38 protein-coding genes are annotated in these 57671 nt (G+C 51.5%); 9 read left to right on the plus strand and 29 right to left on the minus strand.

Annotated features, from left to right (window positions below):
* Positions 1 to 374: 374 nt before the first annotated feature.
* Positions 375 to 2519 (plus strand): PAS domain S-box protein, encoded by a 2145-nt coding sequence (locus B4O97_RS16155; RefSeq protein ID WP_083052422.1) that lies wholly within the window; start codon positions 375 to 377, stop codon positions 2517 to 2519.
* 23 nt (positions 2520 to 2542) lie between these two features.
* Here the strand turns inward: B4O97_RS16155 and B4O97_RS16160 are convergent, their stop codons facing one another.
* Complete coding sequence (locus B4O97_RS16160) at positions 2543 to 3121, minus strand: hypothetical protein (protein ID WP_083052424.1); 579 nt, start codon at positions 3119 to 3121, stop codon at positions 2543 to 2545.
* A gap of 108 nt (positions 3122 to 3229) precedes the next feature.
* On the opposite strand from B4O97_RS16160, the gene B4O97_RS16165 reads away from it, so the two are divergent.
* The 4 genes from B4O97_RS16165 to B4O97_RS16180 are packed head-to-tail and all read left to right on the plus strand — an operon-like array spanning position 3230 to position 7637.
* Positions 3230 to 4324: a tRNA-queuosine alpha-mannosyltransferase domain-containing protein gene (locus B4O97_RS16165; RefSeq protein ID WP_083052425.1), complete on the plus strand. Its 1095-nt coding sequence runs from the start codon at positions 3230 to 3232 to the stop codon at positions 4322 to 4324.
* Positions 4321 to 5103: an RsmB/NOP family class I SAM-dependent RNA methyltransferase gene (locus tag B4O97_RS16170; RefSeq protein WP_083052427.1), complete on the plus strand. Its 783-nt coding sequence runs from the start codon at positions 4321 to 4323 to the stop codon at positions 5101 to 5103. The genes B4O97_RS16165 and B4O97_RS16170 overlap by 4 nt, the downstream gene beginning before the upstream one ends.
* A 32-nt stretch (positions 5104 to 5135) precedes the next feature.
* Positions 5136 to 5615: a COG2426 family protein gene (locus tag B4O97_RS16175; protein WP_083052428.1), complete on the plus strand. Its 480-nt coding sequence runs from the start codon at positions 5136 to 5138 to the stop codon at positions 5613 to 5615.
* Between the two features lie 12 nt (positions 5616 to 5627).
* Positions 5628 to 7637, plus strand: coding sequence for an ATP-dependent helicase (locus B4O97_RS16180; protein ID WP_083052430.1), 2010 nt, complete (start codon positions 5628 to 5630; stop codon positions 7635 to 7637).
* Between the two features lie 2 nt (positions 7638 to 7639).
* On the opposite strand, the gene B4O97_RS16185 is transcribed toward B4O97_RS16180, so the two are convergent.
* Genes B4O97_RS16185 through B4O97_RS16205 form a run of 5 tightly spaced genes read right to left on the minus strand, consistent with a single transcriptional unit; the run spans position 7640 to position 12679 of the window.
* A complete protein-coding gene (locus B4O97_RS16185) occupies positions 7640 to 8137 on the minus strand; it encodes a hypothetical protein (RefSeq protein ID WP_083052431.1) in 498 nt (165 codons plus the stop codon).
* 26 nt (positions 8138 to 8163) lie between these two features.
* On the minus strand, positions 8164 to 9408 hold the full coding sequence (locus B4O97_RS16190) for an ABC transporter permease (RefSeq protein WP_083052433.1): 1245 nt from the start codon (positions 9406 to 9408) through the stop codon (positions 8164 to 8166).
* Positions 9405 to 10103: an ABC transporter ATP-binding protein gene (locus B4O97_RS16195; RefSeq protein ID WP_083052434.1), complete on the minus strand. Its 699-nt coding sequence runs from the start codon at positions 10101 to 10103 to the stop codon at positions 9405 to 9407. The genes B4O97_RS16190 and B4O97_RS16195 overlap by 4 nt, the downstream gene beginning before the upstream one ends.
* A complete protein-coding gene (locus tag B4O97_RS16200; RefSeq protein ID WP_083052443.1) occupies positions 10103 to 11284 on the minus strand; it encodes an efflux RND transporter periplasmic adaptor subunit in 1182 nt (393 codons plus the stop codon). Before B4O97_RS16200 ends, B4O97_RS16195 begins: the two co-directional genes overlap by 1 nt.
* A gap of 30 nt (positions 11285 to 11314) precedes the next feature.
* Entirely contained in the window at positions 11315 to 12679 is a 1365-nt protein-coding gene (locus B4O97_RS16205; RefSeq protein ID WP_158084354.1) for a TolC family protein, read from the minus strand.
* Positions 12680 to 12790: 111 nt separating this feature from the next.
* On the opposite strand from B4O97_RS16205, the gene B4O97_RS16210 reads away from it, so the two are divergent.
* A complete protein-coding gene (locus tag B4O97_RS16210; protein ID WP_083052452.1) occupies positions 12791 to 13864 on the plus strand; it encodes a type 2 periplasmic-binding domain-containing protein in 1074 nt (357 codons plus the stop codon).
* A 36-nt stretch (positions 13865 to 13900) separates the two neighbouring features.
* Here B4O97_RS16210 and B4O97_RS16215 read toward each other — a convergent pair whose 3' ends face one another.
* The 4 genes from B4O97_RS16215 to chrA all read right to left on the minus strand — a co-directional run bounded on the left by B4O97_RS16215 (position 13901) and on the right by chrA (position 31386).
* On the minus strand, positions 13901 to 24760 hold the full coding sequence (locus tag B4O97_RS16215) for an Ig-like domain-containing protein (RefSeq protein WP_083052453.1): 10860 nt from the start codon (positions 24758 to 24760) through the stop codon (positions 13901 to 13903).
* Positions 24761 to 24783: 23 nt separating this feature from the next.
* A complete protein-coding gene (locus B4O97_RS16220; protein WP_083052455.1) occupies positions 24784 to 29403 on the minus strand; it encodes an Ig-like domain-containing protein in 4620 nt (1539 codons plus the stop codon).
* A 573-nt stretch (positions 29404 to 29976) separates the two neighbouring features.
* Complete coding sequence (locus tag B4O97_RS19775) at positions 29977 to 30111, minus strand: hypothetical protein (RefSeq protein WP_269844576.1); 135 nt, start codon at positions 30109 to 30111, stop codon at positions 29977 to 29979.
* Positions 30112 to 30180: 69 nt separating this feature from the next.
* Positions 30181 to 31386, minus strand: coding sequence for a chromate efflux transporter (chrA, locus tag B4O97_RS16225; protein WP_083052456.1), 1206 nt, complete (start codon positions 31384 to 31386; stop codon positions 30181 to 30183).
* A gap of 126 nt (positions 31387 to 31512) precedes the next feature.
* Between chrA and B4O97_RS16230 the strand changes: the two genes are divergently transcribed.
* From B4O97_RS16230 to B4O97_RS16240, 3 genes are read left to right on the plus strand one after another with little or no spacing between them, the layout of a single operon-like run.
* Complete coding sequence (locus tag B4O97_RS16230; RefSeq protein ID WP_158084355.1) at positions 31513 to 32379, plus strand: helix-turn-helix transcriptional regulator; 867 nt, start codon at positions 31513 to 31515, stop codon at positions 32377 to 32379.
* 48 nt (positions 32380 to 32427) lie between these two features.
* Positions 32428 to 32889: a GreA/GreB family elongation factor gene (locus tag B4O97_RS16235; RefSeq protein WP_083052459.1), complete on the plus strand. Its 462-nt coding sequence runs from the start codon at positions 32428 to 32430 to the stop codon at positions 32887 to 32889.
* Entirely contained in the window at positions 32889 to 33461 is a 573-nt protein-coding gene (locus tag B4O97_RS16240) for a DUF2179 domain-containing protein (protein WP_083052461.1), read from the plus strand. The genes B4O97_RS16235 and B4O97_RS16240 overlap by 1 nt, the downstream gene beginning before the upstream one ends.
* 562 nt (positions 33462 to 34023) lie before the next feature.
* Here B4O97_RS16240 and B4O97_RS16245 read toward each other — a convergent pair.
* The 19 genes from B4O97_RS16245 to B4O97_RS16335 form a co-directional block, all read right to left on the minus strand.
* Complete coding sequence (locus B4O97_RS16245; protein WP_083052462.1) at positions 34024 to 34584, minus strand: hypothetical protein; 561 nt, start codon at positions 34582 to 34584, stop codon at positions 34024 to 34026.
* A gap of 162 nt (positions 34585 to 34746) precedes the next feature.
* Positions 34747 to 37701 (minus strand): type I restriction endonuclease subunit R, encoded by a 2955-nt coding sequence (locus B4O97_RS16250; RefSeq protein WP_083052464.1) that lies wholly within the window; start codon positions 37699 to 37701, stop codon positions 34747 to 34749.
* A complete protein-coding gene (locus B4O97_RS16255) occupies positions 37694 to 38893 on the minus strand; it encodes a restriction endonuclease subunit S (protein WP_158084356.1) in 1200 nt (399 codons plus the stop codon). The genes B4O97_RS16250 and B4O97_RS16255 overlap by 8 nt, the downstream gene beginning before the upstream one ends.
* Positions 38890 to 40290 carry a hypothetical protein gene (locus B4O97_RS16260; protein ID WP_083052467.1) on the minus strand — a complete coding sequence of 467 codons (1401 nt, stop codon included), beginning with the start codon at positions 40288 to 40290 and terminating at the stop codon, positions 38890 to 38892. Before B4O97_RS16260 ends, B4O97_RS16255 begins: the two co-directional genes overlap by 4 nt.
* Before the next feature lie 186 nt (positions 40291 to 40476).
* Complete coding sequence (locus tag B4O97_RS16270) at positions 40477 to 41577, minus strand: helix-turn-helix domain-containing protein (protein WP_083052470.1); 1101 nt, start codon at positions 41575 to 41577, stop codon at positions 40477 to 40479.
* A gap of 2 nt (positions 41578 to 41579) precedes the next feature.
* A complete protein-coding gene (locus tag B4O97_RS16275; RefSeq protein ID WP_083052471.1) occupies positions 41580 to 41936 on the minus strand; it encodes a type II toxin-antitoxin system RelE/ParE family toxin in 357 nt (118 codons plus the stop codon).
* 61 nt (positions 41937 to 41997) lie between these two features.
* Positions 41998 to 43488 (minus strand): type I restriction-modification system subunit M, encoded by a 1491-nt coding sequence (locus B4O97_RS16280; protein ID WP_083052473.1) that lies wholly within the window; start codon positions 43486 to 43488, stop codon positions 41998 to 42000.
* A complete protein-coding gene (locus B4O97_RS16285) occupies positions 43488 to 45815 on the minus strand; it encodes an HsdM family class I SAM-dependent methyltransferase (protein WP_083052474.1) in 2328 nt (775 codons plus the stop codon). The genes B4O97_RS16280 and B4O97_RS16285 overlap by 1 nt, the downstream gene beginning before the upstream one ends.
* On the minus strand, positions 45812 to 47299 hold the full coding sequence (locus B4O97_RS16290; protein WP_083052476.1) for a type I restriction-modification system subunit M: 1488 nt from the start codon (positions 47297 to 47299) through the stop codon (positions 45812 to 45814). Before B4O97_RS16290 ends, B4O97_RS16285 begins: the two co-directional genes overlap by 4 nt.
* Before the next feature lie 101 nt (positions 47300 to 47400).
* Positions 47401 to 48768, minus strand: a complete 1368-nt coding sequence (locus B4O97_RS16295) for an MATE family Na+-driven efflux transporter (RefSeq protein WP_083052477.1) — start codon at positions 48766 to 48768, stop codon at positions 47401 to 47403.
* Positions 48749 to 49645: a ribonuclease D gene (locus B4O97_RS16300; RefSeq protein WP_158084357.1), complete on the minus strand. Its 897-nt coding sequence runs from the start codon at positions 49643 to 49645 to the stop codon at positions 48749 to 48751. Before B4O97_RS16300 ends, B4O97_RS16295 begins: the two co-directional genes overlap by 20 nt.
* A gap of 61 nt (positions 49646 to 49706) precedes the next feature.
* Positions 49707 to 50018, minus strand: a complete 312-nt coding sequence (locus B4O97_RS19845; protein ID WP_083052480.1) for a DUF4258 domain-containing protein — start codon at positions 50016 to 50018, stop codon at positions 49707 to 49709.
* 94 nt (positions 50019 to 50112) lie between these two features.
* Entirely contained in the window at positions 50113 to 52863 is a 2751-nt protein-coding gene (locus B4O97_RS16310) for a hypothetical protein (protein WP_143305775.1), read from the minus strand.
* A 161-nt stretch (positions 52864 to 53024) separates the two neighbouring features.
* Entirely contained in the window at positions 53025 to 53300 is a 276-nt protein-coding gene (locus tag B4O97_RS19380) for a hypothetical protein (protein ID WP_143305777.1), read from the minus strand.
* Positions 53301 to 53660: 360 nt separating this feature from the next.
* On the minus strand, positions 53661 to 55175 hold the full coding sequence (locus tag B4O97_RS16320) for a DNA primase family protein (RefSeq protein WP_158084359.1): 1515 nt from the start codon (positions 55173 to 55175) through the stop codon (positions 53661 to 53663).
* The gene (locus tag B4O97_RS19540; RefSeq protein ID WP_158084360.1) at positions 55159 to 55353 is read right to left on the minus strand and encodes a hypothetical protein; all 195 of its coding nucleotides are present in this window, start codon (positions 55351 to 55353) and stop codon (positions 55159 to 55161) included. The genes B4O97_RS16320 and B4O97_RS19540 overlap by 17 nt, the downstream gene beginning before the upstream one ends.
* Positions 55350 to 55574: a helix-turn-helix domain-containing protein gene (locus tag B4O97_RS16325; RefSeq protein WP_083052487.1), complete on the minus strand. Its 225-nt coding sequence runs from the start codon at positions 55572 to 55574 to the stop codon at positions 55350 to 55352. Before B4O97_RS16325 ends, B4O97_RS19540 begins: the two co-directional genes overlap by 4 nt.
* A 171-nt stretch (positions 55575 to 55745) precedes the next feature.
* Positions 55746 to 56207 (minus strand): hypothetical protein, encoded by a 462-nt coding sequence (locus B4O97_RS16330; protein ID WP_143305780.1) that lies wholly within the window; start codon positions 56205 to 56207, stop codon positions 55746 to 55748.
* A 242-nt stretch (positions 56208 to 56449) separates the two neighbouring features.
* The gene (locus tag B4O97_RS16335; protein ID WP_083052490.1) at positions 56450 to 57640 is read right to left on the minus strand and encodes a tyrosine-type recombinase/integrase; all 1191 of its coding nucleotides are present in this window, start codon (positions 57638 to 57640) and stop codon (positions 56450 to 56452) included.
* Positions 57641 to 57671 lie beyond the last annotated feature (31 nt).

Here is a 57671-nt window from a genome sequence, read left to right on the forward strand (position 1 = left end):
ATAAAAATTTACCTATCGCTCTTCGAGCCGACTGCCTGTGCATAACTATGTGCGCTGGCCCTGCTGAAAGACCCCGCGCTCCTTGACAGAGCGGGAGTCGACGATGTCGGCTATCATGGCCCACACTTTCTGCATATTCCAATCCTACCACCCATACTCAGACTTGTCCATAAGAACCAAAAGGGTTCTTTTTCTAAATATGAACCAAATAGGTTCTCTTTTCAAAAATGAACCTTTGGGGTTCCCCCGGAGTCAATTCCGGGTTCATTCCTTCAATAAGCCCTGAAAATACGTTTATTTTGCCATTATCTTGCGATTCCTCCATTCTCACCGTATACTTTTGCTGATACGTTTGTGTAAAAAGGGAATATTTCATGCCGAAGAAGATTCTCCTGGTGGAAGATCAGGCAATTCTTGCGATGACTGAATCCAAGATGATCGAAAAGTACGGATACTCTGTGGAAACCGCGCTGACCGGAGAGAAGGCTGTTTCAATCGTGGAAAAGGACTCCGATATCGATCTGGTTCTCATGGATATCAACCTCGGGCACGGCATGGACGGCACCGAGGCCGCCCGGGCCATCCTTCAAAAACGGTCCCTGCCGATAATCTTTTTATCCAGTTATACGGATCCGGAGGTTGTAGAAAAAACCGAGAGCATAACCGCCTATGGCTATGTGGTTAAGAACACCGGCGAAACCGTCCTGATTAATGCAATAAAGATGGCCTTCCGGCTGCATGCCTCTTTTAAAAATGAACAGGAGAGCGAGGCCCGCTTCCGCTCCATGGTGGAACACAGCCCGGATCCCATGTTTATTCATACAGACTTTATTCTGGTATATCTCAATCCCGCTTCCCGGAGGCTCTTCGGAGCGTCCTCAAATGAGGAGGTCCTCGATACCTCCATACTGGACCGGATAGATCCGGCCTATCACAGAGAGGCCATAGACCGGATAAACACAATGGTCAAATCACACCGGCCTATAAGTAAGCGGATAGAGCAGGAGTATATTCGGCTGGACGGGAGCAGGGTGTGGGTCGAGGTCAGCGGTATTCCAATCTATTTTAAGGGAGAACTTGGAATTCTCACCACTGTGCGGGAGATCCACGAGCGAAAGCTCCGGGAGCAGCAGATTCAGGAGAGCAGAGAGAGCCTGCGAATTACCCTCAATTCCATCGGTGACGGGGTAATCTCCACAGATATCCAGGGGAATGTCGTCCGCATGAATCCTATAGCCGAAGAGCTTACAGGATGGACTATCAGGGAGGCGAAGGGTAAAAAACTCGCGGAAATTTTTCAGATACAGAATGCATTCAGCAGGGAGACAAGCCCCAACCCGGTTGCTCGAGTCATGGAAACAGGCGAGACGGTCGGGCTGAGCAATCATACCATTCTGATTTCCCGGACCGGACAAGAGCATCAGATCGCCGACAGCGCCGCTCCCATCAAGGACAGCAGCGGAATCATCAGCGGCGTAGTTCTGGTATTCAGGGATGTAACAGAGGAATACCGGAAAAACCGGGAGCTTCGGGAATCCCGGGACTATCTTAACGCCGTGCTCAGCAGCATACAGGATGGAGTAAGCGTTCTCGACACGAATCTGAATATTACCTATGTAAATCCTGTAATGGAAAAACGGCACAGACATATGATGCCGCTTGTGGGAAAAAAATGTCATTACGCCTATCATTATTCAGATCAAATCTGCAATCCCTGCCCTTCACAGCGCTGTCTGCTGAGCGGAAAAACTGAAAAAGATGTGATACAGGTTTCATCTGAAGGCGAAAAAGAACCGGAATGGGTTGAAGTCTACAGCTATCCCCTGCGAGACCATGAGACGGGGAGAATGCAGGGTGTCATTGAATTTGTCCGGAACATAACAGAGCGGAAAAAAGCGGAGGACAGGCTCATCGATGCGGTGGAGGAAAAGGAGCTTCTGATGAAGGAGCTTAACCACCGGGTAAAAAATAACCTGGCTATAATAAGCTCCCTTTTGCAGATAGAAACCGCCAGACTCGGAAGCCAGCTCGACCTCTCGGATATTATTTCCAGAATTGACGCTATCCGGATCATTCACGAAAAACTGTATCAATCGGATAAAATCACCCACATACAGTTGGGGGATTATATCCAGGACCTGTTGGAGATGGTTTTTTCATCCTTCTCCGACCGCCCCATCAGAATAGACAACCGTATAGGAAACATCACGGTCAAGACAAAACCGGCGGTATCCCTTGGTCTTATAGTAAACGAGATTGCGGTAAACGCAATCAAACACGGCTTTACGACTGACAAGGAGGCTGTTTTCTCGGTTTCCCTGGAAGAAAACGCCGACAGCTATTATTACATGACCCTTTCCAACACGGGACGTCCCTTTCCGGAAGATGTGGACATACATAATCCCGCGAGCCTTGGTCTTCAGCTGGTGGGAACCCTTGTCGAGCAGCTTAACGGCTCCCTGGAAATTCAGAAAAGTCCGCAACCTGTTTTCAGGCTGAAACTCAGCCTGAAGGACTGACGTTGCCATCAGCCCCCGGTACATCAATCCGCCGAACGGGCTATCTCCACCAGGGATACGATATCTCCCCTGCGCTTGTACTCCATACTTTTTATCCGGATTAATCCCGTGTTCATCCCAGATTTTTTGGCAGCCTCGAGCAGAGCCCTGCGTCCGGGCTGCAGGCGAACCCTCCCCGAGGAGACAAGCTCTTCCGCGGGGAACACAACCTCGAGCTCCCTGACCTTTCGATATGCACGGGGAGCGGAAGGAATCAGCTCAAGCTCATATTCAACTGCCAGGGGAACGCCTGAAAGCCCGATCTGTTTTCTGCCCTCCACGGGCATGGAAAAGCGGCGACTGGAGGAAATTTTCACACCTGTTTCGCTGACTGCATACTCCTGAAACAGAAAAAGGGAGGCTTCTCCCGCAAGCGAACCGGCGCTGCTTCCCTGATCTGCCGGGCTGGAGGAGACGAGGACGAGACTGATCCTGCGCTTCTCTTCCGTCTGAACGCTGTCTTTGAGGCCCGTTTCTTCCTTTTCCTTCGAACCGAAGGCAAAGAGCCCCTGCGTCATCAGTGCACACAGAACCAGCAGCAGATATATATACGTACGTTTCATGAAAACTCCTTCTACACTAATATATCTCCGGTTTTGCGGCATTACAAAGTTCAGGACCGGAGGTACTATTGATAGAGATGAAGCCTTGCTTTAGAGTGGTTTTTCAATATGGATAGCCGGAAAATACTCTTTCTTGAAGCCTTTTACGGGGGATCCCACAGAACCTTTGCCGACGGCCTTATACGGCACAGCCGCCATGATATTCGTCTGGTAAGCCTTCCGGCCCGTTCCTGGAAGTGGCGACTCAGGGGGGCCTCCCTTCATTTTTTAAAGGAAATCGACAACTGGCAGGATTATGATCTTGTAGTCAGCGGCGGTATGATGAGTCTTGCGGACCTGAAAGCCCTTGCAGGTCCGGACCTCCCTCCCCTGGTCCTCTACTCCCACGAGAGTCAGCTGAGCTACCCCCTGCCTCCTGAAGAAAAGATTGACTATCAATTCGGTTTTACGGATATAACAAACTGCCTGAGCGCCGACGGAATACTCTTCAACTCCAGGTTTCACCTTGACGCCTTCTTCCGGGAACTTGTTCCGTTCTTAAAACGCATACCGGAATTCCGTCCGGACTGGGTTCGGGATTCAATCCGCAGGAAAAGCCGGGTACTCTATCCCGGCTGTGAACTCTCCCCCTTCATGGAGGAGAAAAAACCCCATGCACCGGGGCCTCTCCTTATTCTCTGGAACCACCGCTGGGAATTCGACAAAGCCCCGGAGAAGTTCTTCAAGGCGCTGGAGCTGCTGGACGAAAAAGGACTTGATTTCAGCATAGCCCTTCTTGGAGAGTGCTCCCGGAAGGTTCCGAAACCTTTCAAGGCTGCCAGGGAACGTTTCGGAAACCGGATCGCCGTCTATGGTTACAGAGAATCCCGGGAAGAATATGATTCATGGCTCCGGAAGAGCGACATTGTCATTTCCACGGCCCTGCAGGAGAACTTCGGTATTTCCATCGTGGAGGCGGTCGCTGCCGGGGCCTTTCCCCTCCTTCCCCACCGGCTTGCCTATCCGGAGGTTCTGCCGGATCATTTCCACCGGGGACATCTGTATAAAAATGTTCCCGACCTGGTGGCAAAGCTGGAGAAACTGCTTAAACAGGGTCTTCCGGCAATACAGGACCTTTCCCGGTCCATGATGATCTATGCCTGGGAAAACTGTATAGATGATTACGACGACTATTTCAGCGCCCTTGCGGAGGGAAGAAAATGAGTAAAAAGGGACGGAGGCCGGATTTCGACACATACTACCGGGACCTTTTCAAAAGTCGCTGGGAGGGTCTTAAACAGGCAATGGAGGCTGATTCCTCCCACGCTGAACTGAGCCGGGGACTTCTGAAGCCCTACTACCTGGACGCAGCCTCCCTCTTTCCCGTCCGGGCCCTTGATGTAGAAGGAGGCGTAAATATTCTGGATCTCTGTTCCGCTCCAGGAGGAAAGGCCCTGGCCATAGCCGGGAGCATGGGGCCTGAGGCGCAGCTTACGGTAAACGACCGCTCCTCCCAGCGGAGATCCCGTCTGCGCCGGGTCCTGGAGGAACACCTTGAAACGGGCATACTCTCCCGCATTACTGTTACCGCCCATGATGCCGCCCGCTGGGGACTCTACGAACAGAACCTCTATGACCGGGTTCTGGCGGATGTTCCCTGCTCCTCCGAGCGCCACCTTGTCCAGGACCCCGGACATCTGAAGAACTGGAGTCCCGCCCGCACCAGACACCTGGCGGTACAGGCCTACGCGATTCTTGCAGCGGGTTTCACCGCCCTCAAAGCGGGGGGTATCCTCGTCTACTCCACCTGCGCCCTGTCCCCCGGGGAAAATGACGACGTTATCGCCAAACTCCTGAAACGTCAGGCCAGCGAATGTCGACTGCTGCAACCCGACGGCACAATCGGCGAGGCAACGGAATACGGCAGAATAATCCTCCCGGATAATGCGAACGGAATGGGACCTATCTACTACGCCGCGGTGACAAAGGCCCGGGCTTTCTGATACTATCGGCGGAGCATAATCCTGGAGGCCCGATGAATCCTCTGTTTTTTACCATATTTCTTGCCTTTCTGCCGATTTCCGAACTTCGGGGGGCGATTCCCTACGCCCTGGCCAAGGGCTATCCCCTCTATTTCGCCTATCCTCTGTGTGTCGCCGTCAACGCCATGGTGGCCCCCCTGGGCTTTCTGTTTCTCTCCACCGTACACATGTGGATGAACCGCTTTCGCTGGTACCACGGAATGATAAATCCGCTCCTAGAGCGGGCACGGCACAAGGTCGATGCCAAGGTACAGAAATACGGGTACTGGGGTATCATGCTCTTTGTCGCCATTCCCCTCCCTGTAACCGGGGCCTACACCGGAACCCTGGGAGCCTGGATTCTGGGGCTTGGAAAACGCAGGACCATTGCAGCGGTCTTTGCCGGAGTAATAATCGCCGGGATAATCGTAAGCACCGTCAGCGTTCTTGGAATCGAAGCCTTCAGTTTTTTCACAAAATCAGTTTCTCAATAGTATAAGGAGCCTATGGATTTTACCTCAGGACTGAACGACCGCCAGAAAGAGGCGGTCCTTAGCATCGACGGACCCTTATTGATCATAGCCGGCGCGGGCTCGGGAAAAACCAGGGTAATAACCCATCGCATAGCCCATATGCTGACCCAGGGGATACCCCAGTCCTCCATACTCGCCCTGACCTTTACCAACAAGGCCGCCCGGGAAATGTCAGAACGGGTTCGTGAGCTTACGAAGAAAAAGCTCTCCAACCTGACGGTCTCCACCTTTCATGCCTTCGGGGTGCAGATTCTCCGCAAAACCATTCATCTTCTGCCGGGCTATCGTGACAATTTCAGTATTTACGACCAGGCGGACAAGAACGCCCTGATCAAGGAATGCGCCAGGGAGCTGGGCATGGCCCCGGACACCCTGGATCTGTGGGAAATCGGCAATATCTTTTCCTCGGTAAAGACCTTCAGGCACAAATGGGACGGGGATACAAAGATCTACGAAAAGCTCTTTCACGAGTACCAGGAGCACCTTCAGCTCTACAACGCTGTGGATTTTGACGATCTGATCGTCCGGCCCATCCATATTCTGCAGGAGAATCCCGAGGTACTGGAATCCTACCGGGAGCGTTTCCGCTATGTCATGGTGGATGAGTTTCAGGATACCTCCATGGCCCAGTACCGGCTCATGAAGATACTGTCCGAGACCAACCGCAACATCTGCGTGGTAGGGGACGACGATCAGTCCATATACTCCTGGCGGGGAGCCAATTACGAGAACATCATCAATTTTGAGCGGGACTTTCCGGAACTCACGGAGATAAAGCTTGAGCAGAACTACCGCTCCACCGGAAACATCCTGGCGGCGGCAAACGGCTTGATTGCCCATAACACCAACCGAAAGGAGAAGGAGCTCTGGACGGGGACCGGCTACGGTAATGCCATCGAAATCTACTATCCGGAGAACGAACAGCGGGAGGCGGAGTTCATTACGACCATGATCCGCATGCTCAAGAGTCGGGGGGAGATCGAGTACCACGATGTGGGAGTCCTGATTCGCACCAACTCTCTCTCGGCGACCCTGGAGGACGCCTTTCTCAACGAGAACATCCCCTACCGCATATCCGGGGGCACCAGCTTTTTTCAGCGCAAGGAAATTAAGGACCTGATCTCCTACCTGCGGATCATGTCGAATCCCGACGACGACATGAACCTGCTGAGGATAATAAATACCCCCCGCAGGGGCATAGGCAAACGAACCCTGCAGCGGATACAGGAGACGGCCCAGAAAAAAAACTGTTCCATCTACAGTGCCATCTCCGCCCTGCGCTACGCCTCGGACTCCGGTCTGGGAGAAAAGGCCCAGACGGACCTGTCGGATTTCGTCTCTCTTATCGAGTACTACCGGGAAATGGTTTTTACCGGCAAGGGCATTGCCAAAACCGTTCAGTCCCTGGTGGATGCGGTCCAGTACTGGCCATATCTGATTGGAGAACATCAGAAAAACGAAAGCACCGCGCGCTGGAAGTATGCCAACATCTGCAGATTCATAGAGATGATCGCCCAGTGGGAGGAGACCCAGAAGGAAGAGGGCCGTAAAGCCTCGGTATACGACTATCTTAACCGGATTACCCTGATTACCCGGGATGACGACCAGGATGACGATGACGGCAAGGTGAACATTATGACCATCCATGCCGCCAAGGGGCTGGAGTTTTCCCTGGTTTTCCTGGCCGGGGTGGAAGCCCACCTCGTACCCCACGCCCGTGCCGTGGAGGAGGATCCGGCGAACCTGGAAGAGGAACGCCGGCTCTTCTACGTTGCCATAACCCGGGCCCGGGAGAAGCTCTACATAACAAGCTGCCGGTCCCGCAGGAACATGCGGGACGTACTGGTCTGTGAGCCCTCACCTTTTCTGACGGAGATCCCCGAGGGCCTTATAGAAGACCACATCGGCGAAGACGAGCTGTCCACCGAAGACGCGGTGGAAGCCCTCTCCGCCCTCAGGGCAAAGTTCGCGTCCGGCAGCTGAAATCAGTCCAGATATTTGTACAGGGCCGCGAAACCCTGACCGATGGTTTTGGTCTCATCGATAATGGGGTTGAAGGGGCCCCCCGCCAGGTATGAGCTGATTGGTCCGGTGCCGGACCCCGCCCCTGTACCGGCGGTGGAGCTGGTTTCCCGGCTGTTCTGCCATTCAATGGCTCTGCGGTCCACCTCCATAAGCTGGGCGGGGCTGAGCAGATCGAGTTCCAGGTACTCAAGGGTCTCCTCCGCCCAGGCCGGCTCGACGCGCTTCATGCCTTTTATCCGGTCCATAATCTCCCGAATCTCCGACTTCTGATCATCCGTTAAAGCAAGTTTCGGGTTTTCCGTCGTCATTCCGTGAACATAGCCGAAGAAACGGCCCAGGTCGTAAACCACCGCCGTCTCTTCCTTGGCCTCCTGCACCGCAGGATCTGGCTCGGTCTGGGCAAAGAGCCCGACTGTCATGATAACAAGAACCGTCACAAGGGAAGCAATTTTTTTCATACAATCCTCCTGTATAAAATCAAGAATTATTCGTAGCGCAGTGCCTCTATAGGGTCGAGGCGTGAGGCGCGGAAAGCGGGATACCCGCCGAAAAAGAGTCCGATAATAAAGGCAAATCCGAAGGCAAGTACTACGGAATCCAGGGAGACCCTGGCGGCCATTCCGCCGAAGCGGGAGACAGCCCAGGATGCACCGACCCCCAGGGCGATTCCCACCAGTCCCCCGATCAGGGAAATAATGACCGCCTCGGTTATAAACTGCTGCAGGATGTCCGATCCCCGTGCCCCCAGGGCCATACGTACGCCGATTTCCCGGGTACGCTCTGTAACGGAAACCAGCATGATATTCATGATGCCAATTCCCCCCACAATCAGGCTGATGGCGGCTATACTCCCCAGAAGGACGGTAAAGGTCTCGGTTACACCCTGCATGGTGCTTAACAGATCGAGCTGATTGGCTATGTAAAAGTCGGCGCTGTCCATACCGGGAAGCCGGTGGGCACTGAGGATCCCGTTCTCGATTATCCGCTGCAGATCCCGCATAACCTCCGTGGAGGCGGCCTGGACATTGATAAGGGCGTAGTTCCGTTCCCCGGAGATATAACGCTGATAGGTGGATATGGGAATAAAGACCGCCGCATCCGAGGTTGAACTTCCCTTCTCCTCCATAATACCCACGACCCTGTGGTTTATGCCGTTAATACGTATGCTCTGCCCCAGGGGATCCACCCCTTCGGGAAAAAGGTCGCGGTACACCTGCACCCCGATTACCGCAACCGCTTTGCGGGTGTCCACATCCAGCTCCGAGAAAAACTGGCCATGTACAGGATGAAAATTGCGGATATCAGGATACCCGGTACCTGTTCCGATCACGGTAGCCACGGTGTTCACACTGCCGTACTTAAGCTGGGCCGTGGCACTGGATTCCGGAGCCGCCATGACCACGAGCTCCGGCCCAAGGGCGCGGATAAAGTTCAGATCATCCTCCGACAGGGTCGGAGTAATATTGGTTGTACTGCGGCGCACCAGGCTGCCCCCCCGGGGTTCACCGGAATAGACCAGGAGCAGGTTGGAGCCCAGGGACTCGAGGCTCTGCTGCACCGACAGCTGCGCACCGTTCCCCAGTGCGACCAGGGCGATTACCGCCGCCACTCCTATCATGACCCCCAGGGCGGTTAAAAAGGAGCGCACCTTGTTGGAACCGATGCTCCTGAGGCTCATGACCAGACTTTCTCGAAATGCCCGGAATACCCGCAAAGTGGAGCTGTTCATGCTTCGAACTCCTCTGCAGGAACGTCCTGCAGGACCTTTCCGTCCCTGATCTGGACGACCCGTTTCGCCTGGCGGGCAAGATCGTTGTCGTGGGTAACCATAACAAGGGTGACCCCCTCGGTGTTCAGCTCATGAAAGAGCTTCATTATCTCAATGCCGGTTCTGGTATCCAGGGCTCCGGTGGGCTCATCCGCCAGGAGCAGTTTCGGTTTGCCCGCGAGGGCCCGGGCTATGGCGACGCGCTGACGCTGTCCGCCGGAGAGCTGATTCGGCACGTGATCGCTCCGGTCTCCCAGGCCCACCCGTTCAAGCATCTCCAGGGCCCGCTCCTTCCTCTCCTTCGGAGGAATGCCGGCGTAGACCAGGGGCAGCTCCACGTTCTCCAGGGCCGATTCCCGCCCCAGCAGGTTGAAGGTCTGAAAAACAAAGCCGATATACCGGTTCCGCACCCCCGCCAGACTGTTGCTGTCCATGCGGGACACATCGGTCCCGGCAAGGCGGTAGGTTCCCCCCGTGGGAGAGTCGAGGCAGCCGATTATGTTCATCAGAGTCGATTTTCCTGAACCGCTGGGACCGATAATGGAAACGAACTCCCCCTCGGCGATACCGAAACTGACCCCATCGATGGCTTTGACCGTGGTAGGTCCCATCTGGTAGTGGCGGCTTATGCCGTCGATGTCGATAAGGGCAGCCATTATCTGCCTCCCGAGCCCGGAACAGTCACCGGTATTATGGAGGTCCCGGCACTCTCTGCTGCACCGCTGATCAACGAAAAGCCACCGCCTGTGGGAACAACGACCTTTTCACCTTCCGCGAGTCCTTCGGTAATCACGACATTCGTTCCGTCGTCCGCTCCGGCGACCACCCTTTTGGTGACAACTTCGTCATTTTCCCAGACATCGAGATAAAACCGGCCCCGCACGCTGGAAACCGCAGTCCTGGGGACAATAATCCCGCTGTCGTCGCTTATCAGGATAGTCAGGTCGGCGCTCATCCCCGGACGAAGTCCCCCGTCAGAGGCGGGAATAACCGTAGAAACGGTAAAAATCGAAATGTTGTTCACCACCTCCGCCGCAGGGCTCACCCGCTCCACCACAGACTGCAGGGATTCACTTCCCAGGGCGTCCGCAGTAATGCGTACGGGCATTCCGATTTTTACCTTGCCGATATCGAACTCATCAACTTCAGCCCGCAGACGCAGGCGGGACACATCGGCAAAACTCATCAGCACCGAATTGCTGCTTGCCACATCGCCGGCGCTCACATTCGATGCAAGCACTACCCCGTTGTAGGGTGCGGTAACCGATGCATTGTTCAGCGCCTCCTGTGCCAGGTCTCTGCTTAATTCACCCTGGGACAGGCGGATCCGGGCCCCTTCAAGGCCCAGTGCGGCGTTCCGGGCTGCGGCACGCGCTGCATCACGCTGGTCCCGGGTTATGGAACCGGAGGCAAAGAGGCTCTCCTTTTCGGCCAGATCGTCTTCCGCCTCTTCCAGCTCAAGCTGTGCCTTTTCCAGATCCACCCGGGCCTGCTGCAGGTTCAGCTCCGCCTGACGGAGGGCGCTGCGTAAATCGGTATCATCAAAGCGTACCAGGACCTCTCCCTGCCCGACTTCGTCCCCTTCCAGACGGGCTTCAGTGACACTGCCGGAAATCTGGCTGCGTATATCCTGCAGCCGATAGGGTTCTACCCGGGAAGGACCTTCCACACTAACGGAAATCTTTCCGCTCTGTGCTTCGATGACGGCTATCTGTTCCTCCGCCGGACTGTCGCCCGCGGCTTCCACGGTGTCCCCTTTCCAGAAAAAACCGACGGCAGCACCGCCCAGGAGCAGAACCGCAAGGATTGCAATAAGCAGTTTGGTTTTGTTTTTCATATAATTATATCTCCTTGATTTTATTTAGAACTATTCCCACAGGACAAGTTCTTGGAGCCAGAAGGCTGCCTGTGAGGTTTTCAGTATCTGTATATTTCTGGCAGACACGGCCTGTTCCTGGCGAAACAAAGCCCGCTGGAAATAGGCCCTGGCGCTGAGTTCCTCCGCAGCTGTCGCCCGGCCGGAATCCCGACGGTCCAGGACTGTCTGCAGGGTCATCTCGGCAAAATCCAGGGCCCTTTGTGCCTGGGAAATCGCGTCCTCCGCCAGCAGATACTGCTGGTACAGACTTCGTATCTGAAGGGCCAGGGTATCCTCCATCAGGGCCAGCCGGGCTTCGATCTGTGCAATCCGGGACTGTCCCAGCTCCTGTTCCTTTTTTGTATCCACACCCGTATTGAAGGGTATATTCACCGAAAAACTCAGTTCCCAGGTTTTGTCCGCATTGGAGTTGGAACTGCTCAGGTCGGGTCCATAGGATTCGAGGGGAAAGGAGTAGCTCAGTCCCAGTTCAGGGTTATCCATGTTATAACTCAGTGAAGCATTCTGCTCCCAGCCGGAAAAGTCGGCCCTGAGCGTGGGGGGCGAAACCATACCCCTGCGGGCATCCAGTTCCCTCTCGAGGGCGTTAATCTGGTCCCGCTGGGAGCGTATAGAAGGTGAACGTTCCAATGCCCAGGCAGTCAGATCCGGAGGTTTGGGCAGTTCCGAAAAATTCGAGGCCGGTGCTTCAAGGGACTCCTCCCTTGCCTGGTTAAGATCTGCAAAAAACGCCAGTTCCAGCCAGCTGAGACGCTGGGCAAGAGTTCCCGTAAGCAGATCGGCCTCGGCAAGCCTCAGCTCGTCTTCGGCATCATTCAAATCATTCAGAGAGGCGGACCCGCTGTTAAAAAGATTCTGTACAATCCTCAGCTCCTCACCCGCGGCTTCCAGCTCACTCTCCAGAACCTCAAGCTCCCGCTGGGCAAGCCAGGCTGCGGAATAGGCGGCAAAAAGATCGACATATGCGTTATAGCGGGCGGTCTCAAGCTCCAGTTCCGCCAGGAATACAGCTTCCCGGGCGGTCTCCGCCGCCGCCCTGCCCGAGGGGTTCAACCCCAGGGGAATGGAGGTATTCACCGCAGCAGTTATTTCCCGCTGCTCTGCAAAATCTCCATCCTTCAGGGAGGTTAAATCGAGCCCCGGAGACAGGCTCATTCGGGCATCCCCGGGAAACAGGGAAAGACTTAACTGATCTACGGAGGTCTCCAGGACGAATCGCGCCTCCTTTACCCCGTGGCTTTCGTCAATGGACGACAGCAGATCCTCAAAAGAAAGTGCCGGCAGGGTGCCTGCCCCGGCGACAACAAACAGCATGAGGAATGTCAAAAGTTTTTTATTTCCATATATAGTCATAATAATATACTCCATCTGATGATAATATACCCATACCGGGATGAAGAGGCTATGTTCGTAATGTGAAGATTTCGTGGAGCTGGTTCCGGCTGTCGTGGTATAATCAGGTACATGAAGCCTAAATACCTGATTCCTGCTGCTCTCCTTATTCTGGCTGCAATTACTTCGGGAACAGTCCTTCTATATCGGGCTTCTCGAGGAGAGGCTGAGCCGAAAGGGCGCATCCAGGCCTTTTTTCATCTCTATGCTTCTCCTTCCAGGGAGGCTCTTGATACCCTGCTCAAGGAGTTCAGGGTTTTTTATCCCGGGGTTGAACTTTCCTACACCATCGAACCCTACCAGGACCTGAGGCGTTCCCTGACGGAACGCTTATCCGGTCCACCCCTGGAGAAGGACGAGGTGCTTGTAAGTATCCTTGCAGGGAAGGATCTGGATGAGTATTCCGGACTCTACACAGAGGCTGTTCCCTGGATCAGTTCCGCCTGGCGGCTCTATTTTGATTCCCGGCGTCTTTCGGAACTCGGCTTCGGGCATGATGATCTTGCAGCCTTGAGCCGCCGGGGCATGGAAAGCTTTTCTGAAACTCTTCTGGAACATCCGGATAATGCCGAAGCCCTCTTCAACCTGGGATCTGCCTTCTACCTGCCATGGCTTGCCTGGATTCAGCATCTGCAGATAGCATATTCCGGCGGCGAAAGCCCGGAAGGCTACTCCCCTTCCGCCTGGAGCAGGGGCATACAAGCATGGCAGACCCTTGTCGATGCAGGCTGTTTTAATCCTGATTACCGGGAGACCAATTTTGCCTCTTCCCAACTGGCCGTACAGCGCGGAAAAGGTCTTTTTGTCCTGTCCGACGGGAGCATCTACAGTACCTATCCTCCCCGGGAACGAATACACCTCGATTCCATCCCCTTCCCCGGTTCCGAGACCGCAAACTGGCAGGTGGGATCCAGTTTTTATATCGGTATCTTTACCCCGCAGAGGGATGAGGATGATGCGGCTTTCAAAATCGAGGATCTCCTTTTGGACTACCTCTTCTCAGAAGGGGTACGGCAACGCTTTCTGGCAGCCACCGGGGTCCCCCTCCTGCCCCGCTCAAACGAGAACTCCCTCAGAGAGATTCCCTCCCTGACTCAAAAGGCGGACGACCCGGAGCTGCAGGAACTGCTCAAATACCTGGAGTAACTCTATCTTCGAATCCTGCAGACCTGAACCCCGGTACTAGGGCACCTCCGGCATCAGATAGTTCAACTCAAAACGGTCCGCCGACGCGTAGCCGAAGGCCGCCTGCCAGTCAGGGCTTCCTCCTCTGACATACTCAATACTGACCCGTTTTTCCGTCACGATGGTGTTGTTTGCGATAACCACATACTCCCAGCCGCCTTTCACCGCGTCGTAGAAGGCGAGCTTTATCCCGTCCCGGGTATTCATTCTGGCGGAATTCAGGTAGGCGATATAGGGTTCATCCGTTCCGGGGGCACGGTTGAGGCTTATGTCCGAATAGATTCCCGCCGTCCCGGTATCATCAACTATCTGGGAGTATCCGAAGGAATAGGCTCCGCCGTTTTCGGGGTTGTTGTCGGATTTGATATAGTACAGATACCCCGTATCATCGCTCCAGAAGGAGATATGCAGATATCCCTGGTCGTCCACAACAGCGGAAATGTGTTTGCCGTTAAAGTCCTTGTTGGGATCATCCGGCAGAAATACCTCCTGACGAGTCCACTGGTTCTCATCGTCCTGAGGGGCCGTGCTTCCCGTCCGGGCCAGCCGCAGGGTCTTTCCGATGTTGTCGTAGTAAACGATCACCGGATAATAGTCCTCATCCAGGGCCAGGGAGAGGAATTCACCCGCGTCTGTCGTGCGGGCGATTCCGCCTGTCACCATGCGGTTATTCTCCCCGCCGTCGGTATCGGTGTCGGTCCCGTCGATATTTACCCAGTCCTGGAGTTCCGCTTCGTCGTTGTTTGCAGTAGATACGTACTGATACTTCAGGGTGTTGGAAATTCTATCGTGGTATGCCCAATGCACATTGGCGCCGTACCGTGCCGTCCGCACCTGGGAGAACTGGAAGAGCTCGCTGTCGTAACTCAGACCCTCACCCTGATAGTACCAGTTGTCAAAGAAGCTGCGGGTCCACTGTTCCGTATTTGCCGGAAGATTTGCGGCCCCGTCATTATCAACGTCGCCGTCTATGAAGTTGGCGTTCCGTTCGTAGGGGAAGGAACTGATATGCCCGTCGCTGTAGTTTCCATCCGATGAATTATTTGCCAGCCAGGCCAGGGCAAGACGGCCGGTGCTTGTTGGTGATGTCGCATCCATGGCGATGTCGATGTGTTCCGCCGTGTCATAGGTGTGATAAACGCGGCTGCGGAAGGCGGCTGCATCGGTATTGCCGGAGGCAAAGAATACGTCAGAGGTCGCGTAGCTGGACCAGGCACCGAAGAGCCTGGAAGTACCCGGATGAATCGTCATGGCCGGATGCTGGGGGCTGTAGGAACTTTCCGGATCGGGTCCGAAGTATTCTCCAACCTTGAACAGGAAGAAGTAGCGGTCGTCGTTCCAGTCGGCTTCATTGCCGTCGGTACCGTAGGTGCTGTTGTAGCTGCGCTGATTGCTGTTGACATTGTTGACGGCATCGACACCATCCACCCGTATACCCAGCCAGCCGCTTCTGCTGGTTCCGCCGATGGATAATTCGAAGCTGGTAAAATCGGGGGCAATATTACTCACCGTCAATGCATCAGGGGTACCGCTCCCGGCGGGATCCCGGTACAGACCCGCAGTAGTGGGATTCAGGTTGAAGCCCACTACCTGTATATCAGTTTCATTGTGATACACCGAATACCGGCCGAATCTTGATCGGTTGGTCTTGAGTCCGGGGGTGAGCCGGTTGATCTCGCTTATGTAGGGGACTACATCCACGTTCATATCCGAACTTGATCCCGCGGGAGTCAGTACGCCGGTGTTCGGCCCGTCGGTGGCGCGTACCATAACGGTCTGATCCAGAGCCGCGGTGGTCCAGGATACCGATTCGGAGGGATCCGCGGTGTTGATTGTATAACTCCAGGTGTAATCGTAACCGGCGATATCATCGCCCCCGATCCGGGTAAGGGAATCGACGGAATACCAGGTAATTCCGGAGTCGAAGCTGATTTCCACGTCATTGACGACAGTGTCGTCGTAGGCGGTTCCGGTAAAGCTTACCACGCCGGAGATGTCCGCCTGACCGGCCTGAATAGTTACGTCCCCTGCGGGAGTCCCATCAAGGGCTGATTTCAGCAGTACCTCGCCGCTGCCCGAATCGAAGTCCGCGATACCTCGCCACTCTCCGTTTTCGAAGGCTGCGGTCCATCCGGGCTGTACCGTTCCGTTGCCCATAAGGTCCGTCGATACAAAGAATTCCCTGTCCCCGGAAACAGAGGCGATGGCCGCGATAATACTGCCGCCGTCATTCAGGCTGAATCCCGCCTCATCAATATGTCCGTTCAATGGGGTAACATTACTTTGATCAAGATCATCGATCTCCACAACAGGAGGTGTAATATCGCTGTTGTTGACCCATAATTCAATATCTCTCTGAACCAGGTTATCGTCGGTATCCAGCACCTCGATTCTCAGGGTGTACTGGACACCGGATTCCCAGCCGGAGATATCCAGGTTTATATCGTTCTCGTTCGTACCGTCCCCGGTATCGGAGATATCGATAGTAGTACCCACCGCCGGTACACCCGTACTGTCTTCAAGGCCGTTGGGAGCCGTCCGGCGCCCTCTTACGCTGGCGGTATAGGAAGCAGGGTTTATTCCTTCGTAATCACTGGCATTTACCTTGAGATATACGGAATCAGTGCGCTTGAAGAGCCCTGAATACAGGGTACCCGATTCATCTATTTCGATGCTTTCAATTTCCGGCGGATTATTCACGATCTGGATTGAAACCCTTTGATGTACATAATTGCCCGCCGTATCATAGACCAGGGTGTACATGTCCATGGGACCGTCTGGAAATATGCTCGTATCAAAATAGACAAACCATTCATCGTAGGTTCCCTTGGAAAGCAGGCTTTCCTGGAATCCGTCGTCATCGCCGTCCGCCGGATCGTCGTCGTACAAGCCTCTTTCCGATCGTTTGTCGACGTCGATCAGAAGGGACGGATCCTCGGTAAAGGGTATCATCTGTTCAATACCGCTCATGTCGGGTACGTCGGCGGTGCTGACTGCGCTGGTGCTTCCTGTCGTGGGATTATAGAAGTTTCCGTTCTTTACAAAGTAGACCCGTACAGATTCAATTCCGCTGATCGTTCCTGTGTCTTCCGCGCTTCCGATCAGGAGGTAATCTCCTCCCGATGTACTGTTCCCGTGAAAGCTGTAGATTTCTGCGGGGGGTGTTCCAATGTAGGAGAGGTCGTCCTTGTAATTGAAGCTGCCCGTTGGCAGAGTGTTGTCCACATTGAGCTGGATGGACAGGGTGTTCTGCTTGAAGGTCTGGTCCGTAACCCGCAATACCGCCTGGAGTATACCGTTTCCTCCCGGAACGATGCCTCCTGCGGCAGTGGTATCCAGTTCAAGTTCCAGGTCATATTCGTAGTATCCGTCCACAAGCCCGTTATCGGTAACCGAACCCCCGGCATCGCTGATGCTCTGGAAACTGACGCCACCATCATAGCTGATCTGCATGCGCGAAGCTGTCAGGGGCATGTCATCCTTGAAACGTGCCGAGAGCTCGACCATCGGTCCGGATACTATGGAACCGTTAAGGGGCCTCGGCAGGGCTTCTCCCTGCCCTTCGATAAGGGGAGCCGTCGAGTCGATATAGATTCTGACCTCCCTGGCCTCCCCGGCCAGGTTGGGGCTTCCGGAGCGGGTGTTGTCAACATCGTAGGGTATTACCCTGAGGCGTATCCACCCGTCCGCAGCGGCATACCCTGCGGCAATCAGGCTGGCCTTGCTGAGTTCGTTGGACTGGTTCATCAGGATGTTCCAGGAACCGTTGGTCACGCTCAAGTCGATGGGGACCGATTCATCCTCGAAATCCGAATCCCCGCTACTTCCGCTTCCGTCCAGGTCTAAACTGGAGGTATAGAATCCGTCATCATCCAGATCAACCTGGATTGTGACCTTCTGTATGTCGTCGTCATCGCTGACCGTACCCTGTACAATGAAGGCTCCGGCTACGCTCGAAGAGGCGGCGGGGGCGGTCAGGTAGAGCTGAGGCTTATCGCTGTCGGGATCGATATCAACCTGGAATACCTCGGACCCCAGGTTGCCTGCTGCGTCGCTTGCACTGACATCCACAGGGAAACGCCAGATATTGCTGCTTCCCGGTACCGTTTCAGTGGCGTACAAGGGGCCGGCGTACAGATCGCTGTCGAGCTCCAGTACCCAGTTGAGACTGGTGCCGCTGTTGCTCAGGAGAACATCATCGGATATGCCGCCCACGGCGGAAAAACCGGTAACAGCACTCGCTTCCGTAACCGAACCCCGCAGGGTTACGGTCCCGTTTACATTGGGCGGATCAGCAAGATCCATACCCGCAGGCTGGGTGGGAATAATGTCGGGTTCGGTGGTGTCAATATTTACCGGGAGACTGATCGTCGTTGATTTGCTGAACTGGTCGACTGCGCTTATGTATAGGGTGAGAGAACCGTCCATGGATCCGTCCCGCGGAATCGCCACTGTGTGGGACCAGTCCGGGGCATTCAGTGTATCCACGGAGACAAAATCGATTCCGTTGGTACTGATTTCAACATCCGTCAGGACAGTGCCGTCCACAGCCGTACCCGACATCAGAAAGCTGTTGTTGATCAGAGTCCCCGCCGTCGCAGTCTTATTCACAGTGCCCGCTGCATAGGCGTTGTCGATTTCAAAATCGATCACGCTGAGGGCCGGTGCGCCGGTATCGATGGTAAAGGCCACCGACGGAGTTTCCACCTCGTTAAAGGGGGTCGAAAGGTCCACATACTCGGTGTCCCGCAGGCGGAACTTTATATAGTGAATGCCCTCCCCCAGGTCTGCGACATAATTCTGCCAGTTGAGGTTAATTCCGCTCACCGACACAGGGGTCGATCCGTCGGTGGTAACAGGGGTCCAGGGGACGTAGTTTATATCGTCTTCCGATACAGCGAACTGCAGGCTCGCAAGGCCGTCGTCATCGTCCGCGGAGCCCAGAACCTTCGCGTTGGATTCGAGCAGGTTATCAACCGCCGCGGCTCCCGCCGTTATGTTGGAGAAGGAGATATTCGGTCGGTCGGAACCCTGGTTAATGACAAAACTAAGGTCCTCCCGGGCGGAAATATTCCCGGCCCCGTCCACGGCAATGGCTGTGACGTAATAGGTCAGGTCGGAATCGGTGTTGTTGATATCCCTGGTATTCAGGAGATAGGACCAGCTGTACGAGGAGCCGAGGGCTTCATAATCGACGTCACTCTCCGGATCATTTCCTGCAGGATCTGACGGCTGGGTAGTACCGTGGGCCAGATAAACCCTGGACACCATGACAGTATCCGATGCTCCTCCGCGGATATTGAGCTCACCGTGGTATGTCCCCGGTTCTGTAAGAAACTCAACCACCGGCGGATCCTCATCCACCAGCAAAGTATAGGAATAGGCTGTTGTCCGGCCGTGAACATCCTCCACTTCGAGGTTTACCACAAGGGAATCAGCTCCGATGTTCAGGCCAGTCCGGTTCCATGACCAGGTACTGAAATCGGTTCCGGTATCCGTAACCGCCGCAAAGGAGGCTTCGCCTCCCAGTTTTGCCCGGACTTCAGCTACCCGGACACCGTCCGAGGCAGTACCGGTCAGGGTGAAGCGGTCATTCACATAGATTCCCTGAAGAGTCACAGAGCTGGATACTCCGTTACTGATCTGGCTTATCGAAGCTGCCGGTTCGCTGTTGTCAACATTCAGACTTATACCGGTCGATAAAGCCGATACCGGATCGACATCCTGGGAGTCATCAAGGAAATCCTCACCCGTATCGTAAGCCCGTACCTGAACAGGATAGGACGCAATTCTTTCGCTAACGCCGGGGCCGGGATCACTCAGGGAATGACTGAATACGACGCTGGTTGAGTTTGAAGCAGAGTGGCTGCTTACAGGGTACCAGGATGAGCCGTTGTCGAAGGAGATCTCGATACTGTCCACGTCCACTCCGTCGTCGTCCCGTATTGTACCGCTGATGGAATCCGAATAGCGCAGCAGGGATCCGTCAGGGGTATCGAGGCTCAGCTCCGGGGCGTTTCCGGCCTGTACGGGGGTAAAACTGAGGACATAGTCCCCGGGAGCGGTCCTGTTACCCGCCCGGTCTTCAACAATAAGATAGGCTGCATGGGGGACAGAATCCGTGAGGAGCGTGGAGTTGAAGCGCTTGTTAATGCTCGTTGTCCCCGCCAGCAGCTCCCAGCCTTCGACGGTCGGATCAGGTCCCGGGGCATCGGGCAGAGAGGTGTCGATGCGCAGATATACAGCGGTAACCAGGGTCTCCTGATCCTGAGGCGCACCCTGAATAAGGGCGGAACCGTTGATAATACCGCCGCCGGTCTGATCGTTGTTTACCAGTACCAGGGATTCGATGAGAGGTTTTACCGTATCGATGCTTATGTAACGGTCCGTGGTAGTGATTTTACCGTAGACATCGGTTACGGTAATACTGTAATTCAGAATTCCGTCATCACTGTGAGCATCAGTATCCACGTCGTACAGATCGCTCCAGTTTACGCTGGTTTCATAAGGATCTGCGCTGTCCTCGTAGAGGGTCTCAGGGGCGGCAGTTCCGTACTGTATCTGAACGCGCTGTACACCGCTCGCATCGGAGGCGATCCCTTCCAGGACAAAATCATCGTTGGTATACCCGCCGTTAAGGGGCGCTGTCACGGTAACGCCGGGATTCGCGGTATCCACGGCAATCTTAACCATGGGAGACTCGGACCAGCCGTAGCCCCCGGCGGAGAAGGCACCGGCATCAAGAGTATCAGCTACCCGCAGGATCACCTGATATTTCCCGTCCGAAAGACCTGCTCCAAAGGTGTGCAGCCAGGTGGCCAGCGTCGTGTCCGAGGAGGGCGCACCGGAAATCGGCATCCAGTCCGGGCTTATAGCACTGACCAGATCTGTTCCGTTTTCCTCGTACAGGCGGTACTGTATGGTCGAAACATCCACTTTGTCGTCATCTATAATCGTTCCCGCCACCTGTTTTGCCCCGGGGAGCAGATTTTCACTGAAACTGCCGCTCTGGTTTATGGATGAGAAGCTGATTACCGGACGATCCGATTCCTGATCCACAGTAAAAACAACACTGCTGACTTCACTGAAATTGCCCGCCATGTCCTCGGAAACGACCCGCAGGGTATAATCACCGTCGCTAACCGGGCTTGTATCGAAAGTCCCGTTCCAGGAATAGGTACCGCCCAGGGGAGTGTAATCCTCAGGGAAGTCCGGCTCGGGCAGACTGCTCTCCTGAATATTATAGTATGCGGCGGCCAGGGAAATATTGTCCCCCCCCGTGCCGCTGAATACGAGGGAACCGTTGACGATATCGCTTCCCTGGGGCTGATTTATAGCTGCTGTGGGAAGACTCGCATCAACGGTGAACTGGACGTTCTGCAGGGCTTCTGAACCATAGGCATCGAGGGCGCGAACGCGGCAGGTGTATACGCCGTCATCAGTCCCGTCGGCGCTGACTGGCAGGTTAAATTGCCAGTTGATCGAAGTTCCCGGGGTCACTTCCAGATCGTCCCAGCTGCTCCCGTTATCCAGACTGATTTCCACGGAAGCAACCCCATTGGCATCCACAGCCGTACCGGAAATGATGACATCGCTGTTGTTGTAGCTGTAACCGGCAGGTGTCAGGATGTTCAAGGAGGGCGGTCCGATGTTGAGAATAAAGGGGATTCCCGACTGGTCGACGGAATCCTCAATGTTCCAGTTGAAGTTCGTTGAATATTCGGGGGCAATACTGGATGCACCTGATGTTCCGTCGGACTGGCTGTCCCGGACCCTGAGTTTTACCCGGTGCAGACCTTCTGAGAGGGCAGAGATATCGTGTTTCCAGGCAACCAGCCTGCCCGATGAAGAAGGCGGACCGGATACGGGCTCCCAGGGGGCACCGTCCAGGCTTATTTCGATGGCGGAACCGAAAAAAAGGCCCGGATCGATGGAATCGTCATCCTCGATAGTCCCTACCAGGCTTACCGCTCCGGTCAGGACATTGTTTGTCGCGGTGGTTTCGTCTTTATCCAGATCGTTGAAACCTATTTCGGGCCGATCGCTGCCCTGGTCAATATGGACGGATCTGGCGTACTCGCCAGAAATATTACCTGCGCCGTCAACTGCCCGTACCGAGATGATATATTCCAGGGGGACATCACTGCTGTTCAGCTCGAGACTGCTGAAATCAAAGCTCCAGGTATAGGTTCCGTCGGCGATAAAATCCCAGTCCAGAATATCCGTGTCGGGGGAGGATCCGACGGGATTAATGTCCGCGTATACTCCTGCCACACTGCGGTTATCGTTGGTGGTACCCCGGACATTCACTGCAGCACCGTTGACGACTGTGGAGTCCGCAGGCTGTTCGATCACCAGGATCGGAGGACTGGCATCGACTATAACACCCCGATCCAGCGTGGTGGTACCGTCGCTGGCATCCACGGCTATTACCTGATAGGTATACTCGCCGTCGTCATCCCCGCCTGCATCAACGGAAAAGGAGTAGCTCCCGTCATAACTCAGTTGATCGTAGGGCTCGGCTGCGTCCTCCAGCAGGACATACTCCTCGCTCCCGTTGAAGATTATCTTTACCAGCTTGAGTCCGTTGGCGTCAGCGGCGGAAATATCGATGCTAAAGTCGGTATTGAAAACCGCGTTGTTGGTCGGGGCGCTTATGCTCAGATCCGGAGGACCATAATCGACAATAAATCCCGTCAGGGGCAGAATACTGAGGTTGCCGCCGATGTCACGGACCCGTATCTGCATGCTGTGCTCGCCCTGGCTTATACCGCTTAGTACATGACTCCAGCTCGCAATGTTTCTGTCTCCTGAGGGCACCTTGCTTACAGGCGTCCAGGCTCCCCCGTCAACCTGTATCTCTATGGTCGAGACATCAACACTATCGTCGTCTTCGACGAGACCTACAATGCTGGGATCCCGGCCCAGGGGATTTTCATCCGCCGCGCCGCCGACAGTCAGATTGGAGAGGCTGATAATCGGCAGATCCGAGGATTGAAGAATTTCAAAATCCCGGCTGATAGGGCTGCTTGAATTTCCGGCGGCGTCTTCAACAACAAGGCTCAGGGTGTACAGGCCGTCCCCGGGAACAGCTGTGTCGAGATTATAGGACCATGTATAATCCTGGGACAGATCGGTAAAGTCATCGGGAAAAACAGGATTCGACGGGGCTGCCCCAACGTGCAGGTATACAGTCCTGACATAACCGGTGTAGCCGTCGGCTTGAACATCCTGGGCTCCTCCCCGCAGGGTAAAGACACCGTTGATGACCTCGTCCTCGGCGGGGCTGCTTATGTTCCCGGAAGGGGGCTCGATGTCACTGATCAGCTGAAGGTTTCCATAACCGTAATTGCCGACCGTCCCGGCTCGTACGCTGACGGGCAGCTCGCCGTTCTGTGTAAGGTCAAAGATTTCTGAATCGAAAGGTGCCGTCCCGACGCTGACGCCTTCGGAAAGGTCCGCCGTAAAGGTATCCGCCCCGGTCTGATTCATCCGGAGCTCATAATCCCCGTCATTGTCCCAGTCGAGCCACACTTCGCCGCTTCCCAGCCCGGTAACCTTGGCTGTAACGGTCACAGATCCCGCATCCCCGATAAAACTGCCCTGGGTGGGAGACGTTACCTGAACCACCGGTGCGAAGGAACTGACCCGGAAACTGGCCAGGTTGGGAGCAAGTTCGTTTGGCTTGCCGAGAATGTCCTCGACGTAGAGGGTGTAGTAGTATTCCCCATCGGGAAGATTGGTCTCGTAAGTCCACTGGGTACCCGTAACGGTAAAGTCTTCCCAGTTTGCACTTTCCACAGGATTGTCACCGGAATCGAAGATTTCTATTTCCAGGGTATCGTTTTTGATACCGTCATCGTCCTCGGCAAAAAAGCTCAGGCGCTGGGGCATACCCAGAACGTTGCCGGCGGCATTATTGTCAAAACTCGGGATAATTTCCAGAAAGTACGGCTTGTCCGAGTCCTGGTAAAAGGTAACCAGAAGCTGTTCGCCGGGGCTTGTGTTTTTCCGTGTCAGGGTATAATCCGAGGCGAGCACCCCTGCATTAATGGGGATTCCCTTGTAATCCGCGGCATGCAGTTCCTCGATTATCGGAGGTGTCTGGCCAGGGTTGGTTATGGCGACAATGTCGTCAAAATGATAAAAATAGGGGTTATAGTTTCCGCTGAAATCCTCGGCCTCCACTACAAAATAGTAATCCTCGGGTCCTCCGGAACCGATCCCGAGGCTCTCCGAATCGAAGGGATAGTACCAGCTCGAGGTTCCGGTAGCCAGTACGTCGGTAATAACCGGTGTTCCGTCCTGATCATAGAGGGAAATCAGAACCCGCTGTACCCGGGTTGTATCCACCGCTTCGCCTTTCAGGGTAAAGAACTGGTTGAACTCCCGGGTACTGTAGCTTGTCGGGGAGGTAATCATGACAGTGGGAGGATTGTTATCGACAATTAGATAAAGACTGATTTTGGCGGATTTTCCGGTGGTATCAAGGGCTGTCAGTATAAACTCATACTCGCCATCGTCCATCAAAGCGGTATCCACACTGCCCGACCAGTTTCCGCTGCTGTAGGTAGCATTCTCTTCAATACCGGGTCCCTGAATGCGTACTGACTTGATACCCTGATCGTCCTCTGCAGTACCGGAAAGCTGGATCACCCCGGATACGTAATCCCCGTTTCCATGGCTGAGGATATCCAGGCGCGGCGCGTTAATGTCAACGGAATCACCAAGACCGGGTGAGAATAGATCACAGGTACTCAACAGAAGGGCCAGAATAAAAAAAACCGCCGCACCGTAAAGGTATAGTATTCCTTTCGGGGGTTTCCCTCTTTCTCTTTTTCCGTTGTACCTGGTCATTTCATATATCCTCTTCCTGTTGATCAGAACACACGTACCCGCACTCCCAGGGAAACCCTGTTTTCAAGGCCCCCTTCCACATCCGAGGAGATAAACCAGAGCTGATTTTCAATGTAAAGACTGTAGGTATTAAAGGTGTTCATTGTGGGAATCTTTACCTTTATCAGTTCAAGCTGGGCTATAAGGGCACCGAGAACCAGTCCTGACTCCTCTTCAGGGCTTTCGGTCATGGTGAAATATTCGAAGGCGGAGCCGAGGGCAAGACTCGAAGAGACAAAATCCCAGTCGGGACCGAAAAAGTATCCGTACGGCAGGGTCGCCACATTCGCAAGGAGTTTCACTCCAAAAACCTGTCCGTTGAACCGCCCTTCCGGAGAACTGCCGAATCCCACCTGAAGACGCACATTTTCATCAAAAAAGGTCAGCCCAAGACCGAGCTTCCAGTAGGTGGAACCAAGAAAGTTGCTGTCCAGATAGAGTCCCTCAACGAACTGAGGAAGCTGTCCCTGGGTTTTACTTCCCTTTCGCAGCACTATTTCAACAGCTTCGACACCATTCAGGTCGTATGAAACCCCCGTGACAAAAAGGTCGCCGTTAACGGCGGCGCCTCCCTCCGGTGTTCGAATACTGATTCTCGGCGCTACCTCGTCCACTACGACCTTGACTCTGGTCAGTACCTGTTCGCCGTTCCTGAAAACAGCCCTGACAATAATTTCCAGAGGCCCCTCTGCCAGTTCACCGGTTTCGAGCCTGAAACGCCAATCATTTTTCACCTTGATTTCCCGGTAATGCTTTCCGTTATCCAGACTGTATCCCAGCTCAAGGAGCTCCAGGGCTTTAAGTTCATCCTTTGACATCCCGGCTTCACCGCCAGGATCGTCAATTAAATAATCCGCCTTCCCTTCGATCCAGGGTCTGCCGCCGACATAGTCGCCGGTTCCCACGGATGTTACCGAAACCCATCCGCCCTCCCGCCGATAATTCAGGTTCCGGGCTGCACTTTGTATAATCGACCCGTCGGGGGTGCTCGTTTCAAGCTGAAAGCTGCAGGGGCCGTTTTCCATCTCCTCCGGAGTAACTGGTCGCCTGAAATATCCGTTCTTTCCGGTGGTCAGGACGTCGAAGGGAGTTCCGTTTTTCAAGAGCGTTATTTTTTCAGATATTCCGATTCCTTTGACTCGTCCCTCCAGGAAGAAGGGACCATGAAGATCAGCACCTTCAAGGGGAAAAAGCAGTTCCGGGATGATGATGGATTCATCCGTCCTTATGTGGATATTACGGGATTCGAAGGTTTCGTTGGCGGCTTTATCTCCAGCGTACACAGTCAGGTTGTACAGTCCCGCCGGCAGATCGCTTGTGTCCAGGGCCTGCACCAGCACCTCCGCAGGATCCAGGTTCCCCTGAAGGGCTGCCGGGATTTCGCCTTCGGTCTCAGAATCTTTCATCGGCGAAAGTACATAGCGGAGATTCTCCAGAGCGATACCGTCTCCCGCCCTCAGTTCAAGCTGCAGGGTGGAGCTTATCGTTTCCCCCTCCCTGGGCCTGGCCAGTTCAAGAACAGGAGGGGTGTTATCCAGTGTAATAAGACCTGAATGAAGGGCAGAAACACCATAGGAGTCCACAGCCTTGATCAGAATCATGTAGCTGCCGTCAACCATGATCTCGGTATTCAGAGGATAGGACCATTCCTCTGCGCCGGAGGCGCGATGAAAGCTTCCCCCGTTGTCCAGAGAAACATACACGCCTTCTATTCCGTTTGCATCCGAGGCTGTTCCGGACAATTCAATCTGTTTTCTGCTGGTGATTCCCAGCCCCGGACTGAGCATAACGGCCTCGGGGGCCTGACGGGAGACGCGAAAATTAACATACGCCGGTTCACTTGCGACACCCCGCAGGTCCAGAGCTCTGACCTCAATCACATGTTCATTATCCCCGAGAAGCTCAATATCTATTTCCGTATCGAAGGCGGATCCGGCCTCGAGGGCCTTAAACTCTCCCTCGTCCAGGCGGTATTCTATGGCTGCCACCCCGTCATCGTCCGCTACCCTTCCCGACAGGCGGAAGGAATCCTGAACGAGAGCATCCTGGGCAGGCTCAAAAATCTTGACCTTCGGCAGATCCCCGGACCTGTCCACATTAAGCATTGGAGAAAACATGCTTTCATTCCCTGCAGTATCCCGAATAAGGATGCGGGGCTCGTATTCTTCGGCAAGAATGGGCAGTTCTATCGGTACCGTCAGGGACCTGCCCTCTATTTTCAGTGGAAGAGGTTCCTCTTCACCCACGATAAACTCGCCGCTGAAACCTTCCGTCCACTCATCCTCAAGTTTGAGCATGAGCGAAAAGGCTCCATTCACAGGATCCCCGGCGGCGGGAAGTATCTGGGTCACCTCCGGCGCTTTCGTATCCTTGATCAGGAGGATTCTCTCCGTTCCCAGGTTGCCGCTGGAATCCTCAGCTGTCAGGGTAAGATAAACCGGACCATCAGGATAATCGCCGGAATCCAGAGGCACTGAAAAGTTGATTTCGTCGGTGCTGCCTTTTTCAAAGCTAACAGGAAGCTCAGTTTCTTCTCCCTCTGCCGTTCTGTAGCGGAGCGCTGCAAGCCCTCCCGTGTCCCGGACGCTTCCGGTCAACGTTAACTCATTGGAGAAAAAAGGCCCCGGAGGGTCCGTTTGCACCGACCATCGGGGAGATGAATTATCCCCGAGGAGGGTAAAAGGACCATATTCCAGCTCCCTTCCTCCGGTAGTGACCAGGACAATTCGCAGATTCCTTGCAGGAAGATCCGAAGCAGTTTCCAGCGTCAGCCTGTTTCCCTTCCAGGTAAGGTTCAGCGCCCCCTGCCCTCCCGTCACCTCCGCCCGGCTGATATCGTATCCGGGAACAATAAAATCCATACCGGAATCTACTCGAAAAATCGAATTTCCTGTTTCCGCTGCCAGGGGAATAATCCTGGCCGGCGGTGGCTGTGCCCCCGGTATCTCCAAAACGAGACCGGCCTTCGCCTGGGCACGGCTTCCTCCGGCGTCATCCCTTGCCTCGATATCTATTCCGAAAAAGCCGGCCTCCTCCGTATCCGGTATCCTTATCTGAAACAGGTATTCCCCTTCGATATCTGTTCTTTTGAGGGAGACCTTTCCTTTTCCGCCGTCGGGAAATTCATAGGAAGCCTCCCCGCTTCCGCTTTCGAACAGGATCTTTCCGGATATGTACTGTATTGACGCGACTGCGGCTTTTAAACCCGGTGTATAGGGAATCTCCCGCTTTTCCGAATCGGTCAGCAGGGTAAAGCTGATTTCAGGAGGGGCTGCGGGGAGCAGGAAATCCTTCCTGAGCACTTCTCCCTCTATTTTGTTGCTGTCTCTGGGCAGGATTTCCAGGCTATGTTCCCCGGGTAAAAGCCCCTCCAGGGGAAAACGAAATACAGGACCGCTTCTCAATTCCCGGGGTTCCTGATCATCCAGAATATAAGTAATACCATCCGCCGAATCGTCATCTGTAAGCCAGCCCATAATCTCCGGTACGGATCCGCCTTCCGGTTCCCCTGTCTCCGAAAGCCGGATTTCCGGCTTATCCCCTTCCCGGTCCAGATCCCGTTCCAGAACAAGTTCAGTAATGTTGCCCGCGAGATCGGTGAGGGAAAAAACGCTGTCAGTTTTTTCTTCGCCGGAGAAATCCAGCGGTACCGACCAGAACGGATCTCCGGCCCTGAGGGGAATTTCTGCAGCTTCCTCTTTTCCTCGCCTGAAGGTCAGAGATGCGAGTCCGACATCATCGCCGGCCCGACCCATCACTGTGAAACGTCCGTTCAGGGACTCAGACTCTCCGGGATACACTATCTCCAACACGGGAGGCGAGTTGTCGATAAAAAGATGGAGGACCTCGGTAGATAGTTTCGTTTGAAGATCTTCAGCTATAAATTTCAAGGAATATAATCCGTCGGCCTGTTCACGGGTATCGATTTTAATATCGAACTCAGCCTCCCCGGAACGTAGATCACCCTTCAGTTTTATTTCCGACATCTCCGCGTCATCACCGGCTGCCAGGGTTCCAAGGGAACGGATTCCGTTAGCATCCCGGAGAATGCCGGAAATGCTGATTACACCACTTACACGATCGCCATTGGCATGGGAAGAAATCCTTATTTCCGGTGCCAGGGTATCCAGCACAAAAGGAACCGAGACCGCTGTGCCCGGAGTACCGTTGATATCGACGCCGCGAACGGAAAGAACATGCTCGCCGTCTTCGAAATCTTCGGAAGAAAAAAAGAAAGACCAGTAATCCCGACCCTCGGCCCGGACAAAATCTCCATCGTCGATTTTTAGCTCGACATATTCAATACCGTCATCGTCTGTAGCGCTGCCAAGAAGATTTATATCACCGCTGATGGTGGTATCGCTGTCGGGAAAAGTGACCGAGACCTTCGGCAAATCTGATTCGGGGCTGACACGAAAATCAATGGCTTCCGACTCCACACTGTTACCGGCCGCATCCATACCCCTCACCCGTACATGATAGATACCGGGTTCCAGGGAACCAAGGTCAAATCTGTGATGCCACTGTTCAAGACCGGTAACAGGAAAAAACTTCTCCAGAATAGTATGATCCGAGGCCTCGATATCCATATCCCGGACTTCCATTGACTCCAGAGCTTGAGAATGGAGTAACTCGACTGTGAAAAAAAGATTCAAGCTTACCAGCAGCAACAGGATTAGGCTTGTTCTTTTTCCCCGTAACATCATGTTTTTCAAGGATATATCAGGACTCTCCTATATAAAATATTTCCCTTTTCTACTGATTTATATCGGTTACAGGATTTACAATCTATAATCATTCTTAATAAGACTGTTCCTTTCGCTATGGTGTCAGGGCTTCCAGCCACACAAGCCGTAATAGCTGATTTCATGATAATCAGCTTCTGTATATTACCTGTCTGTATTCTTCAGGTATTCAATGAAAAGAGAGCATCTCCTGTGCCAAGTCGATATCAGAATCAGAAGGTTCACTGTAATTCTTTATTCAATAACATTTTGTACGCAGATATTTTTTAAGAGGCTTTCCGGATTCCCCGTTTTGGCTTGCTGGAAAACGCTCCTGCATCTGTTTTCTCGCCCTGAATGTCGAGGCTTCTCGACAATTTCGTCGAGACTGCCAGTCGGCCCATCCCGGTAAGAGGATATAATTGGCTTAGATTTTTCGAATTGGTAACATGTTCAACCCGGCAGCAGGCCGGTTTTGTGGAAAGATATAATCACCTGTCTTTCCCGGAAGCACCAGCGGATAATCTTTACCCCCTCGATATTCCCGATTCTGCTCAAACGGGACCGCAGCACACGCAGGAACAGCATTACCGTTCCTGCAAAAGACCAGGTTGAAATCTGTCTCAGGGAGCCGGGTATGGAAATTGAATATTTAACTCAAAGAATAATCCCGAGGCCGAAGGCCGCCAGCACAATCAGGGGAGGCGGAATTTTCGTAAACCCGAGCAATAGAGCGGAGGCTGCTGTTACCGTCAAGTTTTCAAGACTGATACCGCTGGACAGAGTCAGGATTACCGCCGCTACTGCGATAAGACCGCCGGCAACCGCGTTTATTCCCGCCAGGGAAAGCCGAATCGCCCGTATCTGCTTCAGGTCCTCCCACAGGGGATAGACAAAATAGATCAAAAGAAGTCCGGGAAGAAATATCCCGATTCCGCCAATGGCAGCCCCCAGAGCCTGAATAAGAATCCCCTCCCCCCTGGAAGCCATTCCACCGGCATAGGCGGCAAAACTGAACATCGGTCCGGGGAGTCCCTGGACAAGACCGTACCCGGTCAGGAATTCCCCGCCTGTCATGAACTGCCGAATATCAACAAGTTCTCCGTACATGACAGGAACGACTACCTGTCCGCCGCCGAAAACCAGGTATCCGTAGCGGTAAAAGCGCTCAAAGTTCTCCAATAACCTGAAGTCAGTCAGGAATGCAGCTGCAAGTCCCCCCACAGCAAGGGCCGCGAAGAGAACAAGATAGCCCCAGGGCGGACGAATCTGAACAGGGTTCCACATTCCCTTTTCCTGTTTTAGCAGAATACTTATCAGTCCCCCGGCAGCCAGAACAAGGGGGAAGACCCAGGGGGACCTGAAAAAGAAGGTAAGCACAGCAGAGCTAAGCAATAAACCCAGAGACAAAAGATCGGTAACCACCTTTCGCCCGATTCTTAAAGCCGCAACGATAATAAACCCCACCGCCATGGGTCCGATAAATCGCAGAATGGAATGGGATACATTCATGGAAGACAAAACCTGGAACCCGAAGGAGAGAAAACCCATGACAAACAGAACCGGCAGGGCCCAGACAATCATCGTGAAAAAGGCAAGTTTTCTGCCTCCCATCCTGTAGCCGATGGAAACAATGGTTTGCGTACTTGTCGGTCCTGGAAGAATGCTGCACAAAGCCATCAGTTCAACAAGATCCTGCTCCTTCAAATAACTCTTTTTTGTCACCATCCGGTCCAGGAAAACCCCCAAATGAGCCTCCGGTCCTCCATAAGCCCCAAGGGAGCAGATCAACACATCCTTCAAAAACGCCGGATAGGAAACATTGCTCCGGAGTGTTTCCTTATTGTCGTTATCAGAATTCATGGCGAAGTCAAGTTATACATTGCATCCCCTTGGGGGCAAGTCTTTTATCAATTTCTGTCTGTGCTGGATTATTCACAATTTCGGATTATAATGAGACTATCGGAGACTGAAATAAGGATAAGCTCAATGAAAACCGATCAGAAAACAGACAGGACCCTTATCGAACGCCTCAAGGAACTCAACTGTCTCCTGAAGATTTCAAAACTCCTGGCCCGGCACGATGTTGATCTGCAGCTTATCCTCCAACAGACTGTCGATATCCTGCCTCAGGCATTCCAGAAACCCGAACAGACATGTGCAAGAATCATCTACCGGGACTGCGAGTATGTAACCACGAATTTCCATTCCGGGACGGAGGGGCTTCGGGAGCCGATCCGTATAAACCGCAGAACAGCGGGTTTTGTTGAAGTGTATTTTCTTGGGAAAAATATGGAACCCCGGGCGGACAGCTTTCTTGCAGAGGAACAGACGCTGCTTTCAGCAATTGCTGATCAGATCGGCATGGTAATCTCCAAAAAGGAGGCTGAGCTGTCCCTTCGCAGAGCGATGGATCAGCTTGAGGAAAACTCCCGTCAGCTGGAGAATAAGAATGTCGCCCTCAAAGAACTTCTGTATCAGATACAGGGGGAACGGGAGAATTATATACGATCAATACGGCGGCAGATAGAAGAATCGGTACTTCCTGCTCTGAACAGGATTCTCCGGAATCCAAAGGCCGACACTGATATCTGCGCCTATGCCAGGATAGCCAGCGAAGCCCTGGGCGAGATAAACGCCTCCTCTGCATTCAGGGAAAATCGGGAAACAGCTCACTTGAGTTCCCGGGAAATGGAGATCTGTCGAATGATCAAACAAGGATTGAGCACGAAAGAGATATGTTCCCTGCTGGGACTGTCCATGCAAACCGTGGAAAAGCACCGCTATAATATCCGTAAAAAGCTGGGTATTGCCGGAGAGAAAATCAATCTGGCCGTTTTTCTGCGGAACCTGTAGACAATTTCACCCGGTAGCTTTTACTACCAGATACCTACCAGGTCTTGCATGGTTGCTAATCTTCACCTTCGGGACTATGTTCGTTTGAATATGGAATACAATATTCGAACCTTCAATTCCCACGACATAAAACGCATTCGCGGTTTTCTCGATCTGGCAACGGACAGTAAAAAGGGTGAACGATATAAATCCCTGGTCCGTCTCAAGAACGATCTGGCGTATGCTGATATAGTTTTGCCGGAAGAGATGCCGGGCAACGTTGTTACAATGAACTCCCGCATACGCATAGACAACGCCAGTTCAAAGGGGACAGAGGAAATTACCCTGGTATTTCCACAGGAGGCGGATTACAACCAGGGAAAGGTCTCCCTTCTTGCTCCGCTGGGGGCCGCACTGCTGGGATGCAGACAGGGTGATACCGTAACCTACATTGCTCCCGGCGGCGAGGTTATGGTAAAGATCATGGAAATACTTTACCAGCCGGAAGCCAATGGGGATTTTACCGCGTAATGACTATCGAACCATGGATACTGGAGTGGATTATTCTGCCCCTGGTAGTATTTATCAGCAGAGTAATCGATGTTTCTCTGGGAACTATAAGGATCATACTTGCCTCCCGGGGAAACCAGAAGTACGCACCCTTGATAGGCTTTTTCGAGATTCTTCTCTGGCTCATTGTCGCACGGCAGGTTCTTTCCAACATGTCGAACCCTGCCAGTGTGCTGGCCTATGCTCTGGGTTTTTCTGCCGGTACATACCTGGGTATAAAACTGGAGAATTCCTTCGCCTTCGGTGATGTATTAATCCGCATCGTCTGCAAAGACACCGGCAGTTCCATCGCATCCAGCCTGCGCAGCTTCGGATACGGCGTAACCGAGGTAAATGCCGAGGGACGTGACGGTCCGGTAACCATCCTGTTCAGTGTTATCAGCCGAAAAGACATTCCGGAGGTGGAAAAGCGAATCCACGGCCTGGACAGAAGTGCCTTCTACTCCATTGAAGATGTTCGCTTTCTGAACTCCGGATCAAAACGCTGGATTACTCAGGAAGCCCGGGTCCAGCCTGCAGGGCGGGCAAAATAGACATCTGTACGTACAAAGAGCGCCATGCGGCGCTCTTTTTCTTTTTTTTTGCCGGAGACCGGACTTCAGCCTTGCTTCCCTCCGGGAAGCTTCGGCCCCCGCGAGCGCCTTCGGCACTCTCTCGGACGAGTTCAAGTCCTTGTCTCCTACTGTACGTACAAAGAGCGCCATGCGGCGCTCTTTTTCTTTTTTTTTGCCGGAGACCGGACTTGAACCGGTACGGGCTTATTAAGCCCGGGGGATTTTAAGTGCAAACAACCGGTGTGCCTCTTTGTATCTCTCTGTAGATAAGAGTATAACCAATAAGGAATTATGTCAAACAATATTTTCTTTCTGTATCGCCTGATATCTTCTTGTATCCATTCTTTTGGTGTCAATTTGGTGTCAGTTAAATCTACCCTTGAAAAATATCATAGTAATAACACTATGCAGTAACTCTCTTCCAAAGGAAGTTTTCCACAATGAAAGCATACAATGATGTATCATAAACATCGTTAAATCTCATCATAAATGCCGTTATAAGAATGTAACTGTCTCTGGAATTTCCGAGGCAATCCACTTTTTAAAGACCTTGTTGATCTTTTCTCAGTTTTTCTTCCTGGTATGCTTCTGCATATTCTTTGCTGTTATATTCAATTATGTGTTTGATTTCATAATCCTGCCCATAAAGGGATTGGAAAATCACTGTTGTCTCTGTTTCCCATTTAATCCACAGTGACAAGTGACCGAGGGATATTGCTAACCCATAATATTCCTCATCGTCCTCATAAAGGGAGTTTGACCATTCTGAATCAGCATCTACAGGCTCTCCATAGATCGATATTAGCAATTTACTCAATTTCATAAAATCTTCTAAATAGGTGTTATTATCTGCTCTTGTCTCATTAAAAAGATATTTACCTACTGCCAGTTTGTCATCAACAAACAGATACCCAGCGAAAGCTTTGAGGCCAGCTATAGAACAATTATAAATGACTACATCTGACTCGTTCACGTAAAGATTTTCTTCTCCCTCAATTCCAATTACCTGAGCACGACTCATTCCCCATATTGTATCTCGGAATTGAGCACATGCAGGTAATAGCATGGATAGGAAAACAAGAATCCAGAATGTTTTTTTCATCAATTCCCACCTCTTCTTACACCAGATGGAGATTCTTCCACCATGTTTTTCTGTAACCAGAAACTCACATCAAGCGGGGTTTCTGCATACATTAACTGAGTTTCTGTCGACAATAATCCCTCTCATGTCAGATTTCTGTTAACGATAACCTATACAACCAGATCAGTAATACTCCCGGATATACCCAAACGCCCTATCGAACAAATCCTGATCCTTAATTTTATACTTCACGTATATCACTTTGCGAAGAGCTTTCTGTACTTCCCTCTCTCCTGCATTTGTACCCTGCCAGCCTGGGAACCTAACGAACCTGACGATTTCATCAATATCATTGACGATACGCTCTACAACAACCGGTGTCTTCCCGTTCTTAACCTCAATGAACAGTTCTGTTAAAGCGGCTTTTGCCTTCTCTTGCTCATCTTCAGGTTCGACTTGCTGTTCCGCCTGGACGACCTCCTTCGCCAGGGTCAACAGTTCCTTGAGGAAATCGAGGCTGTGGAGCAGGCCCTGTTCGTGCCGCTCCTTGAGCTTTTCGAGGCGTTCGCCCAGGGCGACAAACTTCGGATTGTCCTTGTGCTTGCGCAGGCGGGCGATGAGCTTGATCTCGATTTCCTTGGATTTTTTATCCGGGTCCTTGGCATCGAGCAGCCCTTCGAGGACCTCGGCGTCCATCACCAGGGTGTCCAGATCATCGCGCACTGTCTCCATATGCACGTTCTCATGCACCAGCTCGATGGTCTTCGCCCCAAGGGCGTGCCAGAGCAGCTTACCGTTACCGCTCGGCGGCTTCACCGACTCATACACCTGGGTCAACCACTTGTAGTCCGTTTCATAAAGGCCGAGACAGGGATCGGGAGACAGCGCCTCCCACAGCCGGGAGAGCACCGTGTATTCAGCCGCGAACTTGTCCCGGGTCTCGTTATCCGGCAGACAATCCTGCGCCGCTATCAGCCCCTCGTAGCCGCCAACGGTACGGTCCACGCCAGGGAAGAACGAAAGGCTCTTTGAGACCACTCCAGGCAGCTCTTTCTTGAGGTCATCCAGATTGGTAATGACCTTCTGCACCGCCTTTTCATCGAAATCGAGGGCGGTGGCCACGTCATCGAAGATGCCGAGGTAATCCACGATCAGGCCGTGGGTCTTGCCGGGGTAGACACGGTTGGTACGGCAGATGGCCTGCAGCAGGTTGTGGTCCTTCATCGGCTTGTCGAGGTACATCACCTGCAGAATGGGCGCATCGAAACCGGTCAGCAGCTTGGAAGTGACGATCAGGAATTTGAGCGGATCGTTCGGATCGCGGAAGCGGTCGAGGAGCTTTTCTTCCTCGTCCTTGGCCAGTTTCCATTCCGCGTACTCGTCGGACTTTCCTCCCTGGATGTGCATGACGATGGCGCTGGCTTCCGGCCCGAACAGCTCGTCCAGGGCCTTCTTGTAGAGCACGCAGCACTCCCGGTCGAAGGTCACCACCTGGGATTTAAAACCGTTCGGCTCTACCTTTTCCTGGAAGTGCTTGACGATGTGCTGGCAAATGGTGTTCACCCGCGCCGGGGCCTTAATTAGAACCGCCATCTTGGCAGCCCGTTTGGCCAGGTCGTCACGATCCAGCTCGCTCAGTTCATCGGTCATCTGGGAGTAGGCTTCGTCGATGGCGTCCTTGTTGATGTGCAGCTTCACGTCCACCGCCTCGAAGTGGAGCGGCAGCGTGGCCTTGTCCCGGATCGAGTCCTGGAACGAGTAACGGCTCATATAGCCCTGCTCATCTTCATCCGCGCCGAAGGCCCAGAAGGTGTTGCGGTCCCGCTTGTTGATCGGCGTGCCGGTCAGGCCAAAGAGAAAGGCGTTGGGCAGCGCGTCGCGCATCTTGCGGCCTAGGTCGCCCTCCTGGGTGCGGTGCGCCTCGTCCACCATGACGATGATGTTTGATCGCTCGTTCAGGCGGCCGTCCGCCTCGCCAAACTTGTGAATGGTGGTGATGATGATCTTGCGGGAATCAGCCGCCAGCAGGCTTTGCAGCTCCTGCCGAGTGTCCGCTCCGATCATGTTCGGGATATCGGCGGCGTTGAAGGTGGCGGTGATCTGGGTATCCAGGTCGATGCGGTCCACCACGATCATCACCGTGGGGTTGCCGAGCTTGCGGTGCATCCGCAGCTTCTGCGCTGCGAACACCATCAGCAGCGACTTGCCCGAGCCCTGGAAATGCCAGATCAGGCCCTTCTTGGGATAGCCCTTGACCACGCGGGCCACCATCAGGTTCGCGCCTTCGTATTGCTGATAGCGGCAGATGATCTTGATGCGCCGGTGCTTCTTGTCGGTGGCGAACAGGGTGAAATTCTGCAGGATATCCAGCACCACATGGGGGCGCAGCATGGAGCGGATGGAGCGCTGCACGTCCGCCAGCGTCCCCTCGGCCTTGTTATCGCCCTCGTGCCATGGCCCCCAGATATCGATGGGCATGCGCGCCGAGCCGTAGCGATAGCACTTGCCCTCGGTGGCAAAGGAGAGGACGTTGGGCACGAACATCTGCGGCACGCTTTGTTCATAGCCGTTATGGATGTCGCTGGCCCCATCCACCCAGGTCACCGCCGGGCGCACCGGCGTCTTGGCCTCGCCGACCACCAGCGGGATACCGTTGACCAACATAATAATGTCGAAGCGGCGGCCGCCTTCCTTGACCGGATAGACCCACTGGTTGGTAACCACGTAATCGTTGTTGCTGAGATTCTCGAAGTCGATCAGCCGCACCGGCGTGTGTTCGCCACGCTCACCAAAGGGCATGGACTTCTCGCCCCGTAGCCATTCGGCGAACAGTTCGTTGGCCCGCACCAGGCCCTCGCTCTGCACCGACAACGGAATGGTCCGCAGGCGGTAGAGCACCTCGTCGGCGCGGTCGGGCTGGGCCTTGATTTCCGGGTTCAGGCGGATGAGGGCGTCGCGCACCATCGACTCCACCAGCACGTCGGAGTGCTGACGGGGCAGCTCCTCGGCGGACACGAAGCGCCAGCCTTTGATCTCACCACCGTAGCTGGCGAGCGCTTCGGCAACCATGTTCGAAGTCACGCCGCCGCAGAGCGTGTCGAGAACCATCTGTTCGACTGTGTTTTCTTCGTTAAACATTATCCCCCCGCAACGGCCCTTGAGTCAGGCTCCTTTGTAACTCAACCGTGTCCTGAAGGTGCTTTTCAGCCTCCTCAAGCTTCTTTTCAATTTCATTCAGCTTTTGGGCTGCTTCTATTTGGTCACTCAATTTAGGTAGAGGGATTTTTAGCTTCTTGAAGTCCCTCAAAGAAAATCTCTGACGCGTTCCTCGAATGATGATTTCGTTCAGTGAGTCTCGTCCCGGCTTCGAGTTAAAAAAGAACTTGAGATATTCCGGATTTACTTTTTGGGTATTAACCCTCAAGCGGATAACATCCTGGGTGACAATCGCATCAGGTTCCTTCTCGGGGTATATGCTTGCGATTCCTGGTGGATCTCCCACTTTACTAAAAAGAATATCCCCTGGAATCGTCTTGCATGCCTTTAACTCTTCCGCTTTTTCAGACGTCACACAAACATTCTCCTGTCGTATATATCTTCCATCTTTCACATCTCTGACATAAATAACTGGGACACCTTCATCCGTAAGTTCTTTGGTTAACAAATTGCTCCCAAACGGGCCGTTTGTAAAACTCGAAGCCTCGCTGCTGGCAAGTTTGTTCATTTCAACAAATGCACCGTTTACTTTGGCATTCAGCGCCACCTCATTTGCACAAACATTGAATAAGTTCGCCACATTGAGAGTCACTTCTCTCCATACCTCCACCGCCTCATCCGCCGCCCACAGGATCTCGGCAATGCGCTTCTGTTCATCGAGCGGCGGCAGCGGAAATTCAAAACCCTGCAACGCCGTCCAACTGGTTCTCGGCGACAGCGATCCAGCCGAGGTGTCAAGCGCATAATCGAAGAAGGCATCGCTCTGGCAGATAAATGGCAGAAGCTCCGGCAGCAGTACCTTTCTGTTCTTCGGTTCAAACGTCAGGATATCCCCGGAACAAATACCCTCAAACTCGGCAAAGGCGACCTTGCGTTGATAAGCCCGTCGCTTGCCGAAGAGCGTCTGTCCCGGTACGAACTTGCGGGTAAACGAGGTGCCATCCGCAACGGAGTTCCAGCGCCGGATATGCAGATTATCGGGTTCAATGTGTTCGAGCCCGACGATTCTTTCAATGTCATTGGTCTCGGGATCGCGCTCCACGAGGTTGGCGTTCTTCACCACCTCGCCGAACTTGACCATCTTCCAGCTGGGCCTCAGGGATTGTCTACTCATTTGGCACTCTCCTCTGAAATAGCCCAAGGTACAGCTTCCGTTTCTCCTGCCCATTTATGCATGCGAACCCTATTCGCATATCGTCCTTGATATTTCATCAACCGCAACAGGCACATCTCCACATACCACTGGGACAAGTTCCATGCATCGAATTCGGCCCTTGGTTTAAGTTCTCGCTTCTTTTTAGAATGTACAAGCTGATTCCTGATGATGGTTATGGCATGAAAGGCATCCTCAAATTTTTGGCCATTGACATCCTCCTTGATGGAACCGAGAATATCCGGAATCTCATGGGGTAAATCCATTAGAGTGGCCAATAGTCGGATCTGATCAGAAGCCCTCAACTTTCCTGGTTGGAAGGCTTCCTCGGAAACTGCCTTTTTTACCTGTGTAGCGTAGATCCAGGAAAGCTTCTCCAATGTGGACTGAGATAGAATCAACGCAGAATCTGCACTCAGATGGCCTCTACCGGCAAGGTTTGCCTGTAGATACCAATAGATCACTTCTGGCAGCACTTCTTTCCATGACAGGTCTATCCATAAGTCCCAAAATCCTTTGAATACATCTAAAAGATGATGCGCCTGTGGATGTGGACTCCACCATGTCAGGCTGTTGTTATGTGATAACGGGTCGCTGCCTCTAAGTATCCCCCATTTTTCACGCAGGCAAATGTCATCGTTCGATAGGAGTCTGATATTACCAATAGGCTGCCAGTGTCCTCTGGCAAAAGAAAGAAAATGATGCAGGCAATTGATGATATCTTGCGCCTCATTCCAATCCATCGGTTCACCATTAGTTTTCTGAATGCACCCGGCATGGGTGGCCGCCAAACCACCTGTCTGCTTTATGGTTTCGCCCCACTCTTTGGTTTTGCTGTGGGCCGTGATTTGTATGTGCCATTGCTCATGTGTCATTTCGATCTGTCCGCAGCGCCACCAGCCCATAGTCTTGCCTTCTTCATTTGTTCTTTTAACCTTTTTGTCTTGATCACCGTAAAAGACCGGAAAAGCAAATAGAACGAACTCAAGCCGTGTTCCAGAGTCTGGTGAGTGTACAATATCAAGAGGCTCCATCAGCGGGATCCAAGTTGAGTGGTTTTCGTCGTTATCGTGGTTTAGGCATTGGATGGGTTCCTGCCCCGTAAACTGTACAAACGCCGTCCCATTAAACGCTGCACGCAGGACATCAGATGACGGTATGCCTGAGAGTGACAGATGTACTCGATCTTTGGGCAGAAAAATTTGAGTCCCATGCACATCGATCTGCTTCAACTCTTTAAACCGAGCACCTCCCCCATCTTCAATCCAAAAATCTGCCTTAGCCGTTCCCAGATTGACAGGAAAACCCGGACCCTGCGAAAAAGCATCGGGTAATTGGACATTGTTTGGATTAGTCATCTGTTGCCCTTACAATTCTCAAGAGAATGCTTCATAAGCCAGCCGTCCTGGCTGGTATCGATTGTTTTCAGAACACTATTTTCCCTTCTCCGGAGAGTATATTTGTGCAACCATCGGTTGCATTCGCAGTCATTAACAATCATCTGCCAAAAATTACTCTGACTCTTCCCTCCCATATTCATCATCTTAACTTGTTTCCTCTTCGTCCCAGACAAAGTTTCTTGTAAGATCCTTAAAATAGCTCCATTTACCTGTCAGGAAACGAAATCGTCCGGCTACAATGCCGGGACTGACACCAAGCTTGCGAGCCAACTGTATTACTTCATCCTTGGTTGTGATCAAGGCTATCTGAGTATGATATTTTGATGGAATAAGAGTCTCGGAGGCGAACCTGTCAGCCTTCTGCTCTTCAGGGTCTGTACTGTTATTTTCAGCTATATAAAGCCGCTGTTTCTTCCCATGGAGTATATGATCTGCCTCGTGGAAAAATGAGAACCAGAAGATATCTTCACCTTTGCCTCTGAGATTCAAGATGATCATCGCCTTTTGTGGTGAAAGCCATTTAGATGCTCCGTTCCAGGGTACTTTTTTTATCTCCTTCACTAATGCCAGAGCTACACCCGCTTCCGCGCAGTACCGACGCATTGTATCCACGAACTCATCCGGCTTCTTAATGGTTAAACCGCGAATAGCTTTTATCGCCTTCTCGAACCTGTACTTATCGAAGGGTGCACATTCAATCTGCTGGGCCTGCAGCTCGCCTAATCTTATCCATACGGATGCCGGTCCGGGACGTGTCTCGAAACAGGTCGACCGTCGGGCAGCGACCTTCGGCGACTCCCACACATCGTGCCAGGCAGATACGCTGGATACCCCGTAAAACTTCAGGGTTTCTTGAAGAAGTTTTATCTTGTCTTTCTCATCCGAAATCACGCTTCGCTCTATCAGTTCTCTGGTAGGGATATCCTTCAACCAGTCAATACCTCTTTCGAATTCCCTGGATTGCTCAATTTTGCTGAGCTGCTCTCGGTATTGCATTTCAAGGTTGTTCCACATCCGAGCCGGAACACCGGTGACAAGTTCCAGTTTATTCGCAGTTTCAAAGGTTATAGGCTGTTCACCCTTCAGAATTCGAACAATCGTCTGTTCGGTAAGTCCCGTTCGGGTAGCCAAGTCTTTCTGGGTCATACTGAGATTCTCTATAACTTCAGCTATAGTCTCACCAGGAGGAACGGCATAATTGGGTATGAACTCATAAGCTTTCTTTGCTTTTATAGGGGCGGCCATAATCAGTTCCTCCGTTGTGTTTTCCTGTCATGGGTGTCTTCAATGGCAATGATTTCGATTTCCGTGACAGCTTTCAGATCAATACCTCCATCATCTTTGCAAGGTATCGGTTCATCAGCTGGAATAAACAGCAGTCGCTGAGGATATTCAAGGTCGACCGAGAAAACACCCCTCCGGTTGGTCAATTCATGACAGCGGGTAGGCGGAAGATGGGAAAGATCCTCAAGCACGTTTGCGGCTTTCAATTCCATCAGACGCTGCTGCAACTTTTTTTTCATCTTAAGTCCTAAGGACTTGTTCATTTCTCGTTCTTCAGAACATAGTTTTTGAAGTTTCTTCGTTTTAAAATATATCAGCATTACTACACCTTGTCAATAAAATAATTAACATAGTATGTTAATCTTTTTATTGGTTTTCTACTTATTCTCCCTCCAATATCTTGAATAACCCTTCCATCAATCCCCGCAAAGCCATCGAGCTTTGCTGCCAGTTGGCAATGGCCTGTTTGAGGTTGACTGTTTCTGTCACTCCGTTGCCACTGCCGTTTCCGTTGTCCGCCCGCACAAAGAGCGGGATGCTGAGGTTGTTGGCCTTCTCTCGAATCTCGTCATTACCGACCACCCGGGCAAAGCCGTCCTCGTGGCAAAAGGTCTGGTAGACGGAGACAATGTGCTGGATGTGTTCGTCAGTTAGGAAGCTCTGTGCCCGCTCGCGGGTCACCTCGTTCACCGCGTTGATGAAGAGCACCTTGTTCCTGCGCTCCTTGGGTTTGTTCATCCGGCAGATAACAACGCAGGCTTCCATGGGCGAGTTGTAAAAGAGGCTGGGACCGAGGCCAAGCACGCACTCCACCACGTCGTGGGCGACCAGCTTCTCACGCATAGCCAGTTCTTCATTGCGAAAGAGGACGCCATGCGGAAACAGGATGGCGCAGCGGCCACTCTTGGTCTTCATGCTCTTGATGATGTGCTGCCAGAAGGCATAGTCGGCTCGTCCCTGAGGCGGAGTGCCGTAGATGTTTCGGCCCCACGTATCGGTGGACCAGGCATCACGATCCCACTGCTTGATGGAATACGGCGGATTGGCCAAGACCACATCGAACCGCATGAGTCGATCGCCTTCGACAAAGGCGGGGTTGGCCAGGGTGTCACCCCGGACGATGCGGAAATCCTCGATGCCGTGTAGGAACAGGTTCATCCGACCGATGGCCGAGGTGAGCAGGTTGCGCTCCTGGCCGAACAGCTGCAGGTTCCGCCACTCCTTCTTCTTCCGCTTCAGATGGGCGACTGCAGAGAGGAGCATGCCCGCTGACCCGCAGGTGGGGTCATAGATCGACTCACCGGGTTTGGGTTCGAGCATCTCGGTCATCAAATGAACCACGGTGCGATTGGTATAGAACTCCGCAGCAGTGTGGCCGGAATCATCGGCGAACTTCTTGATCAGAAACTCGTAGCCTACGCCCAGCTCATCTTCCGGGCAGTTGAAGAGTGAAAGCTTCTGCGAGCTGAAATGCTCAATGAGCTCGCGCAGCATGTGGTCCGGCAGGCGGTCCTTGTTGGTCCACTGGGCATCGCCGAAAACCCCGAACAGTGTGTCGGGGTTAGCAGTCTCAATCGCCCGCAGGGCATCCTGAATGACCTTGCCCACGTTTTTGACCTTGGTGCGGGTGGCCTTCCAGTGGGCGTCTTCCGGAATCTGGAAGCGGTGCTGTTCGGGGAGAGCAGCGTATTCCTGATCGCCGCCGGATTCCTCCAGCGCATCGGCCAGTTCCTCGTCGTACACGTCGCACAAGCGCTTGTAGAACAGCAGAGGAAAGATGAACTGCTTGTAATCCCCGGCGTCGAGATAGCCGCGCAACAAGGTGGCCGCGCCCCAGAGGTAGGATTCGAGTTGAGATTGGGAGATAGCCATTAATCTGTCTCCATCCTAATACGATCAGGCAATGTTGTTAGCAGTCGTAGAACATTGGCAGTGTCTTCAAAATGCTGATGGACTTCAGGTGCATGCTCATAGTGATATGACACAAATCGCTGTTCGTCTCCTTTAGTCCTGCTATAGAAATAGCAAGCGATTGCATCTTGGTGAGGGGGAGCAATCATGCGAATAAATGGCAGTAGCTGTAATCCCTTTGAAGCACCTTCCGCGAGTAGATAAAGCTTGCCAGAAATCATAGGCGTTGCGACAGTTCTTGTTACGTGCTCAAACTGACTATTGGCACCCATGATACGAAGTGAATCACATGTATACTGGTCTTCGATGTATTCCATTTTACCCATCTGGAGGAGTTCAAATTGATTCCATCCGTGGCCCCAGAGATTGCGTAACTCTTCAATCATTGCACGTAAATCATTCTCTATTGCTGCTGCCTGGGCTTTTCCCAAGGCGCCACCGTGCCCGCCATACGTATTACGCATTTGATTGGCACGAGAAATGATTTGTGAAATTATTGGTGCACTTAGTTTTTCCAACCATGATGTGGAGACAAGCGAATATAAGCTTATTGCAACGGGAGCATCATCCGTTTTGGCAAGCATAACCCTCGATAGTGCACTGAGCTTCTCTACTACAACTTTCCACGTCCCAAAGGTTGCACGAGCAAAGGTCAGATGCTGAACAGACAATGCTTCCAGTATTTCTTTATGAGCTTCTTGCCAGATAATTATGTGACTCGAGAATGCACTCAGGTGGACCGTGGCAAGGAATTCCGCAAGTGCCTCGAAGAAATGGAGCAGAATACTGAATCTAATCCGGGGATCGTCCTCAGCAACTCGATGGCACCATAAAATTGAAGCAAGAGGAAATGGGAGAGTAGCAATCCAGTCTTCGTATCGCACCTCGTTGTTGATAGTCTGTGCGCGTATCAAGATTTCTTCACTGGAGTGATAACCAGTCCAACACATAGCTTCAATTTCCCGGGTTTCATTTCTTAGAGCTTCAAGATGACGCAGGGCTTCGAGTACCTCAAGCTGTGCATTCAAGGGAGGTATATAGCACATCAGGCGATCACAGACATCCTTTGTAATACGCTGCGAACCAGAAGGACTACCTACCCCTGCAGCTTGTAAAGCGAGCTTACCAAGATCGTTCTTAAACCACTGCAATAAATAAGATACATGAACCTTGGATTCGTCCAGGATAAAACAAGTGCATTTTCCTTTGTTTAAAGAAGCTTCTAAATTGTCCGCAGTGAAGAATTTTCCTGATTGTGATAACAGCAAGGTATTCGCAGAGATAACCGAAGTCTGGTCAAGTTCTTTTAGACTAAGATGGATCACGTTCTTGATTAAATCAGTAAATGGTATCGGAGATAACAACGTCTTCCGAAGCTTTTGGAGAACCCGGTATTCTGCTTCCAAGGCTTCAAAATCAACGTACTTGGATAATGCAATCATCCGCCCAAGACTGGGGTGCATATCTGATTTATTGTTTTTGTAGTTTTTTAGAAGTCGTTCACTATGCTTTTGATCGTCCGCTACCTGACCTACAAAAATGTCTGTTTGAGGTCCATGCTCTATAACCAAAATCTGAGAGGAGATCGAAGTATTAAGTCGTGTTCCATACGGAACATTTAAGCTTGCTTTTATGCAGCAACCAGTTCTATGGATCGCCTCAATAAAGGGCTTGTGTTTTAGCGCGCGAGGAGACATGACGATGGCCAAGGTTCCTTCTGCAGCAAGTTTATGGCATGCCCATATAGTAATGTATTGCGCCAGATCCAGAAGATTTTCTTCTTTCAGTATTGGAGGTAGATTTTCCCGATTAATATGCTTGCCGAGAGGAGGATCAGCAATGATTAGATCATATCGCTCTTGAGAATCAAGAGCAGGATCGAGTACATTGCCTCGCTGGATATTTGCTTGATCTTTAAGAAGCACAGAAGCGATTTCGCAGCTGTTACTGTCGAGATCAATGCCCTTTGCTACTTTAGGTTTATGTGCAGTAATCACCTTGTGAAGCATAAGCCCACTGCCACAAGTGGGATCGATTACAGAGGTAGGTTTAACAAGAACAGCCAGATCAGCCATAAAGCGACTAATCATTGGCGGTGAAACAAATTCACCAGCTCCCCGAGAATCAGCTTGCCCAATGACAGTTTCGACCACATCAGGTGTTAGCTCACCAGAGATTTCCCCCCTTGCCAGAGCGAGTAAGCCCCGCCATGGATCAGGTGGTCCATGACCTCTTTGAGAATCAATATATCGCGAGAGGGATTGTAGTGTTTTAGATGTCGAGCTCATGCCATCAACCCTTCTTTTTTAAGCAGCGCCTTCAACCGATCCTCGGCTGCATACGCCGCCTGCAGCGATTCCTTGAGATTGGCGATGGCCTGATCGACGGTCATGGAGTCCTCCTCGATCACCGGCTCCACGTAGCGGGGGATGTTCAGGTTGAAATCGTTCTCGCGAATCTGGTCCTGCGTGACCACCCGGCAGATCCCTTCCACATCCTGATAGCCCTCGTACCAGCGATGGATGTTGTCAACGTGTTCCAGCAGCAGCTCGTTCTGAGCGCGGCCGGTCTTGAACTCCTTCGAGGCGTCGATGAAAAGCACCTTCTGGCGGTGGGCCTTGGGCTTGCTGTCGCGGAAGACCAGGACGCAAGGCGCGAGACCGGTTCCGTAGAAAATATTCTGACCGAGACCGATCACCGCTTCGAGCATGTCCATTTCCAGCAGCTTACGTCGAATCTCGCCCTCCTTGGACATGCGGAACAACACGCCATGGGGAAGAACCACGGTCATTCGCCCGGTCTTTCGTGCCATGGACTTGATCATGTGCTGAACCCAGGCGAAGTCGCCGGATTTGGCTGGCGGCAACCCGGCAAAGTTCCGGCCGTAAGGGTCGTTGATCCAGATGTCGTCCCCCCACTTTTCCAGGGAGAAGGGAGGATTTGCGATGACACAGTCAAAGGTGGCGAGGCTGTCGCCTGAATAAAAGGCAGGCAAGCGCAAGGTGTCGCCGCGTTCAATATGAAAATCTTCCGCACCGTGGAGAAAGAGGTTCATCCGGGCGATGGAGGATGTGGTCAGGTTCTTTTCCTGGCCATAAAGCTTGCCCAGCATGAGGTTCTCGTCGCCGCCATGCTCTTTGACATGGTGCAGCGCTTCGAGGAGCATGCCGCCAGTCCCGCAGGCTGGGTCATAGATGGTTTCCCCGGCCTTGGGTGCAAGGATGCGAACCATTAGCGAGACCACGGAGCGTGGGGTATAGAATTCACCGGCCTTTTTGTTGGTGAGGTCGGCAAATTTCTTGATTAGGTATTCATAGGCCTGGCCGAGAATGTCCGCCTTGCTGTGCTCATTGCCCAGATCAAGCGACGAGAAGTGTTCTATCAGGTCCTTGAGCAACGCATCCGAAAGGCGTTCCTTGTTGGTCCACTGGGCATCGCCGAAGATGCCATGCAGGGTGTCCGGGTTGGCCTGCTCGATGCAGCGCATCGCCTTCTGGAGTGCATGGCCGATATTGGCGCTCTTGGCCCGGACATCTTTCCAGTGGCAGCCCTCCGGAACCTGGAACCGGTGGTTCTCGGGGAACTGGGCAAATTCCACGTCGCCGTCTGATTCTTCCAGGGCCACGTCATACTCCTCGTCATAGACGTCGGAGAGCCGCTTGAAGAACAACAGCGGGAATATGTAGGTCTTGAAATCGGCCGCGTCGACAGGACCACGCAGGATGTTCGCGGATTCCCAAAGGTATGATTCGATGGCGCTTAAACTTAACATTTTCTCTTTTCGCTCTTTATCGTTCTGAACCTCAGCTGATGAAAACCTTTGTCAGTATAAAACAGGGTCACTGTCAATGCAATTACTCCTATAGCGATGATTCAACCTGTGATTGCATTTGTAACAGATGGAATGGTCAATCGCCTGTAAAATCGGTAATACATGATGAACGTAATCCCCGAATCAATCGCAATACCTGTTCCGAACATGACCGTAATACTGACCAGAGTGGGGCTATATAAACCAAGCTGGAATAGAACAAACAGACTACCGTAAAAGAGGCTGTTCACAATCAATGACTGGTAGAGCATCAGATCTGTTCGCCCTCTTCCGTAGAAGATGCTGTCGGCAATGTTGTTGAATGCAAAGGTTATGTAAAAACCAAGGGAGATAAGACTCAGCTGAAAGACCTTCTCCCAGTCAGCAACTCCCATAACCTCCCGCATGAACGAACGCCACAGCGGGATAGTGATGAGCCAGCCAAGGACAAAAACAAGAGTTAGAACACCATACCCGAAAGCCTTCGTCCTTATAGCATCTACATCCTCAGCAGTATCCCGCTTTATTAGCTCTCCCAGGGCGAGTACCGGCACAAGAAGCCAGCCCCATATAAAATTGTTGGTAACCCAGAATGTCCCCTGCTCCTGCACCATGTTTACGAGCCGGATTACCATTAAAATGAAGGCTGCATTCCGAACGAACGACTCGAGACCTGAAATCCCGCCGACCCGAAACCAGGCTCTCAGGCAACCCAGATCAAGTTTGAAACTGTAACCGGGAACCAGGTAACCTTCTCTTCTGAGCATATTAACTAAAATACTCAGGAGGATGAAATTAACAATGATGTTGGTAATAGCAATACCATTCACCCCCAACTGGAGGGAGAAAGGCAACGAACTTAAGAAAATTGTATCAAAGAGAACCGAGAGTACGAGCTGAATTCCGAGAATGAAAAGCAACCTGATCTCTCTCTTCAACACAACCAGGGTAAGTGTGAGAAATCGTACCAAGGCAGCGAAAAGTGCAGATACTGCCTTCAGGCGAATGTACCGCACAGTAGCCTCGACGAGTTCGGTCTTCTGTGCCATGAACACAATCATCGGCCGGGCAAATAGCAGGGTAAGTATTGAAAGGATTCCATAAAGCGCTGCAGTGAGGATAAACCCGTTCGATACAGCGTTGTTGAAACGGCTTCTGTCATGCAGGAATCTTCCGATCAGGAAAAACATCGGCAGTATAAGTGATTCATGAACCACCTCGTAGGTAATATTCAGCCAGGCAAGCTGTGAGGCTATATTGTATCCCCAGTCTCCCGGTAACGTTCCGAGAAAATGGATACGAACTGTCATGTAGATAGTTGGAAGCAGCCCCATCAATATAAGAACACCGAGCAGTTTGAAGTTGATCTGTTTGAATGATGTCCCAGTTGAAAATATAAGATTCCCGATATTACCCTGCAACTTTTTCATAATTCCCCCTGATATTCTGTTGCACTTCACAGGCCTCCACTAACCTGCTCCGAAACGCTTCACGAAGATCCTTCCTTATCGACTTTGGAGGTTTAACACCAACAACTGACCGCCTTCCACAAGCAATATCGAAAAGAAGCTCTTTGCAGATAATATGCTCCTTCGGCCGATTTTCGATCATCGCAAATCCCTCACGGATTGCCTTGATCCGGTCAAAAAGCAATCTTTGAGAATGAGACAGAGCATTCAGCCTGTTCTCAAGATTTCGCGACCTTCGTGATTGTCGGTCCGGCTGGAATCTTCTTCTTTCCATAGCATTCGCAAGTTCTCCAACGAGCCCCCTGTCTTCAATGCTTTTTATCAGAATTGTGTAGAGATCAATCAAATGGCGCACATCCCCGGCCGCATAAGCTGCTGCATCAGGAGGCAGAGGCCGCGTCCTCCAGTCAGATTTCTGGTATTTCTTTTTTGTTTCCGATACTTGAACAGCAAGATATCTGCTGAGTACAGAGTTGAGTCCACCAACGTTCGTATCCAGAACCCCTGCTATTGTGTGGAGGTCGATAACCGGATACATAACTATTCCATAAAGGCGGTAAACCAGCGCCATATCGCTGCCGGCATCAAAGAATACTTTGATAAACTGTTTGTGAGTTAATGTGGTGCAAACTTCTTCTTCCGATACCGCAAGGGCATCAATGAGATAGACTTCTTTCCCGTCATAGAGCTGAATCAGGCAAAGCTTCTCTCCATACCCATGCCTGCTGTAATCTGCTTCAAGATCCATCCCGACAATTTTTACTTGTTCATTATAAAGATGCTTACGAAGTTCAATCAGACCTTCTTCAGTGTCTATAAAAAAATAATTCTTCATCATACTCCCCAATTTCATCTGTAAGAAAACACCCCGAGGCAGATCTGCCCCGGGATGAGATTCTTCAGTCAGTGCAAGCAGAAAATCTGAATAACGGACAGCGCTCATCATTACGATAGACCGTAACAACACCACCGTCTTCCGCTATAAGAACACTGCAATTCTGAAGCTCCATACTCTTGCCTGTCGAATCCAATACCAGAAATGGCGATGGCAAAATGGTAACCAGATAACGTCCACCGCTAAGCTCATACACGGTTCCACGGTGCAGGATTGTGCTTACATCATCAGGGGAGATCCCACGCTCCACCATTCTCTGACGAGCGTGGTTCGATAAAGAGATACGATCCGGTGACCCGGAAAACCTACATGGCATATTAGCCCTCCTCAATAAGGTTTTCAGAGATCAACTCTCAGGTGAGCCATGGTGAGCTCTTAGAGCAGACTTCTGTAATATTTTTATGAGTTCCCTACCGGAACTCAGTATTTCTGACTCTGTTTGCCTCCACCTCATCAATTTCCGCGTTGAAAGATATACGATGAGCCTGCCGGATCCACCACCAGGCCTGAAATAGATGCCTTCTATGAGATCCTGGCCCCCATCCGGTTCGTAGATTCTGGAGACCCCTGCGCACTTCAACGGCTACTTCCTGAACCATGGGAGACAGATCCTCCTCGGAAACCTTGCGTAAGACCGGATCAATTGAATGCCCTTTACCGGTTTGTTTTACCGCCAGATCATCCAGTGCCCGCAGATACGCCGTGCGCCATACAGGATCAGGCTCCATTCGCGAGGGGTCAAAGCCTTCAAAATCATGTAGTGGTGTGTTTAACATCCGGCTTTCAGGATTACCCTTTATCGGTTTAAGCTTATCGAGTAAATACAGCGTCATGCTACGGCGCACATCCCGTAAGTCATCAGGTTTACTGATCAGCCGCAGGATATGGTCAATAGCGTCGGGAATCACGGAAAGTGGAACCTCGGATCTGTCCAGATGAAGAAGATTATTACCAACACTCAGCGCCGGCAGACTGCGAAACGTGAGCAGCAAGGGCTTGAGCACCTTCCACCAGCCAAGAATTGATCCCCCGACTATTGCTGCAGACGTTGCCAGGTATAATTCTGTGTCCGGTGCTACATCGGGATCACGGAACTTTCCACGAAGGCTTCGTAATAACTCAAGGGATTGTTCAGCCAATTGCTGTATATCTTCAGGATCTCCAGGAAGCAAACCTTCTTCAATACGAATAGCTTCAGCTGCGAGGCATACTTCGATGGAGAACTTCAATGATTCATCGATAGATTCCTTCTGTAGACGATCAAGTACATCCTTTATTGCGACTTGATCATGCTGATCGAATTTCGTCCCTGCAACGTACGCCTGCCACAGGGAAACTCCCATCATCACATCAGGTACATACCTCTGTACGAAACTAAGTAACGATGATATGAGTACCCGCTCTTCAGGTAGTCCGAGGTCATTCCAAATAGCATAGGGCACGTCGATTATTCGGTTATCATATTCAAACTTGGCCCATATCGATTCTGGATCTGGATTCTCAAGCTCAATCGCCACCAGAAAAATATGCCCCCACATGTCTGTGCTGTTCTGGATGTGTTCGCGTGATTGTGTATTCCCGAGTGCTGCGGATATAAGGCAGGGAACTGTCAAACGGGAGAAGGATGTAAGCTCCGCAGGATTCCGCGGAACGAGTATGTCACTGCTTGCAGAAAACACATTGATAAACTGACGGAATTCTTGGGAAAGAACAAAATTATTTGCAAAAAGAGCTACATCATCAGTCGACTTCTCATCTGCTTCTGATAAAGCCTGAATCCATTCTTTTGTTACATAAGCTATCCACATATCGAGAAGAGCGGAGTCTCCCCAATTATCGTTACCAAGGGTCAGGACCCGTCTTACCAGCAACGGATCATCGCCTGCGAACTCGATTAACTTCCAAAGCCATTCATCGACATCTGGATCGTCCATCTGCCACCGGGTACCTGCAATCCACAGCCAGAGAAGACTGATCACCGGATTGTCGGTACCCAGGGTTTCATCCAGCATCAGACCAAGAACATCCCGGGAAAACTGACGATTGAGGAAAGGGGCACCAGGTTTGCTATTGGCTCGGTTAACCCACTCCTTGAGTGCTGGTTTTACATCTCCTGACAAGAAAATCCCGGCAAGAGTCTCAACCATCTCATCATAATCAGTATCTTCTTCTCCCAGAGGCATTATCTGATCTTCAGGATGCACCTGTGATTCAGAGAACAAAAATCCGAAAAGCTTTTCCTGATCCTTAAGGCCCTTTTTCGCAGACTCCTCGATAATGGTTTGTTCGATCATTTTGACGACATAAGGATCCTTGGTGGCCAGTGCAAGTATCGCCTCAAGCGTTTGCGCTATAGCAGGATAGTTTTCGTACCTTGATTGGAACTTTGTTTCACCAGAGGAATTCCTCCTGACAGCAAACACAGTCTCAAGAAGAGTGATTAACTGACTGATTTCAAGTTTGTTGATAAAGTCCTGTAGTTGTTCAGGATACCAATGAAACATGACCCAGATTCTGAGGAAGATCTCTATGGGCTGATCCTCAGCTTCTCTATCAGCTGATTTTGGTGCTATCTGAATAGGCGTTTGATTGAGGTTCGGAATTACCAGAGATAATACCGAAAATACCAGCGGTTCTGGAAGCTCATCATTAAAACCTTCCAGTAGCCGAACAGTATCATCAGTTACTTCTGCTTCCAGGTAAAAACGAATACGATCTGCCAGCCGAAGCTCTTTTAGCCAGGAATAAACAGGTTTGGGTAAATTCGTCTCTTTAAGAAACGTCAGGAGATATCCATCCTTAAACATCTCATCCAAAACTTCCCGAAATTCTGGTAGATCCTCGAGGTGTTCCCAGTCAAGATTCTGCTTTTCCTGCTGTCTGCGAGAAGGCTCGATTTCTTTCAGCTCATCAAAGTCTCCTAATAGAGCGGCCATACGCAAAAGCGGCTCGTCAGCGCCAGTTCGTTTGGCAATGGTATCGAGCTTGTGTAGAACAGACTTCAGTGCATGGACCTGTTCCTGGGAATCCATTCCCCGGTCTTCATCTGAATCCTGATCGAGTAGCATCCAGGATGTACACCAGTCCACGTACCTGTCAGATAAATGCGCGAAGGTTCCTTCTGGAAACGGGTTATTGGATAACGGCCTAATAAACGTCATATCTTACTCCCAAAACGATCATTGGGAGGCCCCTGTGAAGAACAGGGACGGGCCAGACCAAACAGTCTGCTTAACACCCATTCTGGGCGTCTATTCCCTAACCAGGTTAATAGTAGCCTATAATGTTTGCGCAGTCAATAAAAACCTGGCGTGCTACAAAATCAATGAGGAGTACTTATCAACCGCTCCAGCCTACTGAGCATTTCTTCCCGGGCATCAGGATAATCTTCCAGTACATTAAGAACATGTGCCAGTACATCCTGTAGGACTGTATCAGTACAGAATCTGGTTCTGTATCGGCATATTTTCTTAGTATTATCAGGCAGCTGCATCTCGATAAGTCGCAACTCCTGCTTGATTAAATTGAGGGTATACAGGAAATCCTCCTGGTGGAGTGCAGTTTCCTGTAATCTGCTGAGCCTCTGCTCTTTTTCCATAATAAACTTCCAAAGAACATGTTCTTCTTGTTGCTGTTGCCTGACATGTGCTCGTCCCAGTATAAAGCACAGATGATATTGTTTGTGACGACTCAGCGCAGCTATCGACACCGAAAACCGTTTCGCTATGTTCCGGTACGAATCCCCGGAGATGAGCGCCTGATTAACCTCAAGTGAGTTAGCATGTGTACAAATCGAACATTTGCGCCCCATGTATACCCCTTCAACTAAAGTTTCCATTGAGCTAAATACGGTGACAGGTGACACGTGGTGACAGACAAATCAAGGTTATATGCAAATAGTATGTCCTATCGAGCCTTAACCCAAAAATGCCTGACATCACCCGTCACCCCGACATCGCTACTCTACTCGATACTCTGGACGCAGTTGGATTCCCTGGTAATATCGTCCATACTTGGTCTTTTTATAGGGATACCCCTGCTCCTGTAATGCCTCCTTCCAGGCTCTTCCGAGAAAAGGCTTGTATCCATTTTCTTCGCACCATTTCTCATAAGCAGTACGCAATTTACTGGCAGAAGTAGAAAAGGAACCTCCGATTTCACAGCAATCTTCAATAAAAGCACCTATCAGGTCCTCATCCTGCCTGTATACCTCTGTTGCAGTCTGGATCGTTTCGCTATCTCCATACCCGTCTTTATACCAACGGACTGCCCCACTGATTATCCATGCAAGGATGAATGGACCTGACTGTTCCCACAATTTGGCTGCATAATCCGGGTCTCTCAAACCCTCTGGGACAATATTCTGAAAAGGAAATAGTCTTACTCGTCTCCAGATTCCGGTATCCCTGCCGGTTATCCGCGGCTTATGATTGGTGAGAATTGCGATTGACGCGCAGGGGCGATAGGTAAAGGTATGTTCGCCCTTTCTACTCACCGCGATGGAATCCCCCCCTGTTAGGGCTTTAATCCGACCTTCATCCAGGTGTATTCCGTTTGAAGGTTCTGCCGCATAGGTAAAGCGGACCCCCCTAAGAGCCGCCAGATCATCAGAATGACCAGCTGCACGACGATTTGTCTGAAGGGTTTCGATGGCAACTGGAGCTGCATAATCCCCCAGACACCGGGCAATTGTCTCAAACGTAACGCTTTTTGAGTTCGCACCTTCCCCATAGGCAATTATGACGCGCTCTTTCGGCGTTCGACCGCTTGCACACGATCCTGCAAAGCGATTGAGCGCAGACTTGAGGTCCGGTTTTCCATTGCTGACAAATTCCATCAACTCGAGCCATGCCTTGGGATCGTGGTCAGGATCAGGAGCTATGCCAGTAATCTTTGAAAGCATCAAATCAGGACTGTGCTCTATCTTTACTCCTGTCCTGAGATTGAATACTCCTGATGGAGTATTGAGCAGGTCAGGATCAGCGTCGAAATCCGAATCATCACACGCTATCTGAGGGTCTCGAGCAGCGAGGTTAAGCATTGCCTTTATCCTTGAATAACTCTCTGACCGTTTGGCGTGATCTGCCATTTCCTTTCGCTTCTCAGTATCACCTATTAAATAGGCCTCTGAATACATTGACCGGACAACCTGACGCGCCAGGTTATAGTGATACATCTTAGTATCCCGAATCCAGCGTGTTCCATCATAAACCATCCATGACCCTGAAGTATGGTTGTATTTGGCTATTTTGCGGTACATGTCAGCGTACCGTTCCGAATTACCCAGATCAGTCAATTTCCGGTGTGGACGGCAGACAACCGATTGACTTTGAAGGGTAACGTAATCCTTGATTATCGAGACGATACCATCGTTTGCATGACAGCCTTCATCACATGAGAAGCGAATAGGCTCTCCAACAGCAGGATCCGGAATAGCTACCGTCTGAACATTCTGGTCATTTATACTTTTCATGTGCAGCCGCCTTTTTGGTAGGCATGAACTTCGTAGTGAGTGTCCGATCAACACGGCGAATCTCTGAAGCATGAATGCTGAAAACTGCACCAACCTCACAAAAACTGTTTGCATTGATCTGCTCGACTATCCATTCCGCAATCTCGGCAATCTCTTCAGGGAGTATTACTGTCTTCACTTAGCCCTCCCGTTCGCCTTGCGGTAGCCAGCTGCTATAAAGTCGTTGAGAATTTCCGGAGTCAGGAAAGTACGTCCCCCAAGCTTAATTGTGTCGATCAAGCCTGCGGATGACCATTTCCTGATGGTGATAGGTGCGACACAAAGCAGCTTTGCAGCTTCTTCATAACTGAGGAGACGTTTTTCATTGGAAATTGGAGAAACAAGTAGGTCTTTAGACATGGGTAGACCTCATAAATACCTCGAGAAATTTCTCGAGAAATAGTGAGTCTTCCGGTCTACCTTCTCGACCTTCTGGAACCCTGCGATCAACTCACGCAGTTTTCCACTGATAGAAAGATAGCATCTTCCAATTGGTGTGCCAGGTGTTTCTATCAGAAATATTAAGGATGCCTATGGAAGTGATTTGACGGTCACTTTTGACAAGAGCACCCTCGCCTTGAGTCTTGTATATTCAGATGCAGACTCAAGATCATCTAAAATTGTTGTACAGTTGCATTTCTGTTCCAGGTCGTAGTCACGATATAACCTTAGCGTTAGACGATGAAAAGCTAAGGATAATTCTGAAATCCCTTCTTGCGACGGATCCAGCTTGTTTCTATCATCAGGAAAATCAGGCGCCTTTATTCGCACAGATCTGTCTCTACCAATCATGATCTTATGTTGTTCTGAACTGTTTCTTTTCGCATTCAAAAAGAGTGCGGCCTCTAATTTGATAGCTAACTGTAGAGGTATACGCCCAGTCTTCACGAAGCGCCTGAAATCGGTCCAGTGAATATCAGATATTATCGACATTCTCCTTAATGATATTCCAATCTCATCGCTTAGCTTGGCAAAGTTCAGCCGGATCTTCATGATTTCCTCACTGTATGAATTATATAAAAAAATACAGGAAGAGACAAGCATATATAGTACCTGTTCGCTCTTATTACTCATCTTCCACACCACAGATAGCGCTTTATATGATAACATATACAGCCTTTTTCGAGTATATACAGGCAAATAATGACATACGTTAACACTTACGTTTAAGCATATATTCTACATTCTCCATATGTTGGCTCAAAATCTCACATAACTCATTAAGTTTCGTTTAGCTACGCAGATTCTGCAGTTCCTATGATGGTAAACATTCTTCTCTGCGCTTCAGCCACATCTTCCATCCCATCAATGTGATAATAATGAGAAGTCATGGATTTACTCATATGGCCTGTAAGCCGTTGAATCTTCTCAATAGGAACTCGACTTTCAAGAAGCAACGTATTGAAGAAATGCCGGTGCGAATGAAACGTAATATTCCGCTGTATTCGGATTCGCTCCGTAATACCTATTCTCACTAACGCCTCATAAAACGGTTTTGTTAATACTGAATCATTACAGGGACGGCCAGGTTTGTATGTTGAAAAGAAAACATACTCATCGATCCTGTATCCCCAGGGATTCAGATCAATACATTTTTTGAGTGCATCATACACACTTTCAGGAATGGGAACAGATCGCGATTCCTGACCATTCTTAGTTCCCAGCCTGTAACCACCGTTAGAATCAGACCATACACCACGCACAGTTACCCGGCCAGGCTCTATATCTGAAATATGAAGACCCTGAATCTCCCCCAGCCTGAAGCCGGCTGATGCAGCTAACATTGACGCAGCAAATGGTCTGGGATCGGTTATATCCCATGCTTCGCGGAAAAGGTTCTGAACCTCTTCCTGAGTTAATATTCCTCTTGCTTTGTTCTTGACAGCAGCTCGTTCAATTCGGATGTTATGCCGTATCAACTGTGCTTCATCAGCAGCATCAATTATCTGTTTTAACACGCCAAGGGCCTGGTTTATTGTTGCCCCGGCATAACCTTCTGTGAAAAGTTGGTTTCTGAACCGCCTCACAGTAGCGGTATCTAAGTCCTGAAGCCTTACTTTACCGAGACTGCGTATAACATGATGGTCAAGAAGATTGTTATTTCGTTGACATTGCTGTTTGGATATACGCTTCCCTGCTGACCGTTTGGATACAGTATGCTCCCCGTCCCAATCGAAAAAGTGACTTTTCAATTCTCCGGATTCCGGATCCGGCCTTCTATCGCACATATCAGCAATAGTGGAATACGCAGCTGCAGAAATCTTTCCCCTTGTTACATACTCCCATGCTGCGGACTCTGCCTTCCGTTTGGTAGTTTCCCCTGTTGACCTTCCGGCGGTATATGTACCATCTGGAAGCAGGTACCGGGCGTAAAAATACCTTGATTTTTTCCGTTTAAACAGTCTGAAAGGTGCTTTCTCGGGCATGATGCTTCCCCTTTTCCAAGGTGGTCCAGTT

It is taken from the genome of Marispirochaeta aestuarii (genome assembly GCF_002087085.1).
Classification (GTDB): domain Bacteria; phylum Spirochaetota; class Spirochaetia; order JC444; family Marispirochaetaceae; genus Marispirochaeta; species Marispirochaeta aestuarii.

Excerpts from the sequence above, each read along its gene's own strand:
- B4O97_RS16215 (WP_083052453.1), bottom strand. The coding sequence starts at position 24,760 with ATGACCAGGTACAACGGAAAAAGAGAAAGAGGGAAACCCCCGAAAGGA.
- B4O97_RS16205 (WP_158084354.1), bottom strand. The coding sequence starts at position 12,679 with ATGACTATATATGGAAATAAAAAACTTTTGACATTCCTCATGCTGTTT.
- B4O97_RS16245 (WP_083052462.1), bottom strand. The coding sequence starts at position 34,584 with ATGAAAAAAACATTCTGGATTCTTGTTTTCCTATCCATGCTATTACCT.
- B4O97_RS16240 (WP_083052461.1), top strand. The coding sequence starts at position 32,889 with ATGACTATCGAACCATGGATACTGGAGTGGATTATTCTGCCCCTGGTA.
- B4O97_RS16310 (WP_143305775.1), bottom strand. The coding sequence starts at position 52,863 with ATGACGTTTATTAGGCCGTTATCCAATAACCCGTTTCCAGAAGGAACC.
- B4O97_RS16235 (WP_083052459.1), top strand. The coding sequence starts at position 32,428 with ATGGTTGCTAATCTTCACCTTCGGGACTATGTTCGTTTGAATATGGAA.
- B4O97_RS16260 (WP_083052467.1), bottom strand. The coding sequence starts at position 40,290 with ATGACTAATCCAAACAATGTCCAATTACCCGATGCTTTTTCGCAGGGT.
- B4O97_RS16300 (WP_158084357.1), bottom strand. The coding sequence starts at position 49,645 with ATGATGAAGAATTATTTTTTTATAGACACTGAAGAAGGTCTGATTGAA.
- B4O97_RS19845 (WP_083052480.1), bottom strand. The coding sequence starts at position 50,018 with ATGCCATGTAGGTTTTCCGGGTCACCGGATCGTATCTCTTTATCGAAC.
- B4O97_RS16200 (WP_083052443.1), bottom strand. The coding sequence starts at position 11,284 with ATGAAAAACAAAACCAAACTGCTTATTGCAATCCTTGCGGTTCTGCTC.
- B4O97_RS16335 (WP_083052490.1), bottom strand. The coding sequence starts at position 57,640 with ATGCCCGAGAAAGCACCTTTCAGACTGTTTAAACGGAAAAAATCAAGG.
- B4O97_RS16325 (WP_083052487.1), bottom strand. The coding sequence starts at position 55,574 with ATGTCTAAAGACCTACTTGTTTCTCCAATTTCCAATGAAAAACGTCTC.
- B4O97_RS16295 (WP_083052477.1), bottom strand. The coding sequence starts at position 48,768 with ATGAAAAAGTTGCAGGGTAATATCGGGAATCTTATATTTTCAACTGGG.
- B4O97_RS16155 (WP_083052422.1), top strand. The coding sequence starts at position 375 with ATGCCGAAGAAGATTCTCCTGGTGGAAGATCAGGCAATTCTTGCGATG.
- B4O97_RS16160 (WP_083052424.1), bottom strand. The coding sequence starts at position 3,121 with ATGAAACGTACGTATATATATCTGCTGCTGGTTCTGTGTGCACTGATG.
- B4O97_RS16220 (WP_083052455.1), bottom strand. The coding sequence starts at position 29,403 with ATGGAAGTCCGGGATATGGATATCGAGGCCTCGGATCATACTATTCTG.
- B4O97_RS16175 (WP_083052428.1), top strand. The coding sequence starts at position 5,136 with ATGAATCCTCTGTTTTTTACCATATTTCTTGCCTTTCTGCCGATTTCC.
- B4O97_RS16195 (WP_083052434.1), bottom strand. The coding sequence starts at position 10,103 with ATGGCTGCCCTTATCGACATCGACGGCATAAGCCGCCACTACCAGATG.
- B4O97_RS16270 (WP_083052470.1), bottom strand. The coding sequence starts at position 41,577 with ATGGCCGCCCCTATAAAAGCAAAGAAAGCTTATGAGTTCATACCCAAT.
- B4O97_RS16255 (WP_158084356.1), bottom strand. The coding sequence starts at position 38,893 with ATGAGTAGACAATCCCTGAGGCCCAGCTGGAAGATGGTCAAGTTCGGC.
- B4O97_RS16170 (WP_083052427.1), top strand. The coding sequence starts at position 4,321 with ATGAGTAAAAAGGGACGGAGGCCGGATTTCGACACATACTACCGGGAC.
- B4O97_RS16275 (WP_083052471.1), bottom strand. The coding sequence starts at position 41,936 with ATGCTGATATATTTTAAAACGAAGAAACTTCAAAAACTATGTTCTGAA.
- B4O97_RS19775 (WP_269844576.1), bottom strand. The coding sequence starts at position 30,111 with ATGCTGTTCCTGCGTGTGCTGCGGTCCCGTTTGAGCAGAATCGGGAAT.
- chrA (WP_083052456.1), bottom strand. The coding sequence starts at position 31,386 with ATGAATTCTGATAACGACAATAAGGAAACACTCCGGAGCAATGTTTCC.
- B4O97_RS16250 (WP_083052464.1), bottom strand. The coding sequence starts at position 37,701 with ATGTTTAACGAAGAAAACACAGTCGAACAGATGGTTCTCGACACGCTC.
- B4O97_RS16285 (WP_083052474.1), bottom strand. The coding sequence starts at position 45,815 with ATGAGCTCGACATCTAAAACACTACAATCCCTCTCGCGATATATTGAT.
- B4O97_RS16165 (WP_083052425.1), top strand. The coding sequence starts at position 3,230 with ATGGATAGCCGGAAAATACTCTTTCTTGAAGCCTTTTACGGGGGATCC.
- B4O97_RS16185 (WP_083052431.1), bottom strand. The coding sequence starts at position 8,137 with ATGAAAAAAATTGCTTCCCTTGTGACGGTTCTTGTTATCATGACAGTC.
- B4O97_RS16190 (WP_083052433.1), bottom strand. The coding sequence starts at position 9,408 with ATGAACAGCTCCACTTTGCGGGTATTCCGGGCATTTCGAGAAAGTCTG.
- B4O97_RS16290 (WP_083052476.1), bottom strand. The coding sequence starts at position 47,299 with ATGTTAAGTTTAAGCGCCATCGAATCATACCTTTGGGAATCCGCGAAC.
- B4O97_RS16280 (WP_083052473.1), bottom strand. The coding sequence starts at position 43,488 with ATGGCTATCTCCCAATCTCAACTCGAATCCTACCTCTGGGGCGCGGCC.
- B4O97_RS16210 (WP_083052452.1), top strand. The coding sequence starts at position 12,791 with ATGAAGCCTAAATACCTGATTCCTGCTGCTCTCCTTATTCTGGCTGCA.
- B4O97_RS19380 (WP_143305777.1), bottom strand. The coding sequence starts at position 53,300 with ATGGAAAAAGAGCAGAGGCTCAGCAGATTACAGGAAACTGCACTCCAC.
- B4O97_RS16320 (WP_158084359.1), bottom strand. The coding sequence starts at position 55,175 with ATGAAAAGTATAAATGACCAGAATGTTCAGACGGTAGCTATTCCGGAT.
- B4O97_RS16230 (WP_158084355.1), top strand. The coding sequence starts at position 31,513 with ATGAAAACCGATCAGAAAACAGACAGGACCCTTATCGAACGCCTCAAG.
- B4O97_RS16330 (WP_143305780.1), bottom strand. The coding sequence starts at position 56,207 with ATGAAGATCCGGCTGAACTTTGCCAAGCTAAGCGATGAGATTGGAATA.
- B4O97_RS16180 (WP_083052430.1), top strand. The coding sequence starts at position 5,628 with ATGGATTTTACCTCAGGACTGAACGACCGCCAGAAAGAGGCGGTCCTT.